This is a genomic window from Phormidium tenue FACHB-1050 (assembly GCF_014696925.1).
Taxonomy (GTDB): Bacteria; Cyanobacteriota; Cyanobacteriia; order Pseudanabaenales; family Pseudanabaenaceae; genus Pseudanabaena.
This window is the reverse complement of sequence record NZ_JACJQY010000001.1, coordinates 115,344-173,014: the sequence shown is the minus strand read 5'-3', so window position 1 is coordinate 173,014 and position 57,671 is coordinate 115,344. Positions and strand designations below refer to the sequence as shown.

At 41.0% G+C, this 57,671-nt stretch carries 53 protein-coding genes (1 of these 53 only partly in view); 19 read left to right on the top strand and 34 right to left on the bottom strand.

Annotated elements, in window-relative coordinates:
• Positions 1-32: 32 nt before the first annotated feature.
• The 13 genes from H6G05_RS00840 to rfbC (H6G05_RS00780) form a co-directional block, all read right to left on the bottom strand.
• Positions 33-1,226: an SDR family oxidoreductase gene (locus H6G05_RS00840; protein ID WP_190575439.1), complete on the bottom strand. Its 1,194-nt coding sequence runs from the start codon at positions 1,224-1,226 to the stop codon at positions 33-35.
• A complete protein-coding gene (locus H6G05_RS00835) occupies positions 1,213-2,157 on the bottom strand; it encodes a class I SAM-dependent methyltransferase (RefSeq protein ID WP_190575437.1) in 945 nt (314 codons plus the stop codon). Before H6G05_RS00835 ends, H6G05_RS00840 begins: the two co-directional genes overlap by 14 nt.
• 62 nt (positions 2,158-2,219) lie before the next feature.
• Complete coding sequence (locus tag H6G05_RS00830; RefSeq protein ID WP_190575435.1) at positions 2,220-3,374, bottom strand: class I SAM-dependent methyltransferase; 1,155 nt, start codon at positions 3,372-3,374, stop codon at positions 2,220-2,222.
• 45 nt (positions 3,375-3,419) lie between these two features.
• Positions 3,420-4,265, bottom strand: a complete 846-nt coding sequence (locus tag H6G05_RS00825; protein ID WP_190575434.1) for a phytanoyl-CoA dioxygenase family protein — start codon at positions 4,263-4,265, stop codon at positions 3,420-3,422.
• Positions 4,255-5,379 (bottom strand): DegT/DnrJ/EryC1/StrS family aminotransferase, encoded by a 1,125-nt coding sequence (locus H6G05_RS00820; RefSeq protein ID WP_190575432.1) that lies wholly within the window; start codon positions 5,377-5,379, stop codon positions 4,255-4,257. Before H6G05_RS00820 ends, H6G05_RS00825 begins: the two co-directional genes overlap by 11 nt.
• 27 nt (positions 5,380-5,406) lie before the next feature.
• On the bottom strand, positions 5,407-5,946 hold the full coding sequence (gene rfbC / locus H6G05_RS00815) for a dTDP-4-dehydrorhamnose 3,5-epimerase (protein WP_190575430.1): 540 nt from the start codon (positions 5,944-5,946) through the stop codon (positions 5,407-5,409).
• Entirely contained in the window at positions 5,943-7,178 is a 1,236-nt protein-coding gene (locus H6G05_RS00810; RefSeq protein WP_190575428.1) for a class I SAM-dependent methyltransferase, read from the bottom strand. The genes rfbC (H6G05_RS00815) and H6G05_RS00810 overlap by 4 nt, the downstream gene beginning before the upstream one ends.
• Positions 7,179-7,217: 39 nt before the next feature.
• Positions 7,218-8,285, bottom strand: coding sequence for a CDP-glucose 4,6-dehydratase (gene rfbG / locus H6G05_RS00805; RefSeq protein WP_190575426.1), 1,068 nt, complete (start codon positions 8,283-8,285; stop codon positions 7,218-7,220).
• On the bottom strand, positions 8,285-9,052 hold the full coding sequence (gene rfbF / locus H6G05_RS00800) for a glucose-1-phosphate cytidylyltransferase (protein ID WP_190575424.1): 768 nt from the start codon (positions 9,050-9,052) through the stop codon (positions 8,285-8,287). Before rfbF ends, rfbG begins: the two co-directional genes overlap by 1 nt.
• Before the next feature lie 140 nt (positions 9,053-9,192).
• A complete protein-coding gene (locus H6G05_RS00795; RefSeq protein ID WP_190575422.1) occupies positions 9,193-10,266 on the bottom strand; it encodes a glucose-1-phosphate thymidylyltransferase in 1,074 nt (357 codons plus the stop codon).
• Positions 10,267-10,360: 94 nt separating this feature from the next.
• A complete protein-coding gene (rfbD, locus tag H6G05_RS00790) occupies positions 10,361-11,230 on the bottom strand; it encodes a dTDP-4-dehydrorhamnose reductase (RefSeq protein ID WP_190575420.1) in 870 nt (289 codons plus the stop codon).
• A complete protein-coding gene (gene rfbB, locus H6G05_RS00785; RefSeq protein WP_190575418.1) occupies positions 11,227-12,246 on the bottom strand; it encodes a dTDP-glucose 4,6-dehydratase in 1,020 nt (339 codons plus the stop codon). Before rfbB ends, rfbD begins: the two co-directional genes overlap by 4 nt.
• A complete protein-coding gene (gene rfbC, locus H6G05_RS00780; protein WP_190575416.1) occupies positions 12,243-12,788 on the bottom strand; it encodes a dTDP-4-dehydrorhamnose 3,5-epimerase in 546 nt (181 codons plus the stop codon). The genes rfbB and rfbC (H6G05_RS00780) overlap by 4 nt, the downstream gene beginning before the upstream one ends.
• A gap of 345 nt (positions 12,789-13,133) precedes the next feature.
• On the opposite strand from rfbC (H6G05_RS00780), the gene H6G05_RS00775 reads away from it, so the two are divergent.
• Positions 13,134-14,051: a glycosyltransferase family 2 protein gene (locus H6G05_RS00775; protein WP_190575680.1), complete on the top strand. Its 918-nt coding sequence runs from the start codon at positions 13,134-13,136 to the stop codon at positions 14,049-14,051.
• Positions 14,052-14,152: 101 nt separating this feature from the next.
• On the opposite strand, the gene uvrC is transcribed toward H6G05_RS00775, so the two are convergent.
• Positions 14,153-16,042: an excinuclease ABC subunit UvrC gene (gene uvrC / locus H6G05_RS00770; protein WP_190575414.1), complete on the bottom strand. Its 1,890-nt coding sequence runs from the start codon at positions 16,040-16,042 to the stop codon at positions 14,153-14,155.
• 563 nt (positions 16,043-16,605) lie between these two features.
• On the opposite strand from uvrC, the gene H6G05_RS00765 reads away from it, so the two are divergent.
• Entirely contained in the window at positions 16,606-17,523 is a 918-nt protein-coding gene (locus H6G05_RS00765) for an NAD(+) kinase (protein ID WP_190575412.1), read from the top strand.
• 62 nt (positions 17,524-17,585) lie between these two features.
• Positions 17,586-18,344 (top strand): pentapeptide repeat-containing protein, encoded by a 759-nt coding sequence (locus tag H6G05_RS00760; RefSeq protein WP_190575410.1) that lies wholly within the window; start codon positions 17,586-17,588, stop codon positions 18,342-18,344.
• Between the two features lie 122 nt (positions 18,345-18,466).
• Here the strand turns inward: H6G05_RS00760 and pdhA are convergent, their stop codons facing one another.
• Positions 18,467-19,495, bottom strand: coding sequence for a pyruvate dehydrogenase (acetyl-transferring) E1 component subunit alpha (pdhA, locus tag H6G05_RS00755; protein ID WP_190575408.1), 1,029 nt, complete (start codon positions 19,493-19,495; stop codon positions 18,467-18,469).
• 236 nt (positions 19,496-19,731) lie between these two features.
• Between pdhA and H6G05_RS00750 the strand changes: the two genes are divergently transcribed.
• A complete protein-coding gene (locus tag H6G05_RS00750) occupies positions 19,732-19,929 on the top strand; it encodes a hypothetical protein (protein ID WP_190575406.1) in 198 nt (65 codons plus the stop codon).
• Between the two features lie 227 nt (positions 19,930-20,156).
• Here the strand turns inward: H6G05_RS00750 and H6G05_RS00745 are convergent, their stop codons facing one another.
• Positions 20,157-21,341 carry a GAF domain-containing protein gene (locus H6G05_RS00745; RefSeq protein ID WP_190575404.1) on the bottom strand — a complete coding sequence of 395 codons (1,185 nt, stop codon included), beginning with the start codon at positions 21,339-21,341 and terminating at the stop codon, positions 20,157-20,159.
• Between the two features lie 34 nt (positions 21,342-21,375).
• Entirely contained in the window at positions 21,376-21,570 is a 195-nt protein-coding gene (locus tag H6G05_RS00740; RefSeq protein ID WP_190575402.1) for a hypothetical protein, read from the bottom strand.
• Between the two features lie 45 nt (positions 21,571-21,615).
• Here H6G05_RS00740 and H6G05_RS00735 point away from each other — a divergent pair, with 45 nt between their 5' ends.
• Together H6G05_RS00735 and H6G05_RS00730 are read left to right on the top strand one after the other, a co-directional pair.
• Complete coding sequence (locus H6G05_RS00735) at positions 21,616-24,156, top strand: O-antigen ligase family protein (protein WP_190575400.1); 2,541 nt, start codon at positions 21,616-21,618, stop codon at positions 24,154-24,156.
• Between the two features lie 54 nt (positions 24,157-24,210).
• Positions 24,211-25,344 (top strand): hypothetical protein, encoded by a 1,134-nt coding sequence (locus tag H6G05_RS00730; RefSeq protein WP_190575398.1) that lies wholly within the window; start codon positions 24,211-24,213, stop codon positions 25,342-25,344.
• Here H6G05_RS00730 and H6G05_RS00725 read toward each other — a convergent pair.
• A complete protein-coding gene (locus H6G05_RS00725) occupies positions 25,336-26,547 on the bottom strand; it encodes a lipid-A-disaccharide synthase-related protein (protein WP_190575396.1) in 1,212 nt (403 codons plus the stop codon). The genes H6G05_RS00730 and H6G05_RS00725 overlap by 9 nt on opposite strands.
• Before the next feature lie 196 nt (positions 26,548-26,743).
• Positions 26,744-28,669 (bottom strand): biosynthetic arginine decarboxylase, encoded by a 1,926-nt coding sequence (gene speA / locus H6G05_RS00720; protein WP_190575394.1) that lies wholly within the window; start codon positions 28,667-28,669, stop codon positions 26,744-26,746.
• 325 nt (positions 28,670-28,994) lie between these two features.
• Between speA and H6G05_RS00715 the strand changes: the two genes are divergently transcribed.
• Positions 28,995-30,491: an AAA family ATPase gene (locus tag H6G05_RS00715; protein WP_190575393.1), complete on the top strand. Its 1,497-nt coding sequence runs from the start codon at positions 28,995-28,997 to the stop codon at positions 30,489-30,491.
• Positions 30,492-30,615: 124 nt separating this feature from the next.
• On the opposite strand, the gene H6G05_RS00710 is transcribed toward H6G05_RS00715, so the two are convergent.
• Positions 30,616-31,398 (bottom strand): MOSC domain-containing protein, encoded by a 783-nt coding sequence (locus H6G05_RS00710; protein ID WP_190575391.1) that lies wholly within the window; start codon positions 31,396-31,398, stop codon positions 30,616-30,618.
• Positions 31,399-31,651: 253 nt separating this feature from the next.
• On the opposite strand from H6G05_RS00710, the gene H6G05_RS00705 reads away from it, so the two are divergent.
• The 3 genes from H6G05_RS00705 (at position 31,652) to H6G05_RS00695 (ending at position 34,527) form a co-directional block, all read left to right on the top strand.
• A complete protein-coding gene (locus H6G05_RS00705) occupies positions 31,652-33,841 on the top strand; it encodes a Piwi domain-containing protein (RefSeq protein WP_190575389.1) in 2,190 nt (729 codons plus the stop codon).
• A gap of 61 nt (positions 33,842-33,902) precedes the next feature.
• The gene (locus H6G05_RS00700; protein WP_190575387.1) at positions 33,903-34,124 is read left to right on the top strand and encodes a hypothetical protein; all 222 of its coding nucleotides are present in this window, start codon (positions 33,903-33,905) and stop codon (positions 34,122-34,124) included.
• The gene (locus H6G05_RS00695; RefSeq protein ID WP_242025172.1) at positions 34,111-34,527 is read left to right on the top strand and encodes a putative toxin-antitoxin system toxin component, PIN family; all 417 of its coding nucleotides are present in this window, start codon (positions 34,111-34,113) and stop codon (positions 34,525-34,527) included. Before H6G05_RS00700 ends, H6G05_RS00695 begins: the two co-directional genes overlap by 14 nt.
• A 38-nt stretch (positions 34,528-34,565) precedes the next feature.
• Here H6G05_RS00695 and H6G05_RS00690 read toward each other — a convergent pair whose 3' ends face one another.
• A complete protein-coding gene (locus H6G05_RS00690) occupies positions 34,566-35,987 on the bottom strand; it encodes a GTP-binding protein (protein WP_190575385.1) in 1,422 nt (473 codons plus the stop codon).
• A gap of 502 nt (positions 35,988-36,489) precedes the next feature.
• Here H6G05_RS00690 and H6G05_RS00685 point away from each other — a divergent pair.
• Positions 36,490-37,314: a Tic22 family protein gene (locus tag H6G05_RS00685; RefSeq protein WP_190575383.1), complete on the top strand. Its 825-nt coding sequence runs from the start codon at positions 36,490-36,492 to the stop codon at positions 37,312-37,314.
• A gap of 69 nt (positions 37,315-37,383) precedes the next feature.
• On the opposite strand, the gene H6G05_RS00680 is transcribed toward H6G05_RS00685, so the two are convergent.
• Positions 37,384-38,913, bottom strand: a complete 1,530-nt coding sequence (locus tag H6G05_RS00680) for a DUF3086 domain-containing protein (RefSeq protein WP_242025171.1) — start codon at positions 38,911-38,913, stop codon at positions 37,384-37,386.
• A 342-nt stretch (positions 38,914-39,255) separates the two neighbouring features.
• Between H6G05_RS00680 and H6G05_RS00675 the strand changes: the two genes are divergently transcribed.
• Positions 39,256-40,521 carry a two-component system response regulator gene (locus H6G05_RS00675; RefSeq protein WP_190575381.1) on the top strand — a complete coding sequence of 422 codons (1,266 nt, stop codon included), beginning with the start codon at positions 39,256-39,258 and terminating at the stop codon, positions 40,519-40,521.
• Positions 40,522-40,554: 33 nt separating this feature from the next.
• Here H6G05_RS00675 and H6G05_RS00670 read toward each other — a convergent pair whose 3' ends face one another.
• Positions 40,555-41,820, bottom strand: coding sequence for a methionine gamma-lyase family protein (locus H6G05_RS00670; protein WP_199310228.1), 1,266 nt, complete (start codon positions 41,818-41,820; stop codon positions 40,555-40,557).
• A 458-nt stretch (positions 41,821-42,278) separates the two neighbouring features.
• Here H6G05_RS00670 and H6G05_RS00665 point away from each other — a divergent pair, with 458 nt between their 5' ends.
• A complete protein-coding gene (locus tag H6G05_RS00665; protein WP_190575379.1) occupies positions 42,279-42,995 on the top strand; it encodes a pyridoxine 5'-phosphate synthase in 717 nt (238 codons plus the stop codon).
• A 36-nt stretch (positions 42,996-43,031) separates the two neighbouring features.
• On the opposite strand, the gene H6G05_RS00660 is transcribed toward H6G05_RS00665, so the two are convergent.
• The 4 genes from H6G05_RS00660 to H6G05_RS00645 form a co-directional block, all read right to left on the bottom strand.
• Positions 43,032-46,373: an efflux RND transporter permease subunit gene (locus tag H6G05_RS00660; RefSeq protein WP_190575377.1), complete on the bottom strand. Its 3,342-nt coding sequence runs from the start codon at positions 46,371-46,373 to the stop codon at positions 43,032-43,034.
• A 94-nt stretch (positions 46,374-46,467) separates the two neighbouring features.
• Positions 46,468-46,899 (bottom strand): diacylglycerol kinase family protein, encoded by a 432-nt coding sequence (locus tag H6G05_RS00655; RefSeq protein ID WP_242025170.1) that lies wholly within the window; start codon positions 46,897-46,899, stop codon positions 46,468-46,470.
• 232 nt (positions 46,900-47,131) lie between these two features.
• Positions 47,132-47,632: an rRNA maturation RNase YbeY gene (ybeY, locus tag H6G05_RS00650; RefSeq protein WP_190575373.1), complete on the bottom strand. Its 501-nt coding sequence runs from the start codon at positions 47,630-47,632 to the stop codon at positions 47,132-47,134.
• 366 nt (positions 47,633-47,998) lie between these two features.
• Positions 47,999-48,226, bottom strand: a complete 228-nt coding sequence (locus tag H6G05_RS00645) for a DUF3285 domain-containing protein (protein WP_190575371.1) — start codon at positions 48,224-48,226, stop codon at positions 47,999-48,001.
• 398 nt (positions 48,227-48,624) lie between these two features.
• On the opposite strand from H6G05_RS00645, the gene gvpA reads away from it, so the two are divergent.
• The 4 genes from gvpA (at position 48,625) to H6G05_RS00625 (ending at position 51,330) form a co-directional block, all read left to right on the top strand.
• On the top strand, positions 48,625-48,843 hold the full coding sequence (gene gvpA, locus H6G05_RS00640) for a gas vesicle structural protein GvpA (RefSeq protein ID WP_009626980.1): 219 nt from the start codon (positions 48,625-48,627) through the stop codon (positions 48,841-48,843).
• A gap of 236 nt (positions 48,844-49,079) precedes the next feature.
• Entirely contained in the window at positions 49,080-50,114 is a 1,035-nt protein-coding gene (locus tag H6G05_RS00635) for a coiled-coil domain-containing protein (RefSeq protein WP_190575369.1), read from the top strand.
• The gene (gene gvpN, locus H6G05_RS00630) at positions 50,111-50,992 is read left to right on the top strand and encodes a gas vesicle protein GvpN (RefSeq protein ID WP_190575367.1); all 882 of its coding nucleotides are present in this window, start codon (positions 50,111-50,113) and stop codon (positions 50,990-50,992) included. The genes H6G05_RS00635 and gvpN overlap by 4 nt, the downstream gene beginning before the upstream one ends.
• A complete protein-coding gene (locus tag H6G05_RS00625) occupies positions 50,992-51,330 on the top strand; it encodes a gas vesicle protein (RefSeq protein ID WP_190575365.1) in 339 nt (112 codons plus the stop codon). The genes gvpN and H6G05_RS00625 overlap by 1 nt, the downstream gene beginning before the upstream one ends.
• A gap of 43 nt (positions 51,331-51,373) precedes the next feature.
• Here H6G05_RS00625 and H6G05_RS25530 read toward each other — a convergent pair whose 3' ends face one another.
• Positions 51,374-51,496 carry a hypothetical protein gene (locus H6G05_RS25530; protein ID WP_277874731.1) on the bottom strand — a complete coding sequence of 41 codons (123 nt, stop codon included), beginning with the start codon at positions 51,494-51,496 and terminating at the stop codon, positions 51,374-51,376.
• Between the two features lie 205 nt (positions 51,497-51,701).
• Between H6G05_RS25530 and H6G05_RS00620 the strand changes: the two genes are divergently transcribed.
• Together H6G05_RS00620 and H6G05_RS00615 are read left to right on the top strand one after the other, a co-directional pair.
• The gene (locus tag H6G05_RS00620; protein ID WP_242025169.1) at positions 51,702-52,280 is read left to right on the top strand and encodes a sigma-70 family RNA polymerase sigma factor; all 579 of its coding nucleotides are present in this window, start codon (positions 51,702-51,704) and stop codon (positions 52,278-52,280) included.
• Between the two features lie 17 nt (positions 52,281-52,297).
• Positions 52,298-52,780, top strand: coding sequence for a cupin domain-containing protein (locus tag H6G05_RS00615; RefSeq protein WP_190575363.1), 483 nt, complete (start codon positions 52,298-52,300; stop codon positions 52,778-52,780).
• A gap of 179 nt (positions 52,781-52,959) precedes the next feature.
• Here H6G05_RS00615 and H6G05_RS00610 read toward each other — a convergent pair whose 3' ends face one another.
• The 6 genes from H6G05_RS00610 to H6G05_RS00585 all read right to left on the bottom strand — a co-directional run.
• On the bottom strand, positions 52,960-54,951 hold the full coding sequence (locus tag H6G05_RS00610; protein ID WP_322096301.1) for an SPFH domain-containing protein: 1,992 nt from the start codon (positions 54,949-54,951) through the stop codon (positions 52,960-52,962).
• A gap of 121 nt (positions 54,952-55,072) precedes the next feature.
• Positions 55,073-56,359 carry an ABC transporter substrate-binding protein gene (locus tag H6G05_RS00605; RefSeq protein WP_190575361.1) on the bottom strand — a complete coding sequence of 429 codons (1,287 nt, stop codon included), beginning with the start codon at positions 56,357-56,359 and terminating at the stop codon, positions 55,073-55,075.
• Between the two features lie 134 nt (positions 56,360-56,493).
• Positions 56,494-56,808, bottom strand: coding sequence for a HigA family addiction module antitoxin (locus tag H6G05_RS00600; protein WP_190575359.1), 315 nt, complete (start codon positions 56,806-56,808; stop codon positions 56,494-56,496).
• Between the two features lie 112 nt (positions 56,809-56,920).
• Positions 56,921-57,184 (bottom strand): ParE family toxin-like protein, encoded by a 264-nt coding sequence (locus tag H6G05_RS00595; RefSeq protein WP_190575357.1) that lies wholly within the window; start codon positions 57,182-57,184, stop codon positions 56,921-56,923.
• The gene (locus tag H6G05_RS00590; protein ID WP_190575355.1) at positions 57,162-57,383 is read right to left on the bottom strand and encodes a hypothetical protein; all 222 of its coding nucleotides are present in this window, start codon (positions 57,381-57,383) and stop codon (positions 57,162-57,164) included. The genes H6G05_RS00595 and H6G05_RS00590 overlap by 23 nt, the downstream gene beginning before the upstream one ends.
• Before the next feature lie 116 nt (positions 57,384-57,499).
• A protein-coding gene (locus H6G05_RS00585) for a hypothetical protein (RefSeq protein WP_190575353.1) crosses the window boundary here: on the bottom strand, positions 57,500-57,671 show its 3' portion. 44 nt of this gene lie beyond the right edge of the window; 172 of the gene's 216 nt are visible here — the last part of the coding sequence; its start codon lies beyond the right edge, outside the window; its stop codon occupies positions 57,500-57,502.

Here is a 57,671-nt window from a genome sequence, read left to right as displayed (position 1 = left end):
TCAATAACTATGTCTTTATTTTAGGTAATATATCAAATCATTACTTGTCCTCCATTCACACGCAAAGTCTCTCCAGTCATAAAATCAGACTTGTCGGATGCTAGGAAAGCGATCGCATTGGCTACATCTTCAGGATTTGCCAATCTCCGTAGCGGTGTTTTCGCTGCTGTAACCAACCTAACTTTCTCTGGGATATTTGCAATTAATTCAGTCTCTGTCATGCTTGGTGAAACAAAGTTAACGCGAATACCTTTTGCAGCTAATTCTACCGCTAGCGACTTCCCAAAACCGTATAAAGCAGCTTTTGCTGTAATATAAGGTAGCCAATCTAAAGGCGGAGTACCTTCAACAGCCTGTGTTTCTAGGAATATTATCTTTCCATACTTGAAGTTCTCCATAATTGGAAGACAAAGCTTTAATAGGAAAAAATTACTTTTAATATTAATATCAATTTGTTTTTGTATATCTTCCCAATCTAAGTTCTCGATTTTAATATTGGGCAAATTAATTGTGGCACAATTGACAAAAACTGTTAAAGCTTCAAACTTGCGCTTGAAAAATTCAATTAATTCTTTTACCTCATCTTCTTTAGTTACATCTGCTTTATAAATCTCAGCTTTTACATTTAATTGCTGTATTTTTTCCTTCAACTTTAATGCACCTGAATGATCACTAAAGTAGTGGATTAAAATATCAAATCCCTCTTTTGCTAAAATTAGTGAAGTAGATGTTCCTATGCCACCTGTAGCACCAACTACCAAAGCAACCCTAGTTTTTTTAGATGTAGCAACCTCTTGTTCTTCTGTTGGGATAACTTCTTCTATTATCTTTACTTTAGCTATACCAGTCGTTACTTTTTGCTTGTCTTGGTTATATATATCAGTCTGAATCTCAATTGCTTGTAGTTTATCAAATTTCTTTATAACCTCGGCTGTAACGGTTAATTCATCTCCAACTCGTACAGGCATGAGAAAATCTAAGCTCTGCGAAAACCACAATGCCCCATCTCCAGGCAGCCTTGTGCCAATAATTGTAGAGATAAATGATGCGCCTAACATTCCGTGTGCAACAGGCTTTTTAAATGTGGTTTTAGCTGCATAATTTTTGTCTGTATGCAGTTTATTATCATCACCTGTAAGTTCTACAAATTTATCAATATCACTTTGTAGAACTTTATGTTTTATTTTGGCTTTGTCTCCTACCTGAATTTGCTCAAACTTGCTCATTATCTCTCCTCCTACATACGATCGCACAGTAGTTAATAGTGATTTTGCGTTTGATTATTTCTTCCATTGGTAGAGATTCTACTGGGCAAACTCTCTCGTCTAAAATTTCTAAACCACACAAGCTAAACATTTCTCTTATTTCATCTACTGAATGAAAATGGTATATGTGGTCAATCGCTGGACAATTCACACAAGTCGAGATAAATCCTCTACCGTTCTCTGTTAGTAAGTTGTAAAATTGTGTTAAAAGTCTTACAGGGAAACTTACATGCTCAATTACTTCACCCATCGTTATAAAGTCATACTTATGTTCGAGACTCAATGACAGCATATCTTCATTGTAATAGCTTATATCTAACTTATCATTAGCATGTAATTCTTGCATAATTGATTTGGTAATCTCTATAGATGTAGGGCTAATGTCTACAGCGATATACTTTTTACATTTTTTAAGTATGTTTACAGCTTCACTTAAGAACAAACCATGACCAGGTCCAATCTCAAGATAGCTTGTTGTATGTTCAGCGTAATTTTGTAGAGCTAGTTTTAAGAAAGAAAAAATTTTATAATGGCTTGTCCATAAGAATTGTGATATTGCCAAACCAATCATGTATGACTTCATCTCTTGAGGATTGTTGTATACATTGTCAAATGTTTCTCTGGAAACCTTTACTGGATATTTACCCAATCTCATAAAGGATACTTGACACCTTAGCATATCACTACACATCTTTAAATATGCATTTACTGCATACTCAAAGGGAATATTTTGACTATCTAGATACCTAGCGTATTGAACAGTGAAATCTTCTGCCTCTCTAAAAAAGGAACTAGTTTGTTCACCTAGATACCTCTCTAACTTTTTCTTTTGAAGAGGTGCTTTCTGGTAGATCATGCCTAACAATTTGTTGAAATGTGAATAATTAGTCATACTGCTCAATATCAAAACTAAGTCGTTTTAAATAAGTCTAAAATGAAAGCCTAAAGCTATAACTATAAAAAGAGTATAGAAGACATCTTTTCTTGCCACTCTGAAAAACCTTCTACAACCTGTTTCGCAATTTTAGGATTTAGCCCCACATAGACAACCTGAATATATTCAGGCAAATCATTATTAGAAATAATTGGTCTATCAAAAGTTGTTGTTCCATGCAAAAGAGGGTTCTGGTCGATAAAGTATTGGACATTATCTAAATTCTTAAGGCATGTGGCAATAAAACTACCATAAACTCCAGCTCCGTATATAGCAGCTTTTTGTCCACTTACAGACTCCTCAAATTGACAAATTTTATCTTGTAAAGTATTCCAATAATTAGCTGTTTTTTTCGCAGCATTTACCACATTTGCCAAATCTATCGAATTAATCTTTAAGTCTAGTGATTCCTGTGAAACCTTTTTACCTATAGCAATGTAAGCACCAAAATGTGACGAAATGTCAATTTCGATAGTTTCAAAACCTACTTTTGCAAATAGATATTTCAAAGATACATCACTATAATGATGGACATGATCGGCAACTATAAAGTCACCTGTATTCTCAAAAATGTTAGGCACAATACAATAAAAATATCCACCATCTTTCAGTAAATTATTAATATTACGTAATTCTTTAATTGGATCTGGGGTATGTTCAAAAGCAAAGAAAGATGTAACCACATCAAATTTCTTATTCCACTCTTTCTTTGTTTTGTAGGAAGCATAGTTATCTGATGGTAAAAACTTTTCCCATAAGTTTACATACATTTGACTTACATCAAATAGATATGTCTCAACAGACGGATTTAGAAGACATAGACGCTTCATTACCGTACCCTTAGCACAACCATAATCCAAGACTTGCATCCCATCTTCAAAGTTAATCTTTGATAGTAAAGTATTTACTTGATGCTCTTGTCTAAAGATTTTTTTGCCATCAACTACTTTATATAAAATGTCATCTTCATCGCTCTGATTAAAAAATTGATATTGTTTGTCATAGTAAACATCAATGTTTTCGATCTCTTTAGTTTGTAGATGTCCTATCTCTTCATTAAAATAGACAACTGTTTTACCTTCATAGGTTTGACTTAACGATGTAACAGATAGATTACCCTGCGATTGATAAATGGGGTTGAGTAAAGGCTTTCCAGTTAATGCACAGTTGATCATAGTAGTTGATTTAGGATTTAGAAATAATTGGATGAAGATATAACTTTAATCTATAACTAATTCAGGATGAATATCTTTAAGTTGTATACCATTAGCGACACAGCCAGTCCAATTAATGTTAATTCCACTAGGATCTTCAAAACTAAAGTACCTAAATTGCATACTCCAACGAGACCTTTCGGATATATTAACACCTGATGAATGTAAAGTAAGAAAATCTATTAATACCATATCTCCAGGTTCAGAAAGTGGAGCGACAATACCATACTGAGCAATTAAAGCTTCTTCATTTTCTAGGCGCATTGCATATGCTCCTGTTTTTTCAGGATTGTCTGGATCATTTAAATATGATCGACGCAACCCACCAAAATGAGATCTTGGACAGATTTGCACTGGTCCCATCTCAGAAGTTAGACTAACTAGTGGACTCCAGAAAACTATTCCATCTATACTTCTCAACTGATCTCGATATTCATAATGCCATAAAGAACGATATTTTTCTTCATGAGGGTTATCAATACGAATGCCATAGCCTGCTGCGGCAATTGCTGGAGTATTTGTATTTCGTAGCTGCATAAATATTTGATCGTTTTTTTCTAAACTAATCAAACGCATAAAAGCAGGTATTTGTTTAATGGCATCATACACTTCACCACCATATTTACGATTAACAGTAATTAGTTTTTGATAGCCATAATCAAAGGTGTCAGGAGAAAATTCTTTAGATTCAATTTCAATATGATATTTCGCAAAAAGAATTTTTAAGATTTTCCATATACCGTATTGTATAGGCTCTATTTCTAACCTACAGTCGTAGAATCCTTTGATTACAGCGTAGCCATGTTCTTTAAAATCTGCTACTTGGTTTTTTGTAAGTAAACTATTTAGCATTTAGATAGATTTTCAATTTATTGGAAATGCAGTCTATAACAGAAGATAATTCTTGTTGATTAATATCGTGATAACTAGGTAGATTAATTGATCGCGATGGAATATTCCATGAATTAATATTAGCTTCTGTATCCTCAAACATCAATAAACTCGATAGAGGATAAAAGAATACTCTTGCATCTATATTTTCTGATTGAAAAATAGACTGTAAGTTCTCGCGAGTAACTCCAGTTTCTTTATCAAAAACAATTGTGGGCATCCATGCACCATTGATCGTTCCTTCTGGTTCTGGATTCATGGATATACCATCAAGATACTCAAGATGATCCTTATAGAATTTTAAAATCTCGCGTTTTCGATTAATTAGTTGATCAATGCGTTGCATTTGACCGTAGCCGATCGCCGCTTGAATATTAGACATTTTATACTTAAAGCCAACCATATCTGCCCAAAATTGTTTGGTTTGTCCTCTAGCACGCCCATGATTGGAAAGTGTAAGCACAGTTTCATAGAGGTCAGTATCATTGGTAACAAACAACCCCCCTTCACCAGTAGTCAGCGTTTTCGTACCATGAAACGAAAAACTACCAAACTTACCCATGCTGCCAGCCCGCTTACCATGATAGACAGAGCCGATCGCCTCAGCCGCATCCTCAATGATGGGAATGCCATACTTTTCACCGATTGCCAACAACCGATTCATGTCACATAAATTGCCATATAAGTGAACCGCTACAATTGCCTTGGTTCTTGGTGTAATTGCCGCTTCTGCTAAGTCTGGATCGATGCACCAACTGTCTGGCAATATATCTACAAATATCGGTTTGGCTCCCAAATGCACTATCGGGGCAGCCGTTGCGATCCAGTTGGTGTCAGCCATGATCACCTCATCACCTACACCAATCCCTAGTGCCGACATACCCATATGCAATGCACCTGTACAACTTGAAGTAGCGATCGCATATTCCACACCTAAGTGTGATTTAAAAGCTTCTTCAAAAAGATTGATGTATTCGTAACAGCGATCGCCCCAACCATTTCGAGCAGCATCAGTGGCATACTCGACTTCTAGCTCAGTGATGGATGGTTTAGTGTAATAAATGCGCGGTTTCACTTGTGTTTATTTGGTTGAAAATACATCTTAGCTATGAAATTTGTACAAGGGATAGCTGAGATCTTTTGCAGAAATTATCGTTTGATTCGTACCATGCCACTGAATGGCAAAGGCTGGATCATCCCATCTAATACCTTTAGATGAATCTGAATGATAAAAATCAGACATTTGATAAAAGATCTCAGTGTTATCTTCTAAAGTTAAAAATCCATGGGCAAATCCTTCAGGAATATATAACATTTTATGATTATCTGCACCTAGCTCAACCGCAAACCATTGCTTAAAAGTAGATGAATCGTCACGAATATCAATGATTACATCATAGATTGAGCCTCTAGTACATCTAACTAATTTTGCCTCTTCGTGGGGCTTGCATTGATAGTGCATTCCGCGTAAAGTGCCTTTCTTAGTATTAAAAGAAATATTGCACTGCACTAAGTTAGGGTTTAAACCACGATCACTAAATTCTTGCTGACACCAAGATCGTGCAAAAAAACCGCGATTATCAGAGATTGGTTCGATTTCGATCACATAAGCTCCCTTGAGCTTAGTTTCTATAAATTTCATTCCAACACCTCTACCTCTGGGATTGGCACGATAAATTTGCCGCCCCACTCACGAATATAGGATAGTTGAGAGTAAATCTCATCTTTGAGGTTCCAAGGCAAGATGAGTACATAATCGGGCTTGGTCTCTGCGATCTTGTCAGGAGAGTAGATCGGAATATGCGTTCCTGGCAAGAATAATCCTTGTTTATGGGGACTGCGATCGCATGTGTATTCAAGTAAATCTGTGCGAATACCACAATAATTTAGCAGCGTATTACCCTTAGCTGGAGCGCCATAACCAACAATAGTTTTACCATTGTTTTTGAGTTCAATTAGGAAACTGAGTAACTTGTGTTTAGTGGACATTACTTGATTACTAAACTGAAGATAAGTATCAACTTTGTCTAGCCCAGCTTGATGCTCTTTTTGTTTTAATAATCTAACGCGATCGCTAACGATAAATTTTTGATTGTGTTCATGCATACCATATATACGCAGTGAACCGCCGTGAGTAGATAGTTCTTCAACATCAAATAAAGTTAAACCATGACAAGCAAATATTTTTTCTACAGTGGTAAAAGACAAATAGGAAAAATGCTCATGATAAATAGTGTCAAATTGATTTTGGCTAATTAATTGCCATAAATGAGGGAACTCCATAGTTAAGACTCCCTCAGGCTTCAAAATGATTTTTATTCCTGCCACAAAATCATTAATGTCAGGAACATGAGCTAAGACATTATTTCCTAGTAATAAATCAGAGGATTTGCCAATATCAAATAATTCTTGTGCAGTTTGCACCCCAAAAAATTTAACCAGCGTAGGAATACCCTTAGACTCCGCAACCTGAGCGACATTGGCAGCTGGTTCAATCCCCAAAATAGGAATATTGTGTTCTTTAAAAAACTGTAAAAGATAACCATCATTACTGGCTATTTCAATGACTAGATTAGATTTATTGAGACTAAATCTATCTATCACCAGATCGACATACTTTTTAGAATGGTTCAACCAGCTATCTGAATAGGACGAAAAGTAAGCATAATCACTAAAAATATGATCAGGGGATTCAAATTCCTCTAACTGTACTAATAGACATTGTTCGCAGACATAGGTATGCAGAGGATAAAATTTCTCTGCTTTGTTTAACTGGTCTAATTTTAAATAGGAGTTAGATAAAGGCGACATACCTAAATCGACAAATGTATGTTGTAAACTAGCTTTGCAAAATCGACATTTTCCTTGGGGCATAACAATTTAATATTTTTTGAAATTTGGATTTCCCTAAAATTATTTAAGGCTAAATTGATTAATTTGATGAGCAGTAATATCTCTCATATTTGCTCCAGATTGCAAAGATTTTGTCCAGTCAATAACCCAAGCCAAAGCAGTTTTTACATCTAACTTTGGTTGCCATTTTAATTGACTACGCGCTTTAGAGCAATCTAATTTCAAATAGTTAGCCTCATGGGGCTGTAATGAAGTTTCCTGAACCCAATCTGCTTCTTTACCCCACAGATTTGCCATCTGCGCGATAATCCAGCCAACGGGCTGAGCATCAGATTCATGAGGACCAAAATTCCAAGCACCTCCATAACCTACGCCATCATTATATAAATGCTCTGCTAAGGTGAGGTAGCCAGATAAAGGTTCAAGCACATGTTGCCAAGGACGAATTGCATGGGGATAGCGAATAATTACCTTCTGTCCAGTCTGCCAAGCTTTGAGAATATCAGGAATCAAGCGATCGCTTGCCCAGTCACCACCACCAATAACATTACCTGCACGAGCGGTTGCAATACCAACTCCATGTTGTGCATAATCTCTAGGATGAAAGAATGAATTACGAAAAGCCGATGTTACCAACTCAGAGCAGCCTTTACTGTTGCTATAAGGGTCGTAACCTCCTAGTGCCTCGTGCTCACGATATCCCCAAACCCATTCCCGATTTTCATAACATTTGTCTGAAGTTACATTAACTAGAGCTTTTACACCTCCCACTTGGCGCACTGCTTCTAGCACATTTACTGTACCCATAACATTAACAGCATAGGTTTCAGCAGGATTTTTGTAAGATTCACGTACTAAGGCTTGGGCTGCCATATGAATTACAATTTCAGGCTGATATTTTTTGATTGTTTTAACAAGATGATCTAAATCTCGAACATCACCAACTATCGAAGTCATGCGATCGCTGACCTGAGCTAAATCAAATAAACAAGGCTGTGTATGGGGTGGCAAACTATAGCCAACAACCTTAGCTCCTAAAATTTGTAGCCAAACTGATAGCCAACTGCCTTTAAAGCCAGTGTGCCCCGTCACTAAAACTTTTTTATCTTGCCAAAACTCTAAATTCATCACCATACTTTCCAAGGAGCGCTAGCATTTTCCCATAAGCTTTCCAAATAATTTTTATCTCTAAGGGTATCCATTGCTTGCCAAAAACCATGGTGATTAAAAGCAGATAATTCCTGTTTATGGGCAATCATTGGTAAAGTCTCTGACTCCCAACTGGTCTGGTCGCCTTCTAATAAATCAAATACTTCTGGTTCCAAAACAAAATAACCTCCATTAATCCATCCACCATCCCCTTGAGGTTTCTCTTGAAAATTTAAGACCAAGCCTTGCTCTATATTAATATTTCCATAGCGTCCAGGAGGTTGGACTGCTGTAACCGTAGCTAGATGTTTCTGCTGATGATGAAAAGAAATTAATTCTTTGATGTTGACATTACTTACCCCATCACCATAGGTAAAACAGAAGGTTTCACTACCTACATAGTTTTTCACTCTTTGCAACCTTCCACCCGTTTGAGTAGTTTCACCTGTATCCACTAAGGTCACACGCCAAGGTTCTGCTTTTTTTTGATGCACTTCCATTTGATTGGATTGCATGTCAAAAGTAATATCAGACATGTGTAAAAAATAATTTGCGAAATATTCCTTAATTACATACCCTTTATAGCCACAACAAATAATGAAATCATGGATTCCGTAGGCAGAATAAGTTTTCATGATGTGCCATAAAATCGGTTTGCCACCAATCTCCACCATTGGCTTTGGTTTGAGGTGGGTTTCTTCGCTTAACCGAGTCCCTAACCCACCAGCTAAAATTACGGCTTTCATTTAGATTTTTACCAATTTTTTGCTAATTACAAACTCTATACTGCTTCCATTTGTTGGTCTAACATATGGCATTTCATTGCTAACAGCAAGAAGCTGACTAAAAACTATGGATGAGAATACCATTGGCAGAGTCCTCCTTTTTACATAATCTCAAGCTGAGAGTCATCGCCAACAAGAAACCTTAGAGCCTGTGGGCGCTTCGGTGAAACCTTCATTGATACCCTTTGACCAATCACACTATCAACAATGCGTTGATGGATACCTGTGATTTGGGTGTCGCTAAGGATGACGCTATGTTCAATATCGGTATCGATAATCCTGACGCGATCGCTAATACTGGTATAAGGACCAATGTAAGCATGTTCGAGATAGCAATTTTCGCCAATCACAACAGGACCGCGAATTTTACAGCTAATCACTTGAGAACCCTTGCCAATTTCGACGCGCCCACTGATATTGCTAGCAGCATCGACTTCACCTAAATTTTTGGATTTGAGTCTGGCATCTAGCACAATTTGGTTGGCGGCAAGAATATCGTCTTTTTTGCCTGTATCAAGCCACCAGCCTTCTAGTTCTGAGGCTTCAACTTTTTTATCAGTATCGATTAATTTTTGGATCGCATCAGTGATTTCGAGTTCGCCTCTAGCTGATGGAGCAATTTGAGCGATCGCCTCATGAATTGTATTTTTAAAGAAATAGACCCCGACCAAAGCTAGATTTGATTCAGGCTGTTTAGGTTTTTCGACTAGTTTGATCACTTTGCCATCAGCATCAACAGTTGCCACGCCAAAAGCACTAGGATCAGCGACTTGGCGCAATAAGATCAATGCATCTAGCTGTTTTTGGTTAAAAATAGTCAAAAAAGTATCTAATTGCGATTCGATTAGATTGTCACCAAGAAACATTATGAAAGATTCTTCATCAAGGAATGATTGGGAGATCTTGACAGCATGGGCTAAGCCTGAGGGTTTATCTTGCAAAATATATGTAATATTTGCACCAAAGCGATCGCCATTACCTGTTTTGCTTTTTACTTCATCGCCAGTTTCGGGACTGATGACAATACCAACATCAGTAATACCTGCGGCGACAATACTTTCGATGCAGTACCAAAGGATCGGTTTATTGGCGACGGGAACGAGTTGTTTTGCCCCTGTATAGGTAAGAGGGCGTAACCTTGTACCTTTGCCACCAGAGAGAATTAGAGCTTTCATAGTTTTGAATAATAGAGCCTAGTGCGGCTTTGAGTAAACCATAAATCCTTTTAAAAGAGGCGCTTTACGCCTCTTTTAAAAGGATTTATGGTTTTTATCTGGCTTGAATATAGGCTGCAAGAGCTTCTTGCCAAGGACGCATCTGGAAATTAGTAATTTTGGGCAACTGATCACTAATTAATGCTGAGTTCATCGGTCTGGTAGCTAAGGTTGGAAAATCGGAAGCAGGAATAGCTTCAATGGGATACTGAATATTAGCAAGTCGAAGTGCTGTACTAGCAAATTCATACCACGAACAACTCCCTGAATTAGCACCATGAATCAGACCTGTTGCACCTTCTTGTAAAAGTGCATCTAGCAACCTAGCTGCATCATAGGTATAGGTAGGCGACATCAATATGTCATTAACTACTCTGATTGGATCGCCAGCTTTGGCTTTTTTAATCATTGTTTCGACGAAATTACCACCCTTACCGCTTGCCCCAGCTTTGCCAAAAACACCGGAAATTCGCACAATTAGCGATCGCGCAGTGGTTTGTTGGACTAAATATTCTCCTGTGATCTTTGATGTGCCGTAAATATTAATTGGGTTAGGAATGTCGGACTCAGTGTAAGGAGATTGGCGATCGCCATGAAACACATAATCGGTACTGATGTAAACACAGAGAGCGCCAATATCACGACAGGTTCGAGCCACATTTAACGCACCGAACGCATTGACATTAAAGGCTATGTCCACTTTTTGCTCACAGTCATCGACACGCACATAGGCAGCACTATTGATCACCACATCAAATTTCTGACGGGTTAAAACTTGATCAACCATGTCAGCCTGTCTGATGTCAATGTCAGATCGAGTTAGAGCCGTAAGTTGATAGTGATCGCACTGCGAAAAATGACTAGTGATATCTGAGCCTAACTGCCCATTTGCTCCAATCAGAGCCACTTTGAGAGGTTGACTCATCGGGCATACCATTGGTTGTAATGCTCTTGGAATACTTTCTTATCCTTGACCGCTTGCCACCAGTCCGAATTTTGTTTGTACCAAGCCACGGTTTGAGCCATGCCACGCTGAAAGTCCCATTGACGCTGCCAGCCGAGAGATTCGGCTGCACTAGGATCGACAGAATAGCGGTAGTCATGTCCAGGACGATCGCTGACAGATTGCATTAAGGATTCGGGGCGATCGAGCAGCCCTAAAATAGTTTTGGCAACCTCGATCCCATTGACTTCCATCCGCGCACCAAGGTTATAGGCTCTACCACTTGTACCTGAGTGCAGCACTGTGTCAATGCCTGAGCAATGATCTTCAACATAGAGATAATCACGGACGGCTGAACCATCACCATAAATAGGTAAGGATTTTGACTCTAGGGCATTGGTGATGAAGAGCGGAATAATTTTTTCAGGATATTGATACAGCCCGTAAGTATTTGAGCCACGGGTAATCACCACATCTAAACCATAGCTAATGCCATAGGAGAAGACTAAATGCTCGGCTCCTGCTTTGGAGGCAGCATAGGGACTACGCGGTGATAGGGTATCTGACTCTAGGGAATGGCGATCGCTACCGACGAGATCCCCGTAGACTTCATCGGTGGAAACATGGAGAAAGCGCTTGATTTGATGTTTTCTTGCTGCTTCCAATAATAGTAATGTGCCTTCGATATTGGTGCGGATGAAGGGAAGTGGATCTCGCAGACTACGATCAACATGGCTTTCGGCGGCAAAGTTGAGGATCGCGTCCACACCAGACACAGCTTTTTCCACATCTTCAGGATTGGCAATATCGCCTTGAATGAAAGTAATGCGATCTCTGACATCTTTCAAATTATCTAAATTCCCTGCATAGGTGAGCTTATCTAAAACCACAATCTCCCATGTGGGATGATTAGAGATCGCGTAATGTACATAATTAGAGCCAATAAATCCTGCTCCACCCGTAATCAGTATTTTTTGAAATTTTTCGACTGGACTCATGCAAATAACTCCGCTTCTTTTAATAATTTACCAACAGCATCTTTAGCAGACACAATTGGTTGTCCTTTGAGTTGCCATGCGATCGCTAACTCAGGATCATTCCACAATAAACAGCGCTCTTCACTGGGAGCATAGTAATCTGTCGCTTTGTAGGCTACTTCGGCAACATCAGACAATACAGTGAAGCCATGAGCAAACCCTACAGGAATCCATAGTTGCTGATAGTTTTCTGCACTAAGAATATAACTTACCGATTTACCAAATGTTGGTGAACTATGTCGTAAATCTACAGCCACATCTTGAATTGTGCCTGTCAAAGCTCTAATTAATTTGCCCTGTGGTTTGCCAATTTGATAATGCAATCCCCTTAACACGTTTTTTTGGGATCGTGAATGATTATCTTGGACAAAGGTGATATCTAAGCCTGTTTTTTCAACAAAGACTTGATGGTTGTAAGATTCATAGAAAAAACCTCGCTCATCGCCAAATACCCTAGGCGTAATCAGTAAAACATCAGAAATTGCTGTACTTTCAACTTTCATGCAAATACTGCTTAACATTAACCCCAAAATTATGTCTTAAAATCACTAATTTTAAATTATCAATTGACTGCACTAAGTCCCAAGTCACTTATACCAAAACAAAAAATGGCGTAGCCATTTTTTGTTTTGAAACCATTAAAGCGCTGTAGTACCAATTCATAAAAGTGTTGTCACACTTTTATGAATTGGTACTACAGCGCTTTGCACTCAAGCTCAAACCAAGAGCATTTTTGAAAGCGTTGCTTTGCAACGCTTTCAAAAATGCTCTTGGGGTTTGTTTCATCGGAAATTGCTGTAGAGTTATAATCCTTTTGGCGATCGCTTAGGAGAAACACTGTGTCAGAAATGTTGTGGTCAGTGGTTGTACCCACTTATAACCGACTACCAATTTTGCAAAAATGTCTAGCAGCGTTGGAAAAACAGACCATAACCCGGCCTTACGAAATTCTGGTGATAGATGATGGCTCATCCGATGGCACGGTAGAGTTTTTGAAAGCTAATAGTGCTCAGTATCCACACTTGCGCCTATTAACCCAAGACCATGCTGCCGCCGCCACAGCACGCAATTATGGCATTGACTCAGCCAAAGGCAAATACATTGCCTTTGTTGATAGCGATATTACCGTTAATCCTGAATATCTCCAAGCCCATACCGAGACTCTAGCTCAAGGAGAAAAAGTCTATAGCTATGGCAGGATCATTGACACTAGCAATTTGGAAGCACCTGATTCTGAGCCTGTATCAGCAGTGCCATATTTTACCGCCGCGTTATTTGACACTTGCAACTTAGCGATCGCTCGTAAATGGCTGTTAGAAGCAGGAAAATTTGATACAGGCTTTTTCCAATATGGGTGGGAAGATTTTGAGTTAGGAATGCGCGTTAAAAAATTAGGTTTAAAACGTTTGACCTGTGCAGGGGCGATCGCTTTCCATTATCACGCTAAATTCTCCATTGATAAAATGCCCCGATTGCTTGATTTAGAGGAGCAACGCGGTCGCATGAGCATCATTTTTTATCAAAAACATCCAACATGGGAAGTCAGGTTAATGATCCAAAAAACTTGGCTACATCTTGCCCTATGGGGAATTCTCACCCTTGGTGGTACGCTTAATGATCGCACGCTTAAGCCTCTATTAACATGGCTATGCGATCAGGGCAAATCAGAAATTGCGATGGAAATCTTTCGGATTTATATGAATTGGTACACGGTAATTTGGATGTATCGTAACTGGGATAAAGAAAGCAAGCTGATGTTCCGTTAATAATTTAGGTGTAAATGCCCAGATCTCCGACTTTTTCTGTGCCTCTCAAAACTGATCTGTGATTGCACAGAAAAAGTCGGAGATCTCAATCTCTGCTTTTTCTATTGAGCGTTGCTGACTGGATGGAAATGATTATAAATATGCTGAGCTAACTTCTTACCGATACCATCGGTTTCAGCAATCTGTTCGACTGTTGCTTGGCGAATGTAATCGACGGAATGGAATTTCTCTAACAGAATCTTTTGGCGATGATGTCCTAAACCTGTAATTTGATCGAGGTGCGATCGCTGCATTCTTTGACTGCGTTTTTTACGATGGAATGTAATCGCGAAACGGTGAGCCTCATCACGCAGCCGTCGTAATACCTGTACGCCTGCTCGTTCTGGATCACCACTCACCAAAGGTTCTGACTGCTCAGGCAAAAAGATTTCCTCACGTTTTTTGGCAAGGCTAATGACTGTTAGGCGATCGCGCAAACCCAACTTATCAATAATCTTCATCACCGATGAAAGTTGACCCTTACCCCCATCGATCATTACGACATCGGGGAAGTCATTTTGGGGATTGGGGATTGGGGATTGGGAATTGTTAAAATTGGTGTGATTTTTGAATCTTCTGGCAATTACTTCTGCAAGGCTGGCAAAGTCATCGGAATGTCCAGTCTGAATATCAGGATTGCGGATTTTGTAATGGCGATAATGTTGCTTAGCGGGAATGCCATCAATAAATACAACTTGGCTAGCCACAGCATCGGAGCCTTGAATATGCGAAATATCATAGCCTTCAATCCGATGTGGCAAGCTATCGAGATTAAGAATCTCGGCTAAGTCTTCCAATCCTTGCAAATTACGATCGCTTTGTTTTTGAATTCTGGCTAACTCGTACTGGGCATTACGTTCCACCATTTCGATCAGTTCAGCCTTGAGTTGACGCTGCGGTGTGGCGATCGCTACTTTTCGTCCTTTGCGATCGCTTAGCCATGCTTGCAAAATCTCTACTTCAGGAAGCTCCAATTGTGTGTGGACTTCGTTGGGAATTTCCACTGGATCGCAGTTTTGATAGTGAGCCTCTAAAGTACGCTGTAAAATTGCCTCTGGTGTATCACTCTGACTATCTGCTACAAAGGCTAATCGACCCACTAAACGCCCTGCCCTAATTTGAAATAGCTGAATACAGGTATGCTGATCGTCTTGTGCCATGGCGATCGCATCGCGAGAAACTGTATCATCTGGCAGAGACACCTTTTGATTAGAGTTGAGGTTTTGCAAAACTTGGATGCGATCGCGTAGATCGGCAGCTTTCTCAAACTCTAAAGCTTCTGCGGCTGCTTCCATTTTCTCGGTAAAGGTTTCCACTAATTCGCTAGATCGTCCCTGAAAAATCATCGCTACTTTTAACATCGTCTTGCGGTAATCTTCAGGAGAAATTAGCTGCTGGCATACCGCAGGACATAAACCCATGTCATAGTTCAAGCACGGGCGATCTTTAAACATCGGGATTGGTCTTTGGCGTAGAGGAAAAGCGCGTTTAATAATTCCCAAAGTCCGCTTGAGGTTAAAAACATCGACATAGGGTCCATAGTATTTATCCTTTGTGCCGCCCATCCTGCGTTTACGGGTAATAAAAATGCGTGGATAGTCCTCTGACCAAGTAATACAGACGTAGGGGTATTTCTTGTCGTCCTTGAGGAGAACGTTGTAATAGGGTTGATATTGCTTGATCAGATTCGCTTCGAGGGCGAGGGCTTCGGCTTCGGAGTCGGTAACGATGAATTCTATCTCATGCACTAACTGCACCATCATTGCAATGCGTGGTGATAGGTCTTGACTGCTGCGAAAGTACGATCGCACCCGATTGCGTAGTGCCTTCGATTTGCCGATATAAATTACGCCATCATGGCGATCGCGCATAAAGTAGACCCCTGCTTCTAGAGGGATTTCCTTTAATCTCGCCTGTAGTTTTTCAAGATTTTGCAGTAGCGGCTCAGTCATTATCCAATCATATCAAATTCCTATGATATAAAGAGGCTTAAGCTTGAGCGAAGAAAACTTTTGAAAGTGTTACTTTATAACACTTTCAAAAGTTTTCTTGTAGTTATTTTGATGGGAAATTGGCTCTATAACAATCCTAAATGAATCATGAAAATCTAAAGCTTAATATAGCTGTTGCCAAGTGTAAACGCAAGAAGAGAATGGCGGAGCGAAGCACCGCCATTCTCTTCTTGCGTTTTATGTCCTAACACAATCGACGACAGCTAGAAAACCAATTCAGAAAAATGTGTCAACACTTTCCTGAATTAAAAACTAAATTCAGTAAGGTTTTTCAAGTTATAGCTAAGCCATTTCTTAACTTTGTATAAATGAAGGCGGCGCTTTGCGCCGCCTTCATTTATCTAGGTTTTGCTCTAACTTGTAGCAGTCAATGGAAGTTACTGAATAAACCCTGAATAAACTTTAATATTTCCGCAACTTATCACAAGCTAAAAGCCCAGAGCTAAAGGCTATAATTACGAAACTGACAAAAATTTTTGAAATAATCTAGGTAGTCATTGAGCGTGCCAAAAGTCGGAATTATTTACAACGACTCAAAACCTGTCGCTAAGCGCGTAGCATTAGATATGAAGTTGTGGTTAGAAAAGCGCGGTATCCAGACTGTTATGGCGACGGGAAATGGCGGCATTTTGGGCTATGGCAAGCCAGATGCTCCTGTTTGTCACACCTTGATCGAGAGTTTAGTGCCATTAGGATTTGATCGCGAGCTCATGTTTGCAGTAGCTTTGGGCGGAGATGGGACAGTACTCTCCGCCTGTCGTCAAATTGCCCCACTTGGCTTGCCAGTATTAAATGTCAACACAGGGCATATGGGGTTTTTAACCGAAACCTACTTAACTGACTGGGAAGACGCGATCGCCCAAGTCGTTGAGGGGCAATATGTAGTTGAGCAGCGATCAATGATGACGGTGCGTGTCTACGATAGCCAAGGCTTGCTCTGGGAAGCCCTATCGTTAAATGAAATGGTATTGCATCGCGAACCGCTAACTAGTATGTGTCATTTTGAGGTGCAGATTGGTCGTCACCTCCCCGTTGATATAGCAGCCGATGGGGTGATTATTTCCACCCCTACAGGCTCAACTGCCTATGCACTCTCCGCAGGTGGTCCCGTGATCGAGCCAGGGATTCCTGTATTTCAGCTTATTCCCATTTGCGCTCATTCGATGGCTTCACGGGCTTTAGTCTTTGCCAATACCGAAAAAGCGATCGTTACACCCGCTAATCGTCATCGTTTAGTGTTAGTTGTCGATGGTAATGCGGGGTGTTATGTCTATCCAGACTATCGGGTTGAGATAGAGCGATCGCAATACCCTGCAAGGTTTATCCGCTTGCAGAAAGGTGAGTTCTTTAAGGTCTTGCGCGAAAAGTTAGGCTGGGGATTACCACATATTTCTAAGCCAACTTTAGGCGAATTGACTTAAAATTCATAGGATTAGAGAGGTGCAAAGCTCCTATCTAACTTTATTAGCTTATAACAGGCGCTATGGGTCAAAGTCTTAACTTTGCAAATCAAGATTTGCGCGATCGCTCCTTTAAAAGTAAAAATCTAGTCGGTGCTGACTTTAGCGGCGCGGATATTCGTGGATGCAATTTTTACCGCTCTCAACTTAAAGCTGCCAATTTTACTAATGTACGGGCTGGTACAAGCCAACGTCAGACAACAATCGCTGGAATTGTCTCGTTTGTGATGGCGCTAATGTTTGCGGGTACTGCCATGATTGCCACCATATTGCTGATCTGCTTTGTGATTGCTTTCATTTTTGGTTTAGCCTTTGTCAATCGTGAAGCAGTTTATTGGGTTGCCATTGTGGCGATCGTGATGTTTGCTGTTAGTTTTGCGATCGCTTTCACGGCAAGTTTTGTAATCTCAGGTAGAAAAGGAACTTTGACCGCCATCGCTATTTCCCTGATTATTTCCTTTATGACTGGTTTCTTTGGTTCAACTTTCACTAAAATATTGGTTGCTGGTGCATTTAATGCGATCGCAAGTTCATTGAGGTTTAATGTTTTTACCGCCCTATTAATATTTTTAGCGATCGAGCCTTTACAAATTTTTGGCAGCTTGTATTTATTTCGTCTTACACTCAATACATCGCGCCTAACTACAGGCACAAAATTTCAGTATGCAGATCTAACCAAAGCTTCTTTTCACAAAGCCTCTTTAGTTAATTGTGATTTTTCCAATGCAATTATGCTTGACGTAGATTGGGAACAGGCTCAAATATCCCGTTGTAAGTTATAGCTTTCGCCATTCTTGTTAGGACATAAAACCCAAATAGTGTGAGGCGCGAAGCGCCGCCTCACACTATTTGGGTTTTGATTTGTCACAGCTATATAAAAAAGGAGCACTAAGTGCTCCTTTTTTTATTCGTCTTCTGCAAATTGATAGCGGAATAGATCCTTGGGATCTGGCTCTGGTGATGTTTCGGCAAAGCGGACACATTCCTCGACCACATCACGGATTTTTTTGTCGATCGCTTTCAATTGACTTTCTTCTACCAAGCCATGCTCAAGCACTCGACTCGCAAAAATTTTAATTGGATCGCGACCAAACCATTTGTCCTTATCTTCCTTGCTGCGTAACTCGTCAGGGTCAGCTAGAGAGTGTCCTCTAAAGCGATAGGTCATACATTCCAAAACTGTAGGACCTTCACCAGCACGACCGCGACGGATAGCTTCTTGAGCATGTTCACGTACTGATAACACATCCATCCCGTCAACTTCAAACCCTGGCATTCCAAAAGCTTCTGCTTTCTTATGAATCCGTACATCAGAAGTAGCGCGATGGTGCTTCATACCGATCGCCCAATCATTATTTTCGATCACAAAAATGATTGGTAACTTCCACAAAGCCGCCATATTCAGGGTTTCGTAAAATTGACCGTTATTACTCGCCCCATCACCAAAGAAGCAAGCCGTTACTTGGTCAGCATTGGGGTCACCCATCACTTCGCGGCGATATTTGGACTGAAATGCTGCTCCCGATGCAACGGGAATTCCCTCTGCAACAAAGGCATAGCCCCCTAAGAAATTATTTTTTGCCGAAAAAATATGCATCGAGCCGCCACGACCTTTACTGCATCCTGTCTCTTTACCAAACAGTTCTGCCATGACTTCATTGGCGGTGACACCTGCGCTGAGTGCATGAACGTGGTCGCGGTAGGTACTACATACATAATCATCGGGACGCATTGCTTTGATGACACCAGTAGCAACGGCTTCTTGACCGTTATACAAATGCACAAACCCAAACATTCTTCCGCGATAATACATTTCCGCGCACTTATCCTCGAAAGTACGCCCTAGCACCATGTCTTCATAAATGGTGAGAGCTTCGTCTGTGGTGATCTTGGGTGCAGAAGTCGAAACAGTCGCAACAGTGTCTTGAGGCATCGATTCAGTAAGTGTGCTAATCGTTAAATTTTTCTTTTGTTTAGTCTAGCAGTGAATGTATAGCTGTCGCCAGTTTTGTTGAAGATGAGTGGCGGCGCTTTGCGCCGCCACTCATCTTCTAGTTTTTTGCAGATTTTGCGTGGTTCGATGCGCTATACAATTCTATCCATTAATTAAAGTTGTGTGATGGCTTTGCTGCCACACATACTTACTATCAAATTAAAAGAGCAAAGGCAATGACTACCCATTTTATTACTGCGGAAATTGAGATTAATGAAAATCAAGAAGCGATCGCTAAAACTGTTGAGCAAGAACTAGCCAAACATGGTGAGCCGTTGCGTTGGGCGATCGCCTCGGTTGAGAGCAATGTTGATACTCAAACAAATGTAAAAACTCAAGCTGCCCATATTGAAGCTGTCGTTACTCGCAATTAAAGAAAAAAGGGGCTTGGAGACCAAGCCCCTACCTTAAAAAAATGTAGGGATTTGGTCTCCAAATCCTCCCACAGACAAATAAAACTTTGAGAAAGTATCGCAAAGTGATAGTTTCTCAAAGTTTTATACCAAATCACAAAATGGCTACGCCATTTTGTGATTTTAAAACCCTTACTGGGTTTGGTTTTTAATTCCCGAAAGTGTAGCCACACTTTCGGGAATTAGTATTATTTGTCTGTGGTTAGAGAGCGATACATTTCGATAACTGCCTCTTTGATGTTTTGGGTTAAATTTTCAGATTGTAAGTCTAACAATATTTGCCGAAATTCCCGTTGAGATGCAGTTAATTCTTGCACTTGTTGTTGAAGATCGGCAATTTCATCTAATTTTTGTTGCATACTTTCGATCAGCTCACCAACTCGTTGTTGCAAGTAATCAACTTTTGTTTGAGGTTGAGATTGAATTGGATCTTGGGCGCAACTTTCTAGGACATCCTCTAGGGTTGTAGATTCCAAATCAACACCATAGATATTTTGCGGCGTATCGAGCGTGGCGAAAACACGGGGATAGGGACTAGAGTTATATAAGTTTTTTTGTTCTAGTCTTTGCATAGCAATATTAATGGCTTGATTGATAGAATTATCACTATTTCTGATGCGACTTCTATCCAATATTTCATTTTCTTCATCATCGGATAAAGTGAAGTCGTTAGATACCGCAAGCCCATCTATGATTGTATCTAGTTGTACTTCTGATACTTTTGATTCTTCCGATAGTTCTACTCTTGTGACCATAAATTCTTCTGGCTCATAGAACTCATTACAAAGCGGATCAATCGTAAGAGATGATTTTGAGAATGTGGGCGATCGCAAACTTAATTCCCAAGACTGCAAACATTGCCCTAAAACTTGAGATAACTCAAATAAAAAATAAGCTTCTTGAGATTCCCATTGTCTTGGGCGATCGCATTGTTGGACAAATGCTAACCCCCAGATTTGATCACACCCTCCCAATAAATTAAACAGAATTGGGGCTGACATCATTGCTTTAACTTGAGTACCTTGCCAACTTTGATGGACGCTATATATTTCAGGTGTTTGAGCGACATTTGATAGTTTTACTGGATGAGCGTATGGATAGTTCTTAAGGGAATCTACTCCAAAATAAGAAATTGGATATATTTGATTTTTAATGCTTTGAATATTAGGAGCAATAGCTTCTACTAATACAATCCCCTCGTATTGATTTGTGAATTGATAAATTGCTACACGACTGACATCTAAGCGATCGCCTAAACTAGTTAAAAAAATTTTTAACAACTCTTCAGGGCTATTGCTAGAGAACATAGCTGTAGCAATTAATTCACATTTTAATTTTTCAGTAGGATCAAGAAAAGCAGGAACCCCGTTCATAAGTTGCTAAGTATCAGCGATCGCCATAATATCTCTATTTTAGGATTTTTCGTACGGATGAAATCGAATCCATGGCAATTCTCATTATAAAAATTGGTTTTTTGAAAGCAAGCCATAGGCTTGCTTTCAAAAAACCAATTTTGGTGTTTCCAGCACCTTCGGCGCTGTAAACACCAAAATTGGTTTCATCAAGGGAATTACTGACATAATCTAAGCTTGTACCATTCACAATATCAGCTACTGATTATTTTGTGAAATTAGTTTGCCAAATTTTATGAGTACAGGTCGGTTAATCGTCCAGTTAGGTCTCGCAGCCTACATTTTATTCACTCTGCTGCCTGATAGTAGTACCCAAATGGTGGCTTTTCCTTGGGTATTGCTATGGCAAGTGGGCTTACTATGCTTTGCGATCGCAGGCTTACTAAATCTATGGCGGCGCGAGAACCCATTTTATTTATTGGGTAGCGGCTTTGACTGGGCGATCGGTTCTGGTTTGGTAACACTGTGCTTGTCTACCATGTTTTCTCGATTCCCAAATCAGGGTATGTGGTATAGCCTGACTGCATTTGGTTATTTTATTGCCCTGTATGTGACCAATAATTTTTTGCATGTTGCGTCACCTTCAATAACTTCTCCCGCACCTTCAGCAGTCGAGAAATTGTCCAACATTTTGCGGTTTCAGGGCTTATTAGGCTTTGCAGTAATTATTGAAAGTTTATTTCTGTGGATTACCCAATCATGGCTGCCACAGTTGGCTAATTTTGCCAAGCTAAATCAATGGGGACTAAATCTTAGTTACGATTTCTCAGATTTGCAGTCTCGCAATTGGGCTCCGATGGGACATCAAAACTATGTGGCAGGATTTTTGATGCTCGTTTTGCCGATTTTTGCGAGTTTGGCGATCGCACAGACGGGAATGTGGCGATCGCTATGGCTAACGGCGATCGGACTAGGATTAATTGATTTGTATACCACCAGTTCGCGGGGCGGATTTTTAGGACTGGGAGCAATTGTTTTGTACGGAATTATTGTGGCTTTGTTGCGTAGTAGGGGCAATCGCTGGTTAGTGGCTTTTGGCGGTGGTGGGGCGATCGCTTTGGTAGCATTTTTAATTTCTACAAATAATCGCTTGCGATCGCTTATATCAGGACTAATCTCTAGTTTTGCTAATCCCACTCAAGGATCGGGAGAGTTACTATTTAGAGCGATCGCGGCGGATGTGGGTTGGCGGATTGGTTTAGAGCATTGGCTATTTGGTGCAGGCGCAGGCTCAGCAGTCATGCTCTATCAGCAATATCGTCCGCAATGGGCTGGACGCGAAGCCGAACTTTTATTTCAGTTACATAGTACGCCTGTGCATCTTTGGGCGGAATTGGGAATCGGCGCAGTAATTACATTTGTGTTTTTACTGGTCGCCATCATTTCTTTGTTCATCAAATTGCATAAATCTCGCAGTTGGCAAGTCAATCCACAGGATCAGGCGATCGCCTATGGTTTATTTGGCAGTCTGATCGGTTATGGCATGTTAGCGATTACTGATTACCAGCTTGATGTCCCTGCGATTAGTGGCAGCTTGGTGATTGTATTTGCTTGTCTTGCTTATTTAGGTCAAGTACATACGGGGGAGTTAATTAGTCTCGGTCATCAAAAACAGCCCCGACTCTGGTTAGCAGTTACTGCCACAGTTTATTTGGTAGCCGCGATCGCATGGCTAGTTCCTGTGAATATCGCTTGGCAAGCATCAAGTGTAGGATTCATTTATCTATCAACAGCAAGAGTAGATTTAGCAGCCGCCAAACCAGAATTTTTACCTGAAGCGATCGCCGCCGTTGACAAGTTCCAAGATCGCCTTAAATTTGCACATCAACTTGCTCCTTGGGAACCTTACTATTCCTATCAGTTAGGTTGGAATTTAGCCGATCTCGCGATCAACTATCCGAATTTACCGCAATCATCTGCATGGCAAAAAGAAGGTTTGACATGGATAAAAACAGCGATCGCCTCTAATCCTTATAACGAAGCAGGGTATAACGCTGCGGCATGGCTCAGTCTTCGAGAAAATGAAACCAGCGCGGCTCAAGCAGCAGAAACTTATTTCCGCCGAGGTTTAGAACTTGTTCCTAATAAGCGCTCGCTTTCCTTTGGCTTAGGGATCAGTCTATTGCGCCAAGGAAAACAAGCTGAAGCGATCGCAGCCATGACGACGGAAGTAATTAACGATCCCATTTTTATTACTAGTCCAATTTGGAAAGATGCACCCTTTCAGAGTCTTTATTCGCAAGTATTAGCCAAGCTGGAAACTGCCTATCGTGGTAATTCCCAAAAAGCGCTCAATCTTGCTGCCTTGCAATGGTGGAATGGTGGTAATCCTAATGTAGTTAAAGAGCTCCAGCAAACTGGTAATCCCACCGCAGTTCTACTCGCTAAGGCGATCTCCAATGACACCAACGCTTTGCAATCAATTAAGCAAAATCCCCAAACTCCTCTAGAAATGGTCATTTCGGCATGGCTAAATCCTAATTTGCGAGACAAGTTATTGGAACGCGCCTATGTATTTGCTACAAGTAGTTTGCCTGATGAGCGCTCAGCAGCCATAGTCAAAGCAATGAGCGATCGCATGGCGCAGTCTCCGAATTTTGATGCTTGGTTCCGACTACCTTTACCAGCCAATAGTCCTTTAGTAATAAGCTATCGTCGAGCAAGATTGGGCTTTGGGGTAGTTAGTCGTCATGTGGATGGAGTCGTGCCGCTTGACTTTTTCAATGTGAGTGAACGAGCAGAGATATCACTTTTTCTTAAAGATTTATTTTCTTGAAATCGCTAAAAACAAAAGAAAGTTCTAATTTTAGCAAAACTGGGCTATTAATCTATGAAATGGAAGTTGTCGAAATTGATCGGAGTTTTGGCGATCGCAATGATTGTCTTATTCGCTTCGACCGCTAGCGCTAATGCTCCACCTCCACCTCCAATGAACTGGTTCACATTCTCTTATCCAGTAGGTCAACAAACCCTGCAAGGCTTACAGATAGTTGAATGTAATACAGCTACTTGTGAGCAGCCAAGGTTGTTTATTCAATATGGTGAATGTCGCGATGAGGGCTGTTTAAAATCCCCAGCCGTTGCCTTGAACATAGATAAAAGCTACCGATTTACCTGTGCTAGCGATCGCTGCTTATTGGTTAGCGATCTTGTTAATACTTTTCCCGTAGATAGAACGAAACCTCAAGAAGATCCCAATAAATGGTTTAGGCTAATTGGACAGTTTTCTGATCGCCTACGGCTAAGCCCTGTGCTTTTAAAAAATCCTAGAGAAAAAGCTGCATCTTTTCCCCATAGCGGTGTTTGGCAAGTACAAGTTACTCAGGATTCTTTGCAGGTAATTCAAGAAGAGGATAAACTTGCATATTTTATTTTAACGCCCGTTCAAGAATATACAAGTCAGATGTTTTTGACTGGATGGCTTCTGACAATTACCTCTGAACTATTGGTAGGTGCAATTTTTTTATGGTGGCGCAAAGCATCCCAGCCAAAGATTTTTAGAGTATTGATAGCGATCGCGATGGTCAATCTATTTAGCTATCCAGTAGTTTGGTCATTTTTTCCATCTTTGGAACCATTTCAAATTCTCTTAGGACGGTACTTTGGAATTAGCTCTTTATTTGTAGCCATGTTCTATAGTTTGGCTATGCATGTAGAGCGCCAAGCTTCCTCTAAAAAAATTGTCTTCTTCTCTTTGCTGATCTTTATCGGCATGAACATCCTCGGCGGTTTTATCGCTCTTTGGTTTGGTTACGGAAATCGTATTCCGATCGCCGAAGGAATTCCCTATCGTTTTACGTTGCCAATTTCTGAAATTTTTGCGGTAGTCTATGAAGCATGGTTAATATCCACTCTAAGTCTGGGGCAATTATCCTTAAAGCAAGCTGGATTGCTCAGTTTACTTACTAATGTCACCAGCTTACTTTTAGGTTTTATTATTTTTGGGGTGAGTTTCTTAGCTTAAATCGCTAATATATTTAGCAATTCGTGCCGATGCTCCTGCTTGCCCCATGCGCTCCTCGCCATTGCGACTTACTGCTTGAAAGTAATCAGGATCTTGCAAAATCTCATTGAGAACATCGGCAACTTGAGCAGGTTTTTCGATCAAGTTGATCGAACATCCTAATAAATCCGTTTGTTCTTCAGCAAATTTGCGCGTAAATTGAGGACCATTTCCAGCGATCGTAATTACAGGCTTACCTAAACCCACCATCTGCTCCGTTGCAGTTCCCGCCATTGCCAAACCTAAATGACATTGATGCAGACAATCACTAAAGCCATCTTGCAAGAGAATTAGCCGTGCATTCTGAACCTTAAAAGTAGTTTCATCAATGCGTAGCCAACCCTTTTGAATAATGCTCTGCCCAATGACTTCTATATCTAAATCTGGGGCGATCGCTACTAAGAAATGGACATTATGGGGAATTGCACGGGAAACAACTTGAGCGCAAAGCATCAAGGTCATCCAGTTTTCGTAGGCTTCAGGCGATCGCGAACCAGGTAAAATCGCTACCGCCCATTCATCTTCACCAATACCAAAATTAAGCCCCTTAGGTTCTAGCCCATCCATCATCGAGTTACCGAGATAAACCGCAGGTAGTTTAAAATCTTGATTTAAGATCTCGGCAGTTAGCAGATCACGGACAAATACTGCCTTACAGCGATCGCTATTCATCAAAGCGCGTTCCCAAGGAAAAAAGATCGAGCCGCCAAAAGGCTTTTTGACATGAGGCAAATTACTTTTGCGATCGCGCCAATAATATTCTGACTTAGCTGTGGCGACAAACACAAAATTACAACCGCCAAACTGGGATGGCAACCAAGCAAATAGCAATGGCACAATATCACCTACCGCTAAAATTAGCCGTTTGCTTCTGCGGTTTTCGCGAGACCATTTCCACACAAAGCCCAATTGTTTACGAGTTAGCCCCACCAATCCACTTTTGACATCACGGGCTAACTGACGGCTATCCATACGGACAAATCCCCCCGATGGCATCACCTGTGTAAACTTTTCGACGATCGGGATATTGGCTTTAGCATAGGCATGTCCCACACCCACAAGCGGCAAGGCGATCGCTGAAAATCCTAACTTTTCTAGTTCAATGCAGATACGGGCAGCAATGATATCTTCACCATGTCCGTTACTGATACATAAAATTTCCACGTTTTACCAAAAACTCTAATGTGCAATTCTGAATTACTGATTTGTTGAGCGAGATGCTCAACAAATCAGTAGAGGGCTAATGTAACTTTAGTGGAAACTGCGACATTATGCTTAATATGTGTTGAGGTTCGCCAATCAGATAAAACCCCAAACTATTGTGGTGAGCATCATCCACCACAATAGTTTGGGGTTGTGATTAGCTTAAATAGGTGTAACCATTTAGGCAATGCTCATATTTTTGTAAGAACAACCTTGCTTCATCAAGAGTGATTTGCTTCTCTTGGAGAGCGCGTTCCGTCTCTTGGCGAATATTCTCTAGCATCGAGTCACGATTGTACTGGACATAGGCTAACACCTCAGTCATCGAGTCCCCCTTAATTACATGCTCAACCTTATAGCCTGTAGGCGTTGCATGAATATGTACGGCATCAGTATCACCAAACAAATTATGCAAATCACCAAGAATTTCTTGATAGGCTCCACCAAGGAATAAAGCTAAAAAGTAAGGCTCTTCCGCAATGAAAGGATGTAATTCTAAAGTGGATTTGACATCACGCAAATCGATAAAGCGATCAATTTTGCCATCACTATCACAGGTTAAATCCGCGATCGTGCCGCGACAGTTCGGTTCTTCATTGAGGCGATGGATCGGCATAATCGGAAATAGTTGGTCGATCGCCCAACTATCTGGCGCAGACTGAAATACTGAGAAATTGCAATAGTAAGTCAGCGCCATCGCTTTTTCTAGATCTTCTAGATCGTCGGGGACATAGTTAAGTTTGCGAGTTACCTTGAGAATGCGATCGCAACATTCCCAAAATAGGCGTTCCACTCTAGCGCGTTGTCTTAGGGTGAGGTAGCCAAAGGTAAACAGACTAATCGCCTCTTGATTAAACTGAACGGCATCATGATAAATCTCTTGATAGTTATTTTCATTGATGTTTTCTAGAGTCTCGAAGAGATTACGAATAATTAAATGTTCATCTTCTTGTAAAGGCTCAATCGCTTGATTCGGAATTCCACTAATACCCACGACATCGAAAATTAGAACTGACTGATGAGAAGCGATCGCCCGACCACTTTCGCTAGTTAAGGTAGGCACTGGAATTCCCTTTTCGGTACAAGCATCCTTAATTGCTGCCACGATATCGTAGGCATAGTTTTGCATACTGTAGTTCTTGGAAGCATAGAAATTCGTCTTGGAGCCATCGTAATCTACGCCCAAACCACCACCAACATCGAGATGTCCCATTGGTGCACCTAGGGTCGTAAGCTGCACATAGATTTGACCTGCTTCCCGCAGTGCGTCTTTGATCGTGCTGATATTACTGATTTGAGAACCAATGTGAAAGTGCAGTAATTTGAGGGAATCCAGCATATTTGCGGCTTCCAACTGTTCGACGGTTTCGAGAATTTCCCACATGCTCAAACCAAACTTAGCGCGATCGCCTGTGGAGTCTTCCCAATGTCCTAGTCCCTTTGCACTAAGCTTAGCGCGGACACCGACCACAGGCGCAATTCCTAACTTTGTGGCAGCACGGATGATCATTTCCACTTCTTCCAACTGCTCGATCACAATGATCGTATTTTGTCCCAATTTTCGAGCCAGTAGAGCTGTTTCAATATACTCAGCATCTTTGTAGCCATTACAAATCAGCAGTGAACCAGGGGTGCGTAAGGTAGCAAGGGCAATTAATAATTCGGGTTTAGAACCTGCCTCCAAACCAAACTGAAAGGGTTTTCCATACTTGGCAATTTCTTCCACCAATTGCCGTTGCTGATTGACTTTGACAGGAAAAACGCCACGATAAACGCCATTGTAGTTATAACGGGCGATCGCCTTGGCAAAGGTGGAATTAAGCCGTTCAATGCGATCGGCGAGAATATCAGAAAATCTGACTAGAATCGGTGATCGCAATCCCCTTTGTTTGAGATCATTTACCAGTTCAAACAGGTCAATACACCCCCCGCGATCGCCTTTGGGGGAGACAGTTACGTGACCAGCCTCGTTAATACTAAAATAAGGTTCACCCCAGCCATTGATGCGATAAAGGGTCTCACTATCTTGAATTGTCCACTTTTTTGTATCGGCAACGACAGGTAACTGAATCTCTTGCAACATTGTTAATAAACCCTACAAACCTTGATCTACATAGCTGGAATCATCGGCGCTTTAAGCTGACCGTATCAACTTTAGCACTATCAACTAAATCTAGGTGCTAAGCCCATAATTCGTCTAGATCTTTTTGAACAAATAGGTAATACCAATTCTCGAAAGTGTGGCTACACTTTCGAGAATTAAAAATCAAACCTAGGAAGGGTTTTAAAAACACAAAATGGCTACCCCATTTTGTGTTTGGGTATATTGCTGTTGCCACTATTGCTATAGTTTGCTGTAGATTATAGGCTGTAGATATTCTAGCGTTTTACTCACGGCTTACTGATCAATGAATTTTGAAGCTGACTTAAATCTCACCCTCCGCGCCCGTTATCCTTTGATTTATATACCTTCAGCCGAAGAGGAACGGGTCGAAGCCGTGATTACCAATGTAGCAAAATCCCTTGGTCGTAGCGTATTTATTTGGGATTTTGTCGATGGCTATCAATCCAATCCTACTGATGCGGGGGCTGGTAAACGCAATCCCCTCCAAGCTTTAGAATTTGTGGATAAAATCCCCAAAGGTGCAGTGTTTGTGTTACGAGATTTTGATCGTTTTCTTGATGATGTGGCGATCGCCCGTAAGCTGAAAAACCTTGCCCGTAAGCTCAAAAGTGAAGCGCAAAATATTATTGTGCTTGCTTCACAAATTAGTATTCCCGATAGCCTCAGTGAGTTTTTCTCAATTCTCGAATTTCCACTTCCCAATCCTAGTGAACTGAAAATAGAAATTGAACAAATCGCTAATTCCACAAACTCAGCTAATGATCTGCAATTAAATAAACAGGCGATCGATGATTTAGTGCGGGCTAGCCAAGGCTTATCTCTAGAGCGCATCAGACGGGTATTAGCCAAAGCGATCGCTGAAAATAATTGCTTGCGTCCCGAAGATGTCGAATTAATCCTTGAAGAAAAGCGTCAAAGTATTCGCCAAACACAGATCTTAGAGTTCTATCCATCGACTACAGAAATTAGCGATATCGGTGGTTTAGATAATCTCAAGGAATGGTTGCTAAGACGAGGTGGAGCTTTTAGCGATCGCGCCCGTAAGTATGGCTTACCCCATCCTAGAGGCTTGCTATTAGCAGGAATCCAAGGTACTGGCAAATCCCTCACGGCGAAGGCTATTTCTCACCACTGGCATTTGCCTCTATTACGTCTTGATGTTGGTCGTCTTTTTGCGGGACTAGTGGGCGAGAGTGAATCCCGCACAAGGCAAATGATTCAGCTAGCGGAAGCACTCTCTCCCTGCGTATTATGGATTGATGAAATAGATAAGGCTTTCTCAGGTGTTGAAGGTCGGGGTGATTCAGGAACGACCAATCGCGTATTTGGAACTTTCTTAACATGGATGGCGGAAAAGACTTCGCCTGTATTTGTGGTGGCTACGGCAAATAATATTCGTGCTTTACCGCCTGAACTTTTGCGTAAAGGTCGATTCGATGAAGTATTCTTCGTAGGCTTGCCAAACCAAGAGGAGCGATCGCAGATTTTTGCTGTGCATCTAGGCAAATATCGCCCCCATAATACTCGCGCCTACGACATCGATCGCCTCGCCTACGAAACGCCCGATTTTTCAGGAGCGGAAATTGAACAGGGGATCATCGAAGCGATGCATATTGGCTTCAGTCAAAATCGTGACTTCACCACCGATGACATCCTCGAAGCCGCTAGTCAAATTGTGCCATTAGCACAAACGGCTCAGCAGGAAATTCAGGTTCTGCAAGAATGGGCAGCTTCAGGCAAAGCAAGGCTAGCTTCCAGACAGAATGTTTTCAACAAGTAAAAACTAAGCGCGGCAAATGGTTTAAGTAAAAGCCCAGATCTCCGACTTTTTCTTTGCTTATCAAAATTTATATGTGCTAGCAAAGAAAAAGTCGGAGATCTCAATCTTAGCTTCTTCTGTCCAGCTACGTACTAATAGAATCGCCTATTTTTAGAATCTTGCCAGCTTCTGTTAGAGGAATGCGTGTATTTAGCGCCAGACGATAGAAATGATTGAAACGCGATCGCTCTATGTTTGTGGATAAAGTTGCTTCTCGTTGACGAGTGAAGATCTTTTGAAATTCAGGATAAACTTGACCAGTAAAGGGATCGCGAGTAGGTACTGGGCAACGCTGACAGGGATTTGTACCAAGAAACTGAACATCTCCAATTTTGAAGGGAACTGTTTCACCAGATTTCGCAAACAAATGATCTTCCCAAAATGGTTCGGTATCAGCTATTTCTAAATTGGTACGGAAGCGATCGCGAATTTGCTCAAAGCTAATTGGAGGACTTACATACCAACTCTGCACAGTGGCAAGAGTTGATTCAGAGATTACAGTTGCTCCCCATGCTTCAGGATCATCGGGAAACCCATTAATAGTATTTTGCCGAATTTTTACAGGCTGCTCAAAAAATGCACTTAGCCAGCTAGTGAGAGAATTGCGATCACGATCTAAATGGAATGTGGCAGTATCATTATGCTCTTGGAGCTGCAAATGCACTAACCGATCGCTTAATTCGTACTTTGCTCTAATTAAATGAATCTGAGGATAGCGCTTGGCATTGATATATTTGCCACCATTATCAAACATGGCAAATTCGCGATCGCCTTTTAATGCCCCACCTTCAGATATCTCAACTTCATCTAAAGCGATCGGATCGAGGGATTTGATTGGGAAAATCAGGATTTTACTGAGCTTTGCCATAATTTAGATACGATTAATTTAATTTAGTATGAGATACTTAGTCTCACCAAATTTTTAGGACTTTTTCTACTTCGGGATATTTTTCCCATAAGTCTCGCAGGGTACTAAGGGATAGTATCCGCATAACTATTTTATTTTGGTCTTATTTTATTTGAGACTTGCTTGGATCCTTTAAAATGATTAACAAAATGGGCGATCGCACTAAATTTGTATTTTAAATAATTTGTATAAAGCTCTTTAAACTATTAAAATAATGTCAGTGCTGAAGCTAGATTTAAAAAATATAAATCAAATGCATACGTTTACAGAAGTTTTCCCAGTTAATATTTCGGTACTACCAAGATTGTTTGCTTACAGATTAACAATGGGGAATAGTGATACTTCTGAAATTGGCTGGAAATTAACGTATCGATTAAAAGTTGAATTTGGAGGGCATTGGATATGGAGTTCAGAAAGGATTATTACCGATAAGTTGTTATCTGAGTCTGAAATCATGACTATCTTGGAATCTCTTTGGCAAGAACAGGTCAATACTTTCAGAAATTTACAAAGAATTACGTTTGACGAAGATTTTGAAACTGCACCTCAAATACAAGCAGATTTTGTTGCTAATGGACTATTTCCCGATATTGATAGAGAAATAAAGTCAATATTGTCAATTCGAGATCACGATCTTGGTAAGGTAAAAATAGAGAGGACATATAGAACAAGAGGATGGGTCGTCAACGGTAAAGCGTCAGTATCTATTTCTATCGAATCCAAACAAACTTACAAACAAGATCTGAAAACTTATTTAGCCCAAATATCTGATCCAAATAAGCTTGTAGGATTAATGGTATCAGATAAAAATTCTGACTTCAAAGGTGAGGTTTTGTCGATAACAGGACAGCTTAGCGAACATAGAAATAGACTTATTAGTTTAACAAAAAAATCTGAAACTAAATCTTCTATTTCTAAAGCGTCTGATGATGAATTAGTTGTTTCTGTTGGAATATCTCGTTATGACTATCTTGTTAGTAGCTTACGAATTATTGTTAGGTCAGGAGATTACAATCGTTTTGGGATAGATTCTAAGAAAGCCTTAAACATTTTAAAGATAGAACCCAAATTAAGATCTGAACTCGTAAAGCTAATATCTGAAATTGCCAAGAAAAAAGATCTTATCAAATCTGCCTATGCTTCCTCAAGACAGCAAGCTTTATTTTTGGACTCTGAAAAGCTAAGCTTTAGTTCCAATCTTTGTTTTGGTAATTCTCAGATTGGAAGGCATGAGGATATGTTAAGTAATCTTCAAAAATACGGAGTGTATAAAAGAGCAGATAAATTTTCGGAAGATAAACCAATTCGCATAGCTATTATTAAAGGGCAAAACACAGAAGATTTGGGCATTAAATCAGAAGACTCAAATAAATTTTGTCCTGCTTTAAAAAGAGAATTAAACAAATTCAAATTCAAGTGTGAGTATATAGGTTTAAAAACTATTCAAGAAGATTCAAGAGTAAGGATAGAAGAAGCGATCAATATCCTGCAAGAAAAACAACCTGATATTATTTTGGCTTTTTTTGATGATGATTCTGACGATGAAGGGAGTGCGTATTATGAATTTAAGTCTATAGCTGTAGGTCGTGGCATACCCAGTCAATATATTGAAAGATCAACAACTTCAAATACCTTTGCCCTTGGCAATATTGCCTTAGGCATATTAGGCAAGACAGGAAACACTCCATTTACTTTGGCTCAACCATTACCCTATGCTGATTTGGTAATAGGACTTGATGTTGCCCGACAAAAAAAGCAAAATCTTGTTGGAAGTGTTAACGCTACTGCTATAGCTCGTATTTACTTTAATAATGGAGATTTAATGCGATATCGCATTCATGATGCTCCACTAGAAGGTGAGACTATCCCAGCAAATGTGTTGCAAAGTTTATTTCCCATCAACGAATTTCAAGGTAAACGAGTAGTTATCCATAGAGATGGCTTATTTCGTGGCAATGAGAAAGAAATATTAAGATCATGGGCTAAACAAATTGGGGCAGAATTTTATCTCGTTGAAGTAGTTAAAGAGGCTGTACCTAGAATTTATTCTTTGCAAGAATCAGAATATTTTGATAAAGAAACTCAGGAAACAAAGATAAAAAAAGAAGTGGTGCAACCTTGTAAGGGTGATGCATTCAAATTAAGTGATACTAAGGCTTTTTTGGTGTCATCATTGCCACCCTTCAAAAACTCTACTCCTCAACCCTTGCAAATTCGCACTGAATCTCCATTTACAATCGAGAAAGCTATTCACTCAGTTTTATCCTTGACTCTTCTGCATTATGGTTCGCTTAGAGGAACACGATCACCAGTAAGTATTCATTTTAGTGACAAGATTGGTTATTTAGCCCTAAAAGGTATCAAACCTAAAGATCTTGAAGGAAGCATACCTTACTGGCTATAAGGAAGGTTATGACAATATTCAGTATTGATGTCAACAAAGCAATTATTAATATAGGTAAGTTATGGAAACCATCAGCATCGAAGTTGAACCAGAAATTGCAAAAGCATATCAAGCCGCAAACTTGATAGAACGCCAGAAAATGCAAATCATCCTTAATGGATGGCTTAAACAAATTATGAATAGCAGATCTCTAGAAGAAATTATTCTAGAAATGCAAGCTCAAGCGAAAGCCAATGGGTTAACCCAAGAAATCCTAAACGAGATCTTGAATGATGATGCCTAAGCTTAGATTTGTCATCGATACAAATACTCTAGTCAGTAGTGTTCTCATTGCCTCATCCATCCCCGATCGCGCCGTAACATCAATCAGGCAATCAGGGATTATCCTCATTTCCATCGCCACCCTTGAAGAATTACAAGCAGTGTTAAATCGCCCAAAATTTGATAAATATGTAGACCCATCAATTCGTTCAGAGTTTGTTGCTCAACTCGCTCAGCAGTCTGAACTCATCGACATCACGGAATCCGTTAATGAGTGCCGTGATCGCAAAGATGATAAATTTCTAGAGTTAGCAATTAATGGCAAAGCCGACTATTTGATAACAGGCGATCGAGACTTATTAGTTTTGCATCCCTTCAGAAATATCCCGATTTTTACTCCAGCAGCCTTTCTCAAAATTTCTTAAGAGCGATCGCAGACCACGACAAAGACAAAATTACATCTCTAGACCTTTCTCAACCTTCTCAGGTCAATTTTGGCGCGGAGTTCATCTTTGATTCTGGCTAGGATTGAGTCTTCATCAATGGTTTCTAAGATCCTTTTAACCACAGCTTTGGGACCATCGGCTCCCCAAGATGCACCATTAGCAAGATATTCCTTGGTGACTAGCCCTAGGGCATAGGTCGAGAAACCTGCTACACCTGCTTGAGCGATCGCAACTGACACATAACCACCCAGAGTTAAACCACCTGTCACAGGCGTGGCAATACCCAGCAAACCTTTAAGAGAACTTAAGCCGAAGGTAGCCAGAAATTCACTGGCGCTGATGCCACCCATACCGATCGCTATTTTTTGCATCAGTGAAATTGCGCCACGGTTGCTCATATTTATGCCATAAAGCTTGGATAGCGCCACGATCATCGAGACATCAATAATAGCGCTGGTAATCACATCCACTACAGTGAAGGGATTAACGGCGATCGCCACGGCTTGAGTAATGACGCAATTCCAGATGATGCGATTAGCTTGACGATCGCGTACAAACATTTTGCGTTGGACTACGCGCTCCTGCACCATATCCGCAAACATCATCGTATTTAGCGCAATCAGAGATTTACCTTCGCGATCGAGTACTTCCAGAATTTTTAGCTTTAAATCTTCAATTTGGGGCTTGCCATTGACTAGCTCAGCCTCAAAGGAGCCATCGGGCTGACGGATCGCTTTTGCCACAAGCGGCGAAGCAGCCGTCATTACAATTTCATCTTCAGTTAATAGCTCTCGTACCCGCTCATCACGGATTTTGGCATAAATAGCTAGCCGATCTTCAGGTGGATATTGGTCAATTTTGTTGAATACCAGCAGGATCGGTTTACTAGCGCCCCTGAGTTCGGAAAGGGCATCATACTCAACCTTAGTAATGTCACCCGCAACGATAAATAAAATTAAATCCGCTTGTTGGGCGATGCGTTTGGCTAATTCGGCACGACCTTCTCCATCCACCTCATCAATCCCAGGTGTATCAATCAATTCGATTCTTGCCTCACCTCGTCCTTGAAATGAAGCCTTCAGAATTGTGCGATCGCCGTTAGTTTGCATCGCCTCTCGCGATATTTGCCACTCGGCGGCTTGCCGACTGGTAGTGACACCATGCAGGGGACCTGTCTCGAAAACTTGCCCACCCATCAGCGCATTGAGTACCGACGATTTGCCCCGTCCCACCATGCCAAATACTGCTATTTGGAGAACTTGACGCTCTAACTTGTCTAACATTTGCTGAAGCTCTTCGAGTGGCTCCTCTAGTCCACGCCGCTCTCGTTCTGACAAGTCCAGATTAGCCACAATATCTCGCAATGTGCGCTGTGCTTGGCGATAATTTAACTCCTCAAAAATTTCATCAAAGCTAAGAAAGTTTTCGTCTTGTGGCATAACATCGCTAGGTAAAGAAGAAGTCTTAATTATTTGTAGGATGCTTTACGCTGCACTAAGGCATCCTACAAATAATTATGGGTTATGCCAAAACTAAAAATGGCGCAGCCATTTTTAGTTTTGGCATAACCTATACGGAGGGTGGTTTTTGATTTAAAAAAGTGTTCTTACACTTTTTTAAATTGGTATTAGGCGATCGCTAACCCATCCTACGTTTAATTTTAGTAAAGTTGCGGCGCGAAGTGCCGTAACTTTACTTCTGGTTGTGAGGAACTATACTTATGATATTCGAGTCTTAGGGGGTAACAATTTCCTCACAAAACTAGTCTGAAACTGGTATAAAAAGGTTGTCTTTTTAAGTGAGATATTGTTAAAGTTGCCAGAAAGTTACTTTCAGACAATCATTACCTTTGACTTTTAGCTTTTCAAGGCTCATTCAACACAGTTGTTTTTACAGACCACATCCCAAATAAACCTAAATAGTATTGTAGCTAGGAGAAATATGTCCGTATTCAAGTCGTTGGTTAGTCTAGCAGCCACCGCAGGTGTCGCAGGGGCGATCGCTGTTAGTCCCATATTTACTCTCAAAGCTGAAGCCCTCACCGAAGCCCAAGTTTTGGAGAGATTGGGCAGTATTCCTGTTTTCACAATTACCGATGATAAAGGCTCACCTCTCTTAGGTGCAGTGCCTCAGCAACCAAATGCTAAGCCTGATGACAGCCAGCTTTTGTTTTTCTTCCTTGGACCCGACGAAGCTCAAATGATGCTCAGCCAAGTCCAAAAATCGAATCCTGAGGTTGGCAAAAAGGCTCAGATCATCGTGAGATCGATGAATGATGCTTACAAAGTGATTCGTGAAAATAAAGATAAAAAGGTCGTTTTCCAGTTTATCCCTTCTAGAGCCAGTATTGACTCAGCAAGGACAATTCTGACGGCTCAAGGGGTGGCGGCGGACAAAATTCCGAATGTGCCTGTTTTCTTTGCGATCGGTGGTCAAGCCAATAACCAAGGTTTGCTAACCATGAGCATTGATCAAAATGGCAAGAAAGAGCAAGTTGTGCCTTTCTTTTTGGATAAAACTGACCTCCAAAACCTGCTTGATCGCGCTAGTAAAGATCAACCCGATGTAGCTAAGGCAACTAAGATCCAAGTTGCTTCATTGTTCCAAGTTTTAGACTCGATGGTGTCCAAGGATAATAAACCCAACCCCGAAGTTGAGCGCTTCCAGTTTGTGCCATCGCGTACTTCTTTTGAGTACATTCTCAAAAATACTAAGCAATCAGCTACTCCTCAGCTAGCACCTCAAGCAACTCCAGCTAAGAAATAAAAAAAGGGCGCGTCGCGCCCTTTTTGATTATCTCGAAAAAAAGAGGAGCGCATCGACGCTCCTCTTTTTTTACCAGTCCCAATCAGAATCTTGATTGTTGCGTCCACGACTATTTCCATAGCCAGTATCACGAGAGTCGCGATCGCCATAGTTACGACTTGAATAGTCGCGTGAACCATAGTCGCGATTATCCCGTTCTTTGGGAGCATAATCACGCCCCATATCTCTGGGATTATCTCGTGGGGAATCACGGACGTAATCACGATTATTTTGGCTTTCGCGGCTGTTATCACGATTCATGTCGCGATTCATGTAAGCAGAGGGAGCCGCAGGTTTCGAGTCAGGTGCGCCGCCAAAAGCAATTAAAAGTGGGAATCTTAGCAAATCCACAGAGATCAGTTCTTCAGACTCGTCAATAACTACTAAAGGGCTTAGACCTTCTTTGACGAGGCGATCGCCTTTAGTCGCTAAAGGTTCAGGATCTTCAAATAGAGCAATACCCTTGTCAGAGCCAAAATGCTCTCTGGTCAATCCTAAACAGTCTTGAAAACCACGCCGCCATTCGCCGAGGCGTTCGGGGGAAGTCGCAAGGACTAGTACCCGCAATTTTTCACCGTAAACAGCTTTTAATATAGAGATAGCTGCCGAGGTGACCAGAATATTTTGTAAGCGCGTTCCCATCGTGCGGATTGCTCCACGTCCAGACTGCTCAAAAAACCACTTAGAAACGCGATCGGCATGAACTTGCTCAAAGGTGCGTCTGAGTTTCCATGCTGGTCCATAGTAATCAGGCAGGGTGCGGTAACGATCTAAAAGCTGATCAACCCGTTGTTTATACTCTGCAAAGGTTTGCTCAGATAGTCGTAAGGGTTCAGGTTCTTTAGATGGTTGCTTTTCTTTAGGTGAGATTGCTTCAACTACAGGCTGGGCGGAGGGAGCGACAAGGTTTAATTTTTCAGCACTAGCTACCAAATCTTGCAAGCTACCAACAAGATAGTCTTTAAATCCTTGCACACGAATTGCAATGTCTTGGGATGTACCTGCATAGGTACTAGTCATTTCTTTGTCAAGACGTTCTTTGCGCTTTTCAAGGACAGCGATCGCCGCTTGTAGTTCTTGCTTTTGATATTCGAGCCGAGCAACATCAGCTTGAGCTAAGCGAATAATGCCTGCCTGTAAATCGTCTAACTGGTCTTGTAAAACTTTAGACTTGGTAGTTTTGAGACGATCTAGCTCTGCTCTAAGTTCAGACTCTTCTTGCTTTAGTTGATTAATGATTGTTAATATTTCTGAGGTATCTAAACTTTCTTGTGGCTGAGTTTCTGGTTCAAGTTCTGCACTAGCTGCCGCGATCAACACCTCAGTCTGCATATCCTTTCCTTCAAGAACTTGGTCTTGCTCAAGGTTTTTGTCAGTCGTAGCTGGTTCTATCTTAATATTTTCATCTACAGACTCATCGATAAATTCATCGACCTCATTGACTGCGCCACTGGCTAACACAGCGATCGCTTCAGGGGACTCTCCTTGGTGAGATGGATCTAAATTTTCTTGTAAACTTTCCTGTAAATTTTCTTCTACAGACAACTGATCGGACTCCATAAAGTTCTCATCGCATCGTGCTTACCTATTTTATACCAGTTTTTAATATAGCGAATAGCTATGGGCTAATGAAAACATATTACCAAGTTTTACTATCTCAGTTTTGACATCCCGCTTTAATAAATAATTGTAAGATCTTAGACTTTCATCAACGACTCTATTTTCTCCGTGTTAATCTACCCCTACAGCGGTTTACATCTTGTTTATGACAAGGTGAAAAAACTTAACCCTTATTGTGATTATTTTTTGTTTTGCAAATGAGTATGCAATTTGTAAAACGCTATAACAGAAAGGGTAAATGCTATATGATTAATAATTGATTGGTTGAGTCTTCTATTTCTAATGAATAAAAGTAATATTACTATTCTTGTTGTTGATGATACTCGATATAACTTGCAAATTCTATCAATTATGCTGGCTAATCAAGGCTACTCGGTTTTGGAGGCTACCAATGGAACCGATGCAATCGAGCTTGCCAACACAAGGATACCAAACTTGATTTTATTAGATATCAAGATGCCTAAAATGGATGGATATGAAGTTTGTAGTAATTTAAAGAATAATCCCATTACTCAGCAAATACCAATTATTTTCATTAGTGCCATAGAAAATGTAGAAGAGAAAGTAGAAGCATTTGCTATTGGTGGTATTGATTTTATTAATAAACCGTTTCATTTAATTGAAGTTTTAGCAAGGGTAGAAACTCATTTGCGAGTAAGTTCCTTACAAGCACAACTTTTAGAACAAACTAAACTCCTAGAAACTCAAAACATTAGTTTACAAAAAGAGATTTCTACGTTAACAGGATTTAATTGGGATTTATACTCAGAGGTCAAAGAATCTATTGACTGTCATGCTTTGAGATTATTTTATCAGCCAATTGTTAATTTTAAGACTGATTTAATCACTGGTTTTGAGGCGTTACTTCGCTGGCAACATCCAGAGCGAGGTTTACTTGCTCCTATTCATTTTATTGATCTTATCGAAAAAACAGATTTAATCTATCCAGTGGGTCGGTGGGTATTGAGTACAGCTTGTCAACAATTACAAATTTGGCAGCAATCTTTACCTAATTATACTAATTTGACGATGAGTGTAAATGTATCGACAAAGCAATTGTCAGAGTTTAATTTAGTAGAATATATTCGCGAGATTTTAAAAAAATATCAGATTAGTCCCTATTGTCTGAAGCTAGAAATAACTGAGAGTACAGTTATGGGCGATCGCGATCGCACTTTACAAATTCTCCACCAGTTAAAGGATTTAGGAATTCAGTTTTGTATTGATGACTTCGGTACAGGCTATTCATCACTGAGGCGACTAACTGATTTTCCGATTGATATTCTCAAAATAGATCGTTCTTTTATTAACAATGAAGAATGGATAATTGTCAAAGCAATTGGCACATTAGCCTTTACTTTAGGAAAAAGTGTTGTGGTTGAAGGGATAGAAACACCTGTGCAATTAACAATGTTAAAAACCTTATTTAATTCTTCCCTAGACGAATGCTACGGTCAAGGATATTTATTTTCAGAACCGCTCGAACCTGAACCAGCCTCTAATCTGCTAGCAAGTAATACAACATTTAGAAGCACAATAAACAATTAGTGGTGCGTGGCTTTGCCACGCACCACTAATTGTTTATTGTGCTTTTGATAAATCATCAATTTGGAAATTTTCAAGGGCGATCGCTACATGCGTCCAATGGGTTCCTCCTTGAAGAAATACTGTGTAAGGCTCCCGTAAAGGACCGTCTGCGGAAAGCTCCAAAGTACTGCCATCAATGAAAGTGCCACCTGCCATGACTAGCTGACTGACATAACCAGGCATTTCCCCAGGGATGGGATCGACATAGGAATCAATTGGCGAGAAGCGCTGAAGATTGCGGCAAAATTCAATTAATGTTTGGGGATTTCCGAGTTGAATTGCTTGAATGATGTCCCGACGAGGCTCAAAGGGAAGTGGCTTGACTTTGTAACCCAGTTGATCAAACACATAGGCGGCGAGATGACTGCTTTTCATTGCTTCTCCAACCATTTGCGGAGCAAGGAATAGTCCTTGAAAGAGTAATCGATTGAGATCAAAAGTTGCGCCGCCTTCACGCCCAATACCAGGAGCCGTGAGTCTTTGGGCTGCTAGTTCCACATATTCAGCTTTACCTGCAATATATCCGCCTGCGGTAGCGATCGTGCCACCAGGATTTTTGATTAGAGAACCTGCGATGATATCGGCTCCAACTGCCGTTGGTTCGCGATCGCTAATAAATTCGCCATAGCAGTTATCAACGAAGCAGACGGTATTTGAGTTTTGTTGTTTAACTAATTTGATAATTTTTTCAATATCTTCAATGGAAAGACTTTGCCGCCATGCATAGCCACAGGAGCGCTGAATCAAAACCATACGAGTCTGAGGTTTGACCGCTTTTGCTAGAGCCTCCCAATTTACATTTCCTTCGGGTGTAAGTTCCACTTGGCGATAGGTGATGCCAAAATCTTTGAGTGAACCCGCATAGGCTGTTCCTTGACTATCGGAGGTGAGAGGATAACCGATGACTTCTTCGAGCGTGTCATAGGGCGCACCCACAACCGATAGTAGTTCATCTAAAGGGCGCAAAATCCCAAATAAACAACAGGCGATCGCATGGGTTCCTGAAACAAACTGCACGCGCACAGCAGCAGATTCTGCACCCATTACTTGCGCGAAAACCTCATCTAAAACATCGCGCCCCATATCTCCATGTCCATAGCCTGACACACTTGCAAAGTGATGCGCTCCCACACGGCGATCGCGAAAAGCTTGTAAAACCCGTTCGAGATTGTTTTTTACATGGAGATCGATTTGGGTAAAAGTCGGTGCAAGAGCTGTAACGGCTTCTGCGACCAGCAACTTCATTTTGTCAGAGGTCATTGATTTCAGATTTTTTTGGCGGCTTATGATCCTACGCGAAGATGAATGATTTTGTCTAGCAAACCTAGAAACTAACAGCAATTCTCATTATACAAATCGTTTTTTGAAAGCCTGCCGTTGGCGGGCTTTCAAAAAACGATTTGGGTGTTTCCAGCGCCGAAGGCGCTGGAAACACCCAAATCGTTTTCATAATGAGAATTGCTGAGAAACTAAAATAAAGACAGAAAACGCTGCTTTTGCTTTCTAGGCTTGAATTTGTTCTAGTATCATATGAAGTAGGAGATGAGTGTTCCTAAAATAAGGAAGAAGTACCAATCTCTTAACTTCACTATAGATATTAATATTTTTGGTAATGATTCAGAGCTTAGGATGGACGGCGCAAAATGTTGCCCATCCTAAGCCTAAAATCCTGCCATCTTTAGCAACATCATATTTTTAAAATTTTTGAGGAAAAAACCTTGCCTACGCTCGGAGTAAATATTGACCATATTGCTACTATTCGCCAAGCTCGTCGAGGGGCTGAACCTGATCCTGTGGCTGCGGCCGTAATTGCTGAGCTAGCAGGTGCTGATGGCATCACTGTACATTTGCGAGAAGACCGTCGCCATATCCAAGAGCGTGATGTACGTCTGCTAAGGCAAACTATACGGACTCGCCTGAATTTAGAAATGGCGGCTACTCCCGAAATGGTCGCGATCGCTCTTGATGTGAAGCCCGACTATATTACGCTCGTACCTGAACGTCGTGAAGAAATTACAACTGAGGGCGGATTAAATGTGAAAGCGCAATGCGATCGCCTAGGTAAATTTGTCCATCAATTACAAGGCGCAGGAATACCTGTCAGTTTATTTGTTGATGCGGAAACAGAACAAATTCAAGCTTCAGCAAGAACTGGCGCAAAATTAGTAGAGTTGCATACAGGTACGTATGCCAATGCTAAAAATGAAGAAGAACTTCAACGGGAGTTAGCAGTATTAACTAAAGGTGGAGCGTTAGCGCTCGAGCTAGGACTGAGGCTCAACTCAGGGCATGGTCTAACCTATTGGAATACCCGTGCGGTTGCTCAAATTGCTGGAATGGAGGAATTAAATATTGGACATAGCATCATCAGTCGGGCTGTATTAGTTGGCTTAGAAAGAGCAATTCGTGAAATGAAAGAATTAATAAATCCATAAAAGAAGGGGCGCTTCACGCCCCTTCTTTTATGACAACTAAGGCTTCGGACTATTATCTTCTTGGTAGTCTTCAGCCGAATGATTACCATCATGATTACCGTTCAAAGGGTCGCCATGCAAACCACCTTCATAGAATTCTGCGGCGATCGCTAGTTCACCATGCTTAGGGCGATGCAAGCCTATCTTCATCCGTTCCTCAATTTTTTTAATGACAATGTAAAGGATGGGAACGATGAATAGACTTAACAAAGTTGCTACACACATACCACCCATAACCGCAGTACCAATTGACTGACGCGCCGCCGCCCCCGCTCCTGTAGCAATTACCAGTGGGAAAATACCGATAATCGTGGAGAAAGCAGTCATCAGAATTGGGCGCAACCGTTGCTGTGAAGCCTCGATCACTGCCTTGGTAATGCTCAAACCCTGCTCTTGTAGTTGGTTAGCAAATTCCACAATCAAAATTGCGTTTTTACTTGCCATACCAATCAACATCACCAAACCGATTTGGGTATAAACATCATTGGAGAAATTAGGATTGAATAGACCGCGAAACATCACGGCTAAGAGCGCTCCCAAGACCGCAAGTGGGACTGTGAGCATAATGATGGTCGGGTCAATGTAATTTTCGTATTGAGCCGCGAGAACTAGGAATACAAATACAACACCTAAGCCGAAAATAAAGAAGGCGCTACTACCTGACCCAATTTCTTCAAGGGATAATCCTGACCATTCATAGCCAAAACTCTTAGGTAGAACTTCTTTAGCAATCTTGCCCATAACGTCGATCGCTTGCCCAGAACTGACTCCAGGGGCGGTATTGCCAGTGATTTGGACAGAACGGAAAAGATTATAGTGATTGATGATCGAGGGGCCAACGGTTTGGGTCACTTTCACCAAATTACTAAGGGGAATGATCTGTCCTGTTTGTGATCGCACATAGAGTTTATTGATATCGTCAGGATTAGATCGGAACTTAGCATCAGCTTGGACATAGACGCGATAGGTTCTACCAAAGGTATTAAAGTCATTAACATATTGCGAACCTAACAAAGTTTGCAAGGTACTGTAAATATCTTGTAAAGAGACTTGTAAAGCATTTGCCTTAATGCGATCGACATCTACGGTTAATTGGGGCGTATTGCCGTTGAAATTTGGGCGCAATCCTGCCAACATGGGAGGAAGTTTTGGGCTATTTGGGGGATCTGTAAACTTATTTGGATAGATACTCGCACTACCCAATAAAGCACCCATCGTTTGCTCAATTTCTGGGAATCCTTGATTTGCCTTATCTTGCAACTGAAACTCGAAACCACCATAGTTGCTTAAACCTTGGATTGCTGGAGGTGGAAAGGGAATTACAAAAGCTTCTTTAATAGAAAGTAATTCAGGCAATAGTCCAAAGGGTTGAGGAACCATCCCACCAATGATACTGTCAGCCGATCGCGATCGCTCTTTCCAAGGCTTTAGCGTTGCAAATACAATCCCGTTATTGGGGGTATTACCACTAAAGCTAAAGCCTCCAATTGCAAAGATATTCGCAATTTCAGGATAAGCAGGTTCGCCCTTGTCATCTTTACGACGCATGATTCCTTCAATATTCTCTAGCACCTTTTCGGTGTAATTAAGGGATACGCCCTCAGGAGCTTGCACGATCGTAATGAAATAGCCCTGATCTTCCTGTGGTAAAAAACCTCTCGGAACGATTGTATAGACCCAATAGGTTATAAAAAGGGAGATCACAAAGAAGATCATCACAATCCCTTTAAAGTTAGTTGATTTCGTAACTAGCCATTGATAGTTATGCCTTGTTCCATCAATTAGCCAATTCACCCGATCAAAAAACCAATTGCTACGGGGTTGCTCTTGCTTCAGTAATAGAGCTGCTAAGGTTGGCGAAAGTGTCAGCGCATTAAAAGTGGAAACTGTGATCGAAAAGGCGATCGTTAGCGCAAATTGTTTATACAATTGCCCAGTCGTTCCTGGGAAAAAAGCAACAGGTACAAATACAGCAATCAGCACTAATGAGCTGGCAATTACCGCGCCCTGTAACTCATTCATGGATGCGATCGCTGCTTGGATGGGATTCTCTCCTTTTTCTTGAATGCGCCGCGTAATATCTTCAACCACGACGATCGCATCATCAACTACCAGCCCTGTAGCAAGGGTCAACCCAAAAAGAGTCAGGGTATTGATATTAAAATTGAGGAGTTTGATAAAAATGAATGTCCCAATTAGAGCGACAGGAATAGCAACAGCAGGGATCAAGGTCGATCGCCAATTTTGCAGGAACAAAAAGATAATTAGGATCACTAAAGCGATCGCAATCAAGAGTGAGATAAGTACTTCTTCTGTACCAGCTTCGATAAAGGTAGTTGTGTCAAAAGCCACCTCATAATTTAACCCTGGGGGAAAACTAGGCTTCAACTCCTCCAGAGCTTTCTTGACGGCATGAGCAACGTCTAAGGCATTAGCATCAGGTAACTGGGATACACCTAAACCAATACCTCTAGTTCCATTAAATCGTAGTGACGAGCCATAATTCTCTGCTCCCAATTCCACACGTCCGACATCCCGCAGTTTGATTGGTGAGCCATCACTGGCGGTTCTAATTACAATTTCCGAAAACTCTTCCGTATTTTTTAATCTTCCACTTGCCGAAATTGAAAGCTGATACTGCTGATCAGGTAAATTGGGCTGCTGTCCAATTTGACCAACACCCACTTGTAAGTTTTGTTGCTGAATTGCTGATACGACATCTTGAGCGGTCAGACCTCGAGCCGACAGGCGGTTAGGATCTAGCCAAACACGCATGGCATATTTACGTTCGCCAAAGATAATGACGCTGCCAACACCTTTAACTTTTTTGATGGCATCAACAATATAAAGATCAGCATAGTTACTCAAATAGAGATCGTCGTATTCTCCTTTCTCAGCATATACACCGATCGCAAATAGAAAACCTGAAGATTCTTTACTAACTCTTACGCCAGTTTGCTGCACTGGTCCTGGTAACTGCGACGCTACCGTAGAAACACGATTCTGTACATCAACAGCCGCAAGATCTTTATTCTTGCCTAGATCGAAGACCAAATCAACGGAACTAGTTCCATTATTAGAACTAGTTGAAGTAATGTAGCGGACTCCTTCAATTCCATTCAGTTCTCTTTCAAGAATATTCGTAACTGTAGACTCGACAACTTCTGCATTAGCACCAACATAGTTAGCGCTAACAGTAACTTTGGGAGGCGTAATTTCAGGATATTGAGCAACAGGCAGCAAGAAGATACAAGCTGCTCCCAATAATGTGATCACCACAGAGCAAACTGTGGCAAACACAGGTCTTCTAATGAAGAAATCAGAGATCGATAGCAGCATGGGCAGAAATATGAAAATTAAGAGTTTCGGAAGGAAGACTAGCCACTGACTGCTGTAATCATCTGGGAAAGAGCTGTTAAGACACTTTAAGTTTTTAGGAAAATGCTGTCAAAATATTGGGCAATAATAGCACGCTAGCAATCATCAAAGCCGCGATCGCCGCAATTAGCACTGCACCAGCCGCACAATCCTTAGCAACTTTGGCTAACTGATGAAACTCACGCCCCACCGTCAAATCGACCACCGCCTCCAAAGCTGTATTTAACAACTCCAGTACCAAAACTAAGGCGATCGTTAAACTAATAATCGAGCAGGCTACAGCCGAAAGGTGAAAATAAAGACTCAGCGATAAAGCAATCGCCCCAATAGTCAAATGAATCCGAAAATTTCTCTGAGTTCGGAAGGCATAGCCCACACCCTGTCCAGCATATTGAAAACTAAGCAGTAAATTCGTGGCAATTTGAAAAGAATCACTACGTTGAGAGGCACTTTGCTCAGATGTTTCCAATTCATCAGTCTTTGTCATTTGCTCGGTTAAAGAAGGCGATTTAAATAAAAATAGTCTTGATAGCGGTAAATCATTGTTCATGGAGATTATTCCCAATAGACTTTGCCAGCAATTGCCAAAAACTTCAAAGATTTTAACGCTAGAAAATTAGTTTAATCAAATTAAGAACAAAAATACTTAAGTAATTGTTTACTAATTTTTACATTGTCTTAGAGTCGGCGCAAAGTGCCGACCCTAAACTATCAATTATTTAAATTTCATGGAGCGAAATTAGCTGCAACATTAAGGCTTGCTGCGTTAGCATGACCTCTAAACTGTCATCGTCAGGGTGATCCCAGCCGAGTAAATGTAATAAACCGTGGGCTGCTAGCCATGCAAGTTCATAGGTTAGCGAATGACCACGCTCCTGCGCCTGAGAAATTGCTGTGGTTTGAGAAATAATGATATCTCCCAAATAAGTTGGTTCAATATAACCAGAGTCATCACTGGGAATCTCTGGCATATCGGACTCTAAAGCTGCAAAAGACAAAACATCAGTTGGTCGATCCTGTTGACGATATTGCAAATTTAACTGTTGAATTTTCAAATCATCGGTAATGGCAAGCGATAGCTCATACTCTCCAGCCGCGATCGCCTGTTCAGAAACAAGATAGGTTTCCCATTTAGCAAACCATTCCTGCCATTGCTCTACTGCGATCGGATGGCGATCGGCAACTTCAGGATAGATTTCACAGTACAAATCAATACTCAATGCTCTACAGTCCCATCAGCTAAACTACAAAAAACTACAAAAAATTAGCAACTTATGACATTCTCAATTTAAGAACTAATTAAATTTATCAGCAAAAATTAGTCGTCATACATAGTAACTTTCATCTTTTTCCTGAAAAGTAAATTGAACTTAATTGTTTTTTGGTTGTTGATAGGAAACATAATCAAAGGAACAAATTAGCTTATGAATAGACATCTTTAAACAAAAACTATCAAAGATAAGAATGCAAAAGAATTTATCTGCTTTTTCAGTTTTCTGGTTTTGATATTCTTAATGTCTTGCTAATTGCTTCTCTAAAGTAGGACTCTCATCAACTAGTTTGATTAATCAGATAATATCAAATTTCTAGTGAAAAATGATTGCTAATCCTAGTAAAGCTCCAATCACCCCAAAGACTGTCAGTGAAAAATGAAATAGAGATGTACTACCTTTCTTGACCATATTCTTCATTGCAAGCTTCACAAAACTATCTTGCTCTTTTTGATTGTTGGCAGTAGAGACTTGATTGAGTACTTCACTACTATTAGTAGTGCTTGAGCTTGAATTAGATGAGGTATTGGAATCGCTATTCATGGGTTAATCGATAATTAGTGGGTTTTCACTCTTAAGTTTAAAGTAATTTCAAAAATATGACCAGTTTTAAATAGCTAGACTTTTTTGCTTACAAATCAGTTCAATGCATTAACTAAATGTATTAATTATTTTTAGTTAGCCGCTAGTTTTTAGCGATCGCTCAGCGTTGGTAATTGCCAGAAAAATATTTCTGTTTTGACTGCATCCTCTTAAAGAAAGTTTATCATCAATATTCACAATACCTTATAGAATTAAAGATGTTATCTTTATAGTCAAAAGATAAGCACATGCAAAATAATTAATACAAAATAAGTATAAGTAATTTTGCTGTTGTATAGTACAGTTTGCAAAGGCAGAATTTATATGCCTAACATAGTTAACTCAAGGAGAACATTACTATGGCAGTCGAAAAAGTCAACTCTTCCTCTAGTCTAGCGGAAGTCATCGATCGTATTTTGGATAAGGGCATCGTTATTGATGCATGGGTGAGAGTCTCTTTGGTGGGAATCGAACTATTATCAATCGAAGCGCGTGTTGTTATTGCCTCAGTAGAAACATACCTCAAGTATGCTGAAGCTGTTGGTTTGACGGCATCGGCGGCAGTACCTGCTGCTTAGTAAAATTTACCACTAGCAATGCTAGTAGTAAGTCGCTAAACAATAGATTATTAGCCTACCGATTTCTTTTCTACCCCCTTCTCACTAAAAACTATCTTGTCAGTTTCTTGCTGACAAAGCAATAGATTTTTGGCAGGGTAGTTACGGTGGCAAGGGGGACTCATTTAATGAAACTTGGGGCGTTTTGAAAAGTTTGATTTATTTTGATTTGAAAGAGTGAATTTGAGGTTAACGTTATGGCTTCTTTGATGCAAGAATTTGCAGAAGCAAGGCAGAGACGGTTACAAGATAGAGCAGATTTTTTGGCTGAACAGCAACTAGCGAGGGAACAGAGAGAAAGGGATTTGCAAGCCCAAGCCCAAGCGACTGAAAAGTATTTAGCTCATGCTGAGCAAACTCGCCTTGCGTGGGAACAAGGTAGACAGGCGATCGCTGAAAATGCCTTAGAATCTCGCAGGGAAGAGATTCAAGATCGGGCGGCTCAAGTATCGGAATACTTGGAGACTCTCAATACTACTCGTACTGAGCAAGCCGTAGAAGATAATGAGCAACGCGCTCAAGAGGTCAGAACTCGTACCTTTAAAACGCGATCGCAACTAAAACATATTCGTAAAGCACGGATTCGTGATGGTGAAGCTAGCCTAGCTCAACGCCAACAACTAGTTCAAGATCGCGCTGCTTTAACGAAAATGCAACTAGAAGATCTGACTAAAACTCGTCTTGATAATGCAACTATCGCTGCACAGCAAAGAGCACAAGAATTTAGCGATCGCGTAGCTAATGTCAAAGCATCGTTAGCGCAAATTGAGGCAAGTCGACTTGCTGAAGCCGAAGCCCAAGCTCTAAAATTAAAGAATTTTCGTTCGGAGCTAACTAATTCAGTTTGGTCAGGCTCTCGCACTGCTGTGGTGAACCCACCTGTTGCCAAGCCCAATCAGGAAGACACCACAAAGTCTCCTGATGCTTCCGAAAGTTCCAGTTCTAAACCCAAAAAGAAAAATCCTAAATCTGAAAGTGTCGTTGCTTCAGCGCCTGAACCTGCGATCGCCAAACCCATTGAAGTCAAAGAAGCACCTAAACCTGCTGGCAAAATCGAGCAATTTGTGGTTGACTACGTTGCCCAACTATCGACAAACTCTAGTTTGTTAGAAGTTGTCAATGATCGCGATACGGTTAGAGACTTGCTAGCTCAAGGAGCTAACACTCTGAAAGTTGATCCGTCGGATATTCTTAATACCCTGCTACAAATGGCAGAAGGTTCCTCAACATGACCACAGTTCTCCATGCTAATGCCCGTCAGTTTATTAGTACTGACTTCACCAAGCAAATAGTCCGTCGGGCGCTGCGCTATTTACAGTCTGGCTTTGCAATCCATTTGCGTGGACCTGCGGGTACTGGTAAAACGACATTGGCAATGCATCTTGCGGGTTTAGTTGGTAGACCGATGGTGCTGATCTATGGTGATGAGGATCTGCGATCGTCACAACTGATTGGCTCTAACTCAGGCTATACGCGCAAAAAAGTTGTCGATAACTATATCCACTCAGTTTTAAAAGTTGAAGATGACCTGCGCCAAAGTTGGACAGATTCACGTCTCACCTTGGCAGCTAAGGAAGGCTTTACGTTAATTTACGATGAGTTCAACCGATCGCGCCCAGAAGTAAATAACGTTCTGCTCAGCGCCCTTGAAGAAAAGTTGATTGTCTTGCCACCAGATAGTTCTCAATCAGAATATGTGCGCGTACATCCAATGTTTCGCGCCATTTTTACCTCTAATCCCGAAGAATATGCTGGAGTACATCCCACTCAGGATGCGCTACTTGATCGGATGATCACGATTAACATTGGCGAAGCTGATGTGGAAACCGAAAAGCAAATTTTGGTAAATCGGGTTGGACTAGATCGCACTCAAGCTCTGAAATTAATCAACTTAATTCGTGGCTTTCGTCGTCAGGTGGAATGTAGTAAAGCATCGAGCTTACGAGCTTGTCTACTGATTGGTAAAATATGTCATGAGCATGAGATTTCTGTGTCTGGCAAAGATGAGGACTTTCGAGATCTTTGCTTTGATGTCCTAATTTCTCGCTATGGTGATGGTAAGCCTGAATCAGAACTCGGACTCGCTAAATTATTGGATCAAATACCTTAATGTCTCAAGCGCTGAAACCTCAAGCAATCAAAACTAGCACAACTGGCTCTTCCCTTGCCGATATTCTGGAAAGAGTATTAGATAAGGGAATCGTCATTGCTGGTGATATCACAGTGTCCGTGGGCAGTGTGGAGTTACTGAGTATCAGGATTCGTTTGCTAGTTGCCTCAGTGGATAAGGCTAAGGAAATAGGAATTAACTGGTGGGAGTCCGATCCCTATTTGTCTTCCAGAACTCAAGAATTACTTGCTTCTAACCAGCAATTATTAGAGCGAGTCAATCTTTTAGAAAGAGAACTAGCCGCTTCTAGGCAATTAGAGTCAAACAATAGTAATTAAACAAAAAAGCCCTGCAAAGCAAGGCTTTTTTGCTTTATAGCCCTTAATTCAAGCATTGAGATAATTGTGTTGGATCAGCGATCGCTATAAAATAAGGAATCAATTTTTGATAGTGCGGCGAAGCCGTACCACCACAAATTGATTCCTTATTAAATTGCAAAGCCATAAATCACTTCTAATTGAAGTAATACCAATTCACGAAAGTGTGGCAACACTTTTGTGAATTAAAAACCAAATCCAGTAAAGGTTTTAAAAACACAAAATGGCTACGCCATTTTGTGTTTTGGTATAAAGCTAGAAATTTGATTGTTCTCTGATTGGGCAAAAACTACGGAGAGGATTTTGCATTGGATTCATGCGATCGCCAATTTTTGAAAATTGATTATGCAAGTAGACTCGATGAAGTTGCGCTTATTCGTCAAATCGCTGAAGGTGATCAAGTGTCACTATCAATGCTTTACGACCGCTATTCTAGGGTCATTTATACGATCGCCCATCGCATTCTTAAATCTTCAGAAGAATCCGAAGAGATAGTTTTAGACGTATTCACTCAAGTATGGAAAATTGCCAAAAACTACAATCCTCAAAAGGCGAGAGTAGATACATGGTTATTTATGTTGACCCGTAGCCGCGCTTTAGATCGCTTACGCAATCATGCAAGGTTTGATAAAGTTGTCAACGCTTCTGAAGATGCACTAATGATGCATTGGCAGACAGATAGCCCTGAAAATGATGCGATCATCCAAGAAAGAAGTATTTATATTAAATCTTGTCTGGATAATCTTCCTGCTGAACAACGTTTAGCCTTAGAACTTGCCTATTTTTCAGGGCTTAGTCATAGTCAAATTGCAGCAGAGATAGGTATTTCCCTTGGTACTGTGAAAACTCGCATTCGTCTAGGGCTAAAAAAGTTACGTGAAATGATTGGCGATGAATGGTTTAGTTCTTAGGAAATGCTACCAACAATATGAACCAAGAAGACATCAATGACCTACCTACAGTAGAACAAGAAGTACAATCGCTACAGGATGTTGCGACGACTCTTGCTTATGCTGAGCCATCTTTGACAGTACCTGCTAATCTCAAACAGAGGCTATTCAAGCGGATTCAGATAGAAGCTGAAGTTTTGGATATTATGACAAAGCGATCAACCGAACTCAAATGGCGGAAGCATCCCGTCCAAGGTTTGGTGATGGCTGTATTAAATATTGATCGTGGGCAAAGGGAAATATCTGCTTTAATTCGCGCAGAAGTGGATGTCTCTTATCGCCTACATCGTCATGCGACTGGGGAAGAAATTTTTATGATCGAAGGTGAGTTAACCGATCGCGGCACTACTTACAAAGCAGGTGATCATATTTATTCGGCGGCTGGTTCTACGCATTCACCCTATGCGATCGCAGGTTGTATGTTTTTTGTCCGCACATCTTTAGATGATGTTTTTCTATAAATTTCCTTGCCAATATCTAGCTAGAAGCCAAAATACCAGTAGCGGCGCGAAGCGCCGCTACTGGTATTTTGGCTTCTATTTTCTAATCATACCAATACACGAAAGTGTTGCCACATAAAAAATCATATTTTTGGTGGCACGGCGAAGCCGCGCCACCAAAAATATGATTTGTAAAATCTTTATGGCAATCTGGTGAGGCTATCAGATTTTGCTTCCTTTGCTTCTTTATTTTGATTCCAAAGCAACATTCCTAATACACCATCGAGCAAACCACCACCGCGATCGCCGCCATTGACCGCCACATCTGGCACAACCCGCACATTGCGATCGCCGATCGTTTGCATTAATTGCAACGCAACATAGGAGTTACCGCCAAGGGCATCTACCCCTGCACGATAGGCATCAGCTTTCGCTTCACCAGTGACGCGGATGGCTTCAGCTTCGCCACTTGCCTCTTTGACCTTAGCATTGGCTTGGAGTTCAGCAATACGGACACCCTGTTCCGCCGTGACGATTTCTCTTTGAATATCTGCAAGGGAAGTTTCTCGCACAAGCTCTTGGCGTTGGGTTTGAGAAACTCTCTGTACTTCGTAGGTTTTACGTTGTTCCTCAGCAATTTTGCGATCAGTGAGGGTCTGCATTAGGGTTTCAGGTGGTTCGATTTGACCGAGTAAAGTATCAACAGCCTGCACATCATAGGCGTGTAGAGCATTACGAATAAAATCTGCGGCTTCTGCTTGGCGATCGCTGCGAGCAATCAAGAAATCTAAGACGGTATACGCCTGTGCCGAGTTACGGAAGTAATTGCCAACTGTAGGACGCAGCACATGATCGACGAGATTTTGCATCGAACCAACTCGCGAAATTACTCTAGGTGCATCCAATGAACCCACATGAATGATCTGGGCAACTTCTAAATTGAAGGCAAAGCCATCATTAGAACGCACATTTAAAGCACTAAGTTTAGAATCGTAACCATGCTCTTCTGTGCGAGAACTGAAGTTCAGCACAATATTAGTGGTGGGAACTAGTTCTACTTTCATAATGTGCGTATTTAATGGATGCTTACCAGGGTAAAGCGGCTCAATCCAGACACCTTTGTCACCCACATTTACTAAATGACCATGGGTAAATAAAGCGCCACTGACATCATCTTGCGATCCGCCCACAAAGGAAATCACTACGCCCACATAGCCAATGGGGATTTCAGTCATTCTCACCTGTTCCACTTGAGCAAACCAAGGGTTGAGGTTCCATGAACCCGATAGAATTACCTGCTCCTGCAAGCCACGACGACCACCGCCATTAATGAATAACTGAGCATTTTGGAAATTGTCATGTTCAGGAATAATTGCCCCTGCGATCGCTCCTGCTTCGATGGGAATACCATCTAACGTAGTGACAATGCCAACTTTTTCTGTAGCAACTGAATAGAGCCTTAACTCCGCAGGTGACATGCCATTTTGAGCAGCATTTGCAGAAGTAACAATTGTAAATAGAGCAGTGTTAATCCGATAGGTTCCTGCGGTTAGAATGCCGATCTGGCGACCTTTTTCTCCTCCAGCCAACAGAAATTCTCTTGCATTTTGGAAGTTGTCACAGGAAACAGTTTTACCGAGAATGCGATCGGGGGGAATCGATTTGCCATCGTTGGCAATAATTAAACCAATTTCACCTTGGGGAATTACGACTACAGACTCTTTGCGAATTCCATATTGCCAAGGATAATAGCCAAAATACCAACCTGGCGCAAGGGTATCGGCTTGATATCCTGCTTCACCATTGAGAGCAACAAGTTGTCCTGCTGGTAAATCACCACGAAATGAGAATTTTTTAACCACAATCCCAACTTCGCGTTCACCGATTACGATCAATCCTAAAATCCAACCCACCTGTGGCAAAAAGACAAAGACGAGCACAACGCCACCAATTATCCATACCCACAATGGAAATTTAAGATCGGCTACTTGCATCGTTTGTACAGATTGCGATCGCGTTTGAGTTGTATCTTGCTGCGAAATTTGTTGAGCGATCGCCGATCCATTACTACTGATAATAGGTAATGTAACAGTACCAAGCATGGCGATCGCTGCACCTGAAACCAGTGATCGCTGCCAAAACTTCCTGCTAAAGCTTTGACAAATATCCTGAATATTAATTAATTTCTTCACGGGTAATACCCCACTTTCAGAACTGCTGCTAATCTAGCGCAGCTGTCAGAAAATCCTCAAAATACACTAAGAAAATTAACAAGCTAAAGTCTTTGCCACAGGCAAAGACTTTAGCTCTTTATTAAAGTGAGTTCCAACGCTCAGCAGCAGAAGCGATCGCTTTATCGCTAGGTTTCTCCTTGAGCATCGCCAGTTGTAACTCTTCGTAAATAATCTTGCGAAGCTTCTCAATGTCTTTAGCAGGAGGAATTAAGACTTCGGATTGTGGAAGTTGCGAGGCACTGATCACTCTGGCGCGATCAAGAATAGATGCATCTTTGGCGGCTTCAGTGAAATAGCGATCGCTAGAACTCTTAATTGTGGAAGGCAATAGATTCTCTACTTTGGTAAAAGCTAGCTGGTTTTCAGCATTAGTTAAGTAGAGTGCGAATTTTACGGCTAGTTCTTGATTGGTGGATGTAGTCGGTACAGCGACATTCATTACAGCCGCGCTCTTTTTACCTGTTGAGCCAGTAATTTGTGAGCCAATATCGGTTGTTTTAGCAGTCTCAGGGGCATTTTGAGCAACGGCTTGCAAAAATTGGGGGCCAGTTAATAAAATTGCCAATTCCCCCGCTTGATAAAGTTCTACTGCTTTGCGATGTCCTTCGGTCAAGATTTCACGGGGAATTAGTTGCTTCTCAAAGAGATTTACCCAATAGTCAAAGGCGGCTTTGCCAGCAGCGTCGTTAAAAGCAGCCTTGCCATTGGCATCCAGCAACTTCATGCCCATCTGTACCATCGCTTCTAAAACCTGACCACCATCCATTGTCAGCATGAAAGCATATTTGCCAGTTTTTGCTTTAATCTGTTCGGAAACCTTAGTGAGTTCCTCAAAGGTTTTAGGTGGTTTTGCGGGATCTAAGCCAGCTTTTTCAAATAGAGAACGGTTGTAAATAGTGATATCAGTTGCTACATACCAAGGCAATCCAAAGGTGACATTATCTAGTTGATTTGCTTTCCAAATATTCGGGAAATAGCTAGCCTTATCAGCATCAGATATAGATTTACCCATATCCACTAGCGCTTTTTTCTCAGCTAATTTCGAGGCAAATTGAGGATTTAGATTTACAACATCGGGAGCAGTTTTTGCGGCGACAGAACTCAAAATCTTAGTTTCCATCTCTCCCCAAGGAATATCCACCCATTCTACTTCTGCTGTCGGATTTACTTTTACAAATCCTGCAATTAAATCCGTCATGTATTTGTCAAACTGTGGTTTTAATTGCATTGTCCAAAAGACGATTTTGCTTTTACCTGAGGAGGTGGTGGATTGAGTCGTTTGAGATCCACAGGCTCCAAGTAAAAATAGGGTAGAGAGTCCGATAAATTTGCGGCGGTTGAGGTTTGAGAAGAGATTAGGTGTCATATCAAAATTACTAACTTGAGTTTGATTATAGAGCAAATTAGAATGTTGTCTGGTTTATGCTTGCCTGTAATATCGCGATCGCCACTTCAAAAATCAAACAGCGATCGCCACTCTCAACACCCAAAATCATCGATCTACACTTGAATTAACTGCTGATTATTTATATCTGAACGAGGTTGAATCATTTTTTGAATTTCTTCTCCAGATAACTCCTCAGCTAGGCGTAACTCATAAGCTTTTTGTAAATTAAGCCATAGTTCTGCACCAGTGCCAAACCATCGACCTAGACGCAATGCCGTGTCAGCAGTAATACCTCTTTGCCCTTTGAGGATTTGTGTAATTCGATTTGTGGGGATATGAAGCGATCGCGCTAGTTCTGATGCACTAATTCCAAGTTCTTCTAGTTCATCTGCTAAGATTTCGCCAGCGTGAATTGGGGGGCTTGCCATAGTTCTTTTCTCCTTTAGTGATAATCGACAATTTCGATTATGCCACCCTATCCAAAATGTTAACTAGCGATCGCCCCTCTCAACACCCAAAATCGCGATCGCCTTTTTAAAATCAACTTTCATCAATTAATCTCTCATATTCGTCATGTAACCCGATCCAAAACCAATAATAATCATCTCCTTCTTTTAAGGCTAAAGCTCGATATTCTCTATTGATGCGAATAGACCATAGATTTTGATTAACTTTTTTAAAGTGTAAGGATGGATAGAAGCGATCGCTTAGCCAGATTTGATAAGTTTTTTGGGCTTGGGCTTTGATGGCTGGTGGCAAAGCTGCATAAGATTCCCAAAAATCAGGGGTTGTTAATGACTGCATCCAGTTTCTTTACGCGATTGGCGGCGATATGGGCTTTTGTTCGTTGGATAATTTTGTCTAATTTACCTTGCTCTGAGTCTTTCTTTATTTGTTTATCCCAGTCATCTTCTGAGCGTTCTTGTAGCCACGATAATAATGCTGATGTTTCATCATCAGACAATCTAGCGATCGCTGTTTTAATCTCTACTAGAGTGTTCATAGGAGAATTAATTTGTGAGTATCAGTATATTTACCTTGATAAATCCTAACATGAGGTAAAGAGATCGCCCCTTCAACACCCAAAATCACGATCGCCACTCCACAAAAATCAAATATCTATTTTTTGCGGGACTTTGTTGATGCCTTACGCAATGACTCACGGTATTTTTTGCCTAGTTGCATAGCTTTGTCATAGTCTTGGCTATCAGCAAATGTTCCTGTGATTTGCTCCCACCAAGGTTTTACTGAAGTAGTTGGACTTTCCACTTTGTTCTTAATCAAGTTGATT

Coding starts and splice junctions, on each gene's coding strand:
- rfbG (WP_190575426.1), bottom strand. CDS start 8,285: ATGAATTTAGAGTTTTGGCAAGATAAAAAAGTTTTAGTGACGGGGCAC.
- H6G05_RS00695 (WP_242025172.1), top strand. CDS start 34,111: ATGATGATGCCTAAGCTTAGATTTGTCATCGATACAAATACTCTAGTC.
- H6G05_RS00615 (WP_190575363.1), top strand. CDS start 52,298: ATGAACCAAGAAGACATCAATGACCTACCTACAGTAGAACAAGAAGTA.
- H6G05_RS00715 (WP_190575393.1), top strand. CDS start 28,995: ATGAATTTTGAAGCTGACTTAAATCTCACCCTCCGCGCCCGTTATCCT.
- H6G05_RS00840 (WP_190575439.1), bottom strand. CDS start 1,226: ATGAGCAAGTTTGAGCAAATTCAGGTAGGAGACAAAGCCAAAATAAAA.
- H6G05_RS00600 (WP_190575359.1), bottom strand. CDS start 56,808: ATGGCAAGCCCCCCAATTCACGCTGGCGAAATCTTAGCAGATGAACTA.
- rfbB (WP_190575418.1), bottom strand. CDS start 12,246: ATGAGTCCAGTCGAAAAATTTCAAAAAATACTGATTACGGGTGGAGCA.
- H6G05_RS00685 (WP_190575383.1), top strand. CDS start 36,490: ATGTCCGTATTCAAGTCGTTGGTTAGTCTAGCAGCCACCGCAGGTGTC.
- H6G05_RS00795 (WP_190575422.1), bottom strand. CDS start 10,266: ATGAAAGCTCTAATTCTCTCTGGTGGCAAAGGTACAAGGTTACGCCCT.
- H6G05_RS00625 (WP_190575365.1), top strand. CDS start 50,992: ATGTCTCAAGCGCTGAAACCTCAAGCAATCAAAACTAGCACAACTGGC.
- uvrC (WP_190575414.1), bottom strand. CDS start 16,042: ATGACTGAGCCGCTACTGCAAAATCTTGAAAAACTACAGGCGAGATTA.
- H6G05_RS00700 (WP_190575387.1), top strand. CDS start 33,903: ATGGAAACCATCAGCATCGAAGTTGAACCAGAAATTGCAAAAGCATAT.
- H6G05_RS00670 (WP_199310228.1), bottom strand. CDS start 41,820: ATGACCTCTGACAAAATGAAGTTGCTGGTCGCAGAAGCCGTTACAGCT.
- rfbC (WP_190575416.1), bottom strand. CDS start 12,788: ATGAAAGTTGAAAGTACAGCAATTTCTGATGTTTTACTGATTACGCCT.
- speA (WP_190575394.1), bottom strand. CDS start 28,669: ATGTTGCAAGAGATTCAGTTACCTGTCGTTGCCGATACAAAAAAGTGG.
- H6G05_RS00705 (WP_190575389.1), top strand. CDS start 31,652: ATGTCAGTGCTGAAGCTAGATTTAAAAAATATAAATCAAATGCATACG.
- gvpA (WP_009626980.1), top strand. CDS start 48,625: ATGGCAGTCGAAAAAGTCAACTCTTCCTCTAGTCTAGCGGAAGTCATC.
- H6G05_RS00750 (WP_190575406.1), top strand. CDS start 19,732: ATGACTACCCATTTTATTACTGCGGAAATTGAGATTAATGAAAATCAA.
- rfbD (WP_190575420.1), bottom strand. CDS start 11,230: ATGAGTCAACCTCTCAAAGTGGCTCTGATTGGAGCAAATGGGCAGTTA.
- H6G05_RS00730 (WP_190575398.1), top strand. CDS start 24,211: ATGAAATGGAAGTTGTCGAAATTGATCGGAGTTTTGGCGATCGCAATG.
- H6G05_RS00635 (WP_190575369.1), top strand. CDS start 49,080: ATGGCTTCTTTGATGCAAGAATTTGCAGAAGCAAGGCAGAGACGGTTA.
- H6G05_RS00710 (WP_190575391.1), bottom strand. CDS start 31,398: ATGGCAAAGCTCAGTAAAATCCTGATTTTCCCAATCAAATCCCTCGAT.
- H6G05_RS00690 (WP_190575385.1), bottom strand. CDS start 35,987: ATGCCACAAGACGAAAACTTTCTTAGCTTTGATGAAATTTTTGAGGAG.
- H6G05_RS00835 (WP_190575437.1), bottom strand. CDS start 2,157: ATGACTAATTATTCACATTTCAACAAATTGTTAGGCATGATCTACCAG.
- gvpN (WP_190575367.1), top strand. CDS start 50,111: ATGACCACAGTTCTCCATGCTAATGCCCGTCAGTTTATTAGTACTGAC.
- H6G05_RS00830 (WP_190575435.1), bottom strand. CDS start 3,374: ATGATCAACTGTGCATTAACTGGAAAGCCTTTACTCAACCCCATTTAT.
- H6G05_RS00655 (WP_242025170.1), bottom strand. CDS start 46,899: ATGACAAAGACTGATGAATTGGAAACATCTGAGCAAAGTGCCTCTCAA.
- H6G05_RS00675 (WP_190575381.1), top strand. CDS start 39,256: ATGAATAAAAGTAATATTACTATTCTTGTTGTTGATGATACTCGATAT.
- H6G05_RS00590 (WP_190575355.1), bottom strand. CDS start 57,383: ATGAACACTCTAGTAGAGATTAAAACAGCGATCGCTAGATTGTCTGAT.
- H6G05_RS00810 (WP_190575428.1), bottom strand. CDS start 7,178: ATGCCCCAAGGAAAATGTCGATTTTGCAAAGCTAGTTTACAACATACA.
- rfbF (WP_190575424.1), bottom strand. CDS start 9,052: ATGAAAGCCGTAATTTTAGCTGGTGGGTTAGGGACTCGGTTAAGCGAA.
- H6G05_RS00745 (WP_190575404.1), bottom strand. CDS start 21,341: ATGAACGGGGTTCCTGCTTTTCTTGATCCTACTGAAAAATTAAAATGT.
- H6G05_RS25530 (WP_277874731.1), bottom strand. CDS start 51,496: ATGGCTTTGCAATTTAATAAGGAATCAATTTGTGGTGGTACGGCTTCG.
- H6G05_RS00660 (WP_190575377.1), bottom strand. CDS start 46,373: ATGCTGCTATCGATCTCTGATTTCTTCATTAGAAGACCTGTGTTTGCC.
- H6G05_RS00825 (WP_190575434.1), bottom strand. CDS start 4,265: ATGCTAAATAGTTTACTTACAAAAAACCAAGTAGCAGATTTTAAAGAA.
- H6G05_RS00605 (WP_190575361.1), bottom strand. CDS start 56,359: ATGACACCTAATCTCTTCTCAAACCTCAACCGCCGCAAATTTATCGGA.
- H6G05_RS00775 (WP_190575680.1), top strand. CDS start 13,134: ATGTTGTGGTCAGTGGTTGTACCCACTTATAACCGACTACCAATTTTG.
- H6G05_RS00680 (WP_242025171.1), bottom strand. CDS start 38,913: ATGGAGTCCGATCAGTTGTCTGTAGAAGAAAATTTACAGGAAAGTTTA.
- pdhA (WP_190575408.1), bottom strand. CDS start 19,495: ATGCCTCAAGACACTGTTGCGACTGTTTCGACTTCTGCACCCAAGATC.
- H6G05_RS00760 (WP_190575410.1), top strand. CDS start 17,586: ATGGGTCAAAGTCTTAACTTTGCAAATCAAGATTTGCGCGATCGCTCC.
- H6G05_RS00735 (WP_190575400.1), top strand. CDS start 21,616: ATGAGTACAGGTCGGTTAATCGTCCAGTTAGGTCTCGCAGCCTACATT.
- H6G05_RS00595 (WP_190575357.1), bottom strand. CDS start 57,184: ATGCAGTCATTAACAACCCCTGATTTTTGGGAATCTTATGCAGCTTTG.
- rfbC (WP_190575430.1), bottom strand. CDS start 5,946: ATGAAATTTATAGAAACTAAGCTCAAGGGAGCTTATGTGATCGAAATC.
- H6G05_RS00645 (WP_190575371.1), bottom strand. CDS start 48,226: ATGAATAGCGATTCCAATACCTCATCTAATTCAAGCTCAAGCACTACT.